Raw genomic sequence first — 57,671 nt, 5'->3', positions numbered from 1 at the left:
GTCGACTCCGTCCGCCTTGACGTCGAGGGTTTCGATGCTGTGTCCGTCGCGGATAATAGTGATCTGGTCGGAGACCTTCTCGATCTCGTTGAGCTTGTGGCTGATGATGATGGAGCTGACGCCCTTGTGCTTGAGCCCGACGATGAGGTCGAGCAGGTGCGCGGACTCCGCTTCATTGAGTGCCGCCGTAGGCTCGTCGAGGATCAGGAGTTTGACGTTCTTGTTTAGAGCCTTGGCGATCTCGACCAACTGCTGCTTGCCGACGCCGATGCTCTTGATCTGAGTGTCGGGGTCATCGGCGAGCCCAACCCTGGCGAGCAGTTCGACGCCGCGCCGCCGAGCTTCGCTCCAGCTGATGAACCCGTTGCGACCGGGCTCATTGCCGAGGAAGATGTTCTCGGTGATCGACAGCTCGGGGATGAGGGCGAGTTCCTGATGGATGATGACGATCCCGTGCTGTTCACTGGATTTGATGTCCTTGAACCGCATGATTTCGTCCTGATAGACGATGTCTCCTGTGTAACTCCCGTGTGGGTATACGCCGGAGAGAACTTTCATAAGGGTGGACTTCCCGGCACCGTTTTCGCCGCAGATCGCGTGGATTTCGTTGGCTCGAACCGTGAGGGAAACATCCTCAAGCGCCTTCACCCCGGGAAATTCCTTGGTGATCGCGCGCATCTCGAGGATGACTGGTTGTGGTGCCATTGGCATGCCTTTTCGGGGTAGGGGCGACGCAGGTGTCGAAGCCCTTGAACAGTGCGAGGTCTGCCTCGCGGAAGGGGTGCCGCCCGCCCATGGGACGGAGAGGTGGGGTGCTGTGGCCGTCAGCCGGGCTGACGGTGACCTGTGGCGGCACCCAATCCGGCGGTTTCTCAGGTAAGTGTCGCGACAAACGTGGGGCTGAGCAGTCCCGGCGGGAGCGCTGCGGGCCGGTCGCAGAACGGGAGTACTTCCTCGGCTAGGTGGATGCCGAGCGCCTGCTCCATCCAAGCGCGGCGCTGCTGCACACGTTCCCAGGCTGCCGGGTAGAGTTCGGCGAACTCTGCACGCAGCGCTTCGTCTGCAATGGCGAGAGCGTCTTCGACGTTCGCGAACATGCCGGGGTCGGACCCGACCGGGATGATGTCGGCCTGCAGTGACATGCCGGAGTGGATCCGGTGATCGTTGCCGATCGCGAACGGGCTGTCGAGCCACTCGTCCACGTGCTGCAGGTGACCGGGGTTCAGCAGCGGCTCGATGTTTGCCGTCGCCAGGACTTTGGTGACCTTCTCGGCGATGTCACCCGTGGAGGCACCGATCGCCAGGGACTCGTACCAGGTCGCAACCGCCAACCAGTAGCCGCGGACAAACTCTCGCTGTTCTTCGCTGAGTTCCTCGTCACCGATTTCCGACACGATGCCGGCACGGGAGGCCAGCCCGCCCTGCAGGCCGACAGCCGTGGAGAGCCTGTCGCCGCGGCCGATTACCCGGCCGGACGGGCTGTAGAGCCCGTTGACCCGGTCGGCGCCGGTGGCCAGCATGACGTGGGCCGCCAGCGGAAGCCCGGTAAGCCCCATATTTACGGAGAGCTCCAATTCGCTGATGCCGGGGCGGAGGGCTTCGATCGCCCGCCACACATGCCCGGACGCGCGGGTGGACCGATGCTCATTCAGCGCCAGCTGGTGAACGTCGTTGGTGGCACGCAGCCCGTCGCTGCTGCCCAGCAGGTCACTGGCCTCCACAACGCCGGAAGCAGCAACATGGCGCAGCTCCTGCAGGACAAAGTGGGGTACGGCGAACGCCGGCTCAGACCCCTGGACGTCGTCCTGGGGAATGGAGCGCCACCCGACCAGGCCAACAGGACGCGACGCATCAACTCCGGCTTCGGTGAGGGCGTCGGACAGCCTGCGCTGGGTTTGACGCTTCTGACCGGGCAGGCTCAACGACTGGCATAGCACGCCTTTCAGGTCCAGTCCGCGGTCGGCAACCATGGACAGGGATTCGTTGCCGGCGATGACAGCGACCGGGCCATCGAGTCCAATGACGACGACGGCTTCCTCGAACCGGGGATCGAACCCGGTCAGGTAGAGCGAACCGGCGGGGTGTTCCCGGTCAGCGTAGACAACGACGGTGCCGAGGCCGGTTTGCTCCATGCGTTCCCGCAGCCGCGCCCACCGTTGCTCGTACACGTTGCGGGGCAGAACCGGCTCGTCTTCGAGGACGGAGAGTTCGGGCAGGTGGACTTCCTTGAAGGAGACGTCGCGGGTCACTGGTTGACACCGCCGTTCGGGATCAGGCTGATGGCACGGAGCGGAGAGCCGGTGCCGCCGGTCAGTCGCAGGGGAAGTGCCATGAAATAGCTGACAGTGGGGACCTCGACCAGGTTGCAGAGGTTCTCCATGATGAGCACTCCGTGGGGCAACAGTTCGTAGTGCGCACGCAGTCCGTCGCCAGACTTGTCACCCGGGTCGATGCTGATGCAGTCGATGCCAACCGCCTTGACGCCTTTTTCGCGGAGGTATTTGGCTGCTTCACCGGTGATTCCCGGCCAGCCGCGCAGGTAGTCGAAGCCTTCGGGAACAAGCGACCAGCGGTGCTCCCACTTCGTATCGAACAGGACGATGTCGTCGGCTTCGATCGGGACGTTCTGCGCCTCCCACTCGATGATCTCGTCCAGGCCGATGTTGTAGCTGGTGGGTTCGTATGGGCCGAAGCTTAACTTCACGGCACGGCCCATCAGGCCGGTCACCGGAATCTCGTGGGTGTAGACACGCCGGTCATCGTCGTGGGCGGGCACAAAGTGAGCCGGTACGTCGACGTGGGTGCCGGAGTGATCGCTCATGATGAGCTGGTTGAATTCAGCCGGGTCGCTCATCGCCGGGAAGGGCAGCAGGAAAAACTTGGGGTGAGTCGGGAAAGTGGGGATTCCCTGGATCAGTTCGCGGCTGAGGTCGACGACGCGGTAGGAGTTGAGGGTGTCGCGCAGCGCTTCGGCCGCTGACTGATGCAGGTCCAGTTCGTTGTGGATGGTCATGCCATCAAGCGTGCGGTCAGGTATCGCGCCGAATCAAAGACCAATCCCCACTTAGGGGCATAGGGTGAACCTATTAGGGTTGAAGGGCATAGGCATAGGATTTCTCTATGGAGAAAATTACTCTCCGCCAGATCGATGCAGCCCTCGCCGTCGAAATGGCCGGATCTATTTGCCTCGCTGCCAAACAAATGCACGTGGCCCAGCCATCGCTGTCACAGCAGATCGGTGCCCTTGAAGACGAAGTCGGCGTCCGGCTGTTCGACCGGCTTCCCAGTGGAACTTTCCCCACGGCAGCAGGTCAGGCGTTCTTGGACAAGGTCAGGCACCTCTCAGGGGAAATTGCCACCGCAAGGTTGGCTTCGCTCACTGCCGCAGCCGCGGAGATCCCCGAAATCGCCGTCGGTATCCAGCACAGTGAGCATGTCGCCCGGGTTGCAGCAGCGCTGGGGTCCCTGCGCGTACAGCACCCGCAATTGCGCGCCCGCGTGCAGGAGTATGAAAACGGCCAGCTGCTGCGTGAAGCAATCCAACGGGGAACCATCGATGTCGGGTTCGGTGTCGACTTCAAAGAATGGCCCGGCGACTTGATGCTCGCCTTCGACGTGGACTACATGCTCCTGGTGCCCGTTCACCACAGGCTCGCAGGCCGGAACCAAGTCTCCGCCGAGGACCTCTTCGGCGAGGGCTGGGTCGGCTCGCCCGCCCTCCAACGCCTCGCCTCGATAAGCGATGCATGGCGCTTCGCTGACGACGTCACGCTTGCCGCCTCATCGGCCCAGGCAGCCGAGGCGATGGTCGCGGCGGGGCTGGGAATCACTTTCACCACCGCGGACCGGGCCGTGGACGAGCGCTCCCTGCAAAAGATCACGCTCAACCCGCCGCCCACCGAGCGCGTCATGGCGGCGGCGAGAACCGACATCGGGCCCCTGGAACGGGCACTGGTCAACGCCGTTGCCGCCCAGACCCAGCCCGCCGCTGTCGCTGGCGCTTAACGGCCCATGCACGCGTTGCCGTGCATGGTGGCCGGCCCCCCGCCACAAGACTCCTCCGTGCCGCCAGCCAAGACGTGGTCTCAAGCCCGTCGGTCTTGCCCCCGCGTAGCAGCAGGACCAGCACCACGTTCCGCTGTTCCTCATGCCTGCCGCCGTTCCCCTTACGACAGGAATCCACAATGACCTCAGTACTTATCTGCGTCGACATCGGGTGCACGAATATCAAAGGGGGCGCCGTCGACCTGCACCAGGGCGCACTCGAAGGTGAGCTGCGCGTGTTCCATCCTCGCGCCGTTGACGCTTCCCAGGCGCGCTACCTCATAGCGGCCCTTCGTCCGTAGCAAACCACCAAGCAAGGAGCAGCATCAATGGCCGCATCAAAAAGCAGCATCGGAAGTCACCTTCGTGTCGTGTGGCCCCAATGGCAGGGCGGAGGCGTAGATGCCATCAAGATCTATGCGTCGGAGTTTCCACTGGAGGTTGCCCGCAGAGGATATGCACTGGGGGCATCCGTGCTCCAGGCTGTGCTTCCCCCGCACGACGGTCCCACCGTCGTTGTGCCAGTAACAATGTCTGATGAGGGCACGCAAACACACGATGGCATCGAAGCAAAGCCAATACTCGTTGACCAGCTTGCGCGCGCGCTTAAGCTGATCACCGAGCAGCAACCCGACCAGATCACCACGCTTGGCGGGGAATGCTCTGTCAGCGTCGCGCCCTTCTCCTACCTTGCAAATCGGTACGGGGATGACGTTGCAGTGGTGTGGATTGATGCGCATCCGGATGTAGGCACTTCTGGTAGCGAGTACGACGGGTACCATGCCATGGCTGTCTCAACACTCGTTGGCAAAGGTGATCCCGAAATTACAGGCTTACTGCCGGGGATCATCGACGCTGAACGTGTCGCCCTCGTGGGTTTGCACTCATGGACAGAACACGATTACCCCCACATTGCCGAGTGGGGCCTGCATTCGTTCAGCCCCAAGGAGCTCTCTGAGAACAGCACCGCGCTGCTTGAATGGCTCCAGTCCACAAACTGCGGCAAGGTCGCAATCCACTTTGACGTCGACTCAATCGATGGAGACGAGCACATGCTAGGGCTGGGGTCCGAGCCGCATGGCCTTAGTGCAACAGACCTGCGCCGGATCATCCAAGACGTCGCAGATGCGGTAGAGGTCGTTGGTTTCACCGTAGCCGAATTCATTCCACGACAAGCGATGCATATGCGTGCCATTCTTTCCGAAATGCCCTTGATCTAGCGCCTTCTTCAAACAAGATCTCGAACAACTTAAGCTTTTTAACCGGCCTCTTGAACCGCCTTATATAAAAAGCTTCACCCTCCGTCCAGACTTCGCTGGTTCATTCCAGTCCAATGGCCGAGAAAACCAATGCCAGTTTCCATACTGTTGCTCCCCACAAACAGGGACAATTGCCGTAGGTAATCTACCGCTAATGCCGATAAGCGCCTGGTTCCACTTAAATCTCTTGGCGTCCCGAATAGTGCTCTTGTTCACTCGTACATGCAGGAGTCCGGGTAACGCCTCGAGGCACCCGCCACGCCTTGCTTCACGTCGAGGAAAGCCTGGCTTTGAGACCTTGCTGCAGGTGCTCGATGGCGGCGGTGATGCGTCGCGGGGTCCGGGTCGTTGCAGGATAGAGGGCATAGATGTCCGCGGTGGGTGTTGGAATATCCGGGAGAACCTGCTGGAGTATGCCTTGGCGGATCAATGGGTTGACGTGCCAGGTGGAGCGCATGATTAGCCCCAGTCCTTGTACGCACCAGTCGGTCACGACGTCCCCATCGTCACTGATCATGCTGCCGCTGACGCTTACGGATTCCTGCTCGTTTTCGCCGAACCGCCACAGCGAGTAGTCGGCGTTGTTTTCCCTTAGGACAATGCAGTTGTGCCGATCAAGATCCCGGGTGGTCTTGAGGGGCGGCGCGCTATCCATGTAGCTGGGTGCCGCGCAAACGATCCGCCTATTCTGTGCCAGGAGCTTCGCCTTGAGCCTGGAGTCCGACAACGCCCCCACGCGGATGGCGATGTCAAAGTTTGTGCCCGAGATATTCAGGGGCAGCGCTGAGAGCTCCAGATCTATCCGGATCAAGGGGTGCTGCCGGGCGAATTCCCCCAACAGCGGCGCGATGTGCTTGCGGCCGATCCCCAGCGTCGAATGCACAGCGATCCGTCCCTTAAGTTCGCCATGCTGCACGGAAAGGGCATCTTCCAGATCCGTCTTCTGCTGAAGGATAGACAACGCCCCCGCTGAATAGAGTTGTCCCTCTTCGGTAAGGGTGAGGCGCCTGGTGCTGCGTCGGACTAGCGGCACCCCCAGTCGCGCCTCAAGCGCCGTGAGCCGCTTGCTGACCGCTGACACCGACTTCCCCCAAGTCCTGGCGGCGTCAGTCAGGCTCTGCGAACGCGAAATCTGTTCGAAGAACTCCAAGTCATCGATTGACGTAAGGTCCATCACTACTTCTTTCGTTTCAGGAAATAATGCATTGTCCCATACGCCCTTATTCGGACGCTTCTTGTCTCGTACGCTGATGTGACTGGAAGCACAGCCGAAGGTATTGCCCTTGAGAGGCAATCCCCGGGATCGGGACAACGGCGTTCTAAACAAGGGAAAGACCAAGGACCATGACTAATACCCACCGCATCGCAGTAATCGCCGGCGACGGCATCGGGCAGGAAGTTGTTCCCGAAGGACTGCGCGCCCTTGAGGCGGCCTCGGAAGCGTTCGACTTCAAGCTGGAAACCACCCAGTTTGACTACGCCAACGCCGACTACTACACCAAGCACGGCAAGATGATGCCGGACAACTGGTTCGAGGAGCTCAGCACCTACGACGCGATCTTCTTCGGCGCCGTGGGTTGGCCTGAAGTTGTTCCGGACCACGTCTCCCTGTGGGGCAGCCTGCTTCAGTTCCGCAGGGGTTTTGACCAGTACGTCAGCCTGCGCCCTGTGAAGCTGCTCGCAGGCATGGACAGCCCGCTGGCCGGCCGGGTCCCCGGCGACGTGGACTTCTACGTGGTCCGGGAAAACACCGAAGGCGAATACTCCAGCATCGGCGGAAAGATCTTCGAAGGCACCGACCGCGAAACCGTCATGCAGGAAACCGTCATGACCCGCACCGGCGTTGACCGCATCCTGAAGTACGCGTTCGACCTGGCACAGACCCGCCCGAAGAAGCACCTCACCTCCGCCACCAAGAGCAACGGCATCTCCATCTCCATGCCCTACTGGGACGAACGCGTGGAAGAGATGGCCAAACGCTTCAGCAACGTGAACGTGGATAAGTACCACATCGACATCCTCACGGCTAACTTCGTCATGCACCCGGACTGGTTCGACGTCGTCGTCGCCAGCAACCTCTTCGGCGATATCCTCTCGGACCTGGGTCCGGCCTGCACCGGAACCATAGGCATCGCACCCAGCGGCAACATCAACCCCGAACGCAAATTCCCCAGCCTCTTCGAGCCAGTCCACGGCTCGGCACCGGACATCGCCGGCAAGGGCATCGCCAACCCGATCGGCCAGATCTGGAGCGCAGCCATGATGCTCGATCACCTCGGCGAACGCCAGGCCGCAGCGGCCGTTCAGCAAGGCTTCGAAAACGTCCTTGCACGCGGCGGCAGCCACATCCTCACCCCCGACCTCGGCGGCGAAGCCACCACCGAAATCCTCGGCAAGACCGTTGCCGGGGAAATCACCACCGTCGCCCTGACCGAAGCAGGAAAATAAATTGACCGCCGCGCCGTCCGAGACGAACACCCCGGGCCGAGACCGAGACCCGGCAGGGCTGTCCGTCATCATCGCCCCGGACAAGTTCAAAGGCTCTCTGACTGCATCCGAAGTCGCCCGCGGAATCGCCAACGGCCTGCGGAAGTCAATGCCCGGAATCCACACCATTGAACTGCCCGTAGCCGACGGAGGGGACGGGACGCTCGATGCCTTCCTCGCCAACGGATACACCTCGCGTGAAATCATGGTGACTGGACCGGACAACGACCTGCAGCGATCGGCAATCGCGATCAAGGACGGCACGGCAGTCATCGAAACAGCCCTCACGTCAGGCCTGGCCATGCGCGGGAACCGGACGCCCAACCCTCTGGCTGCTACCAGCAGGGGCGTAGGCGACGCCATCCTGGCCGCCCTTGACGCCGGCGCCCGCCGCATCATCATCGGCCTAGGCGGAAGCGCCTGCACCGACGGCGGAGCCGGCATGCTGCAGGCCCTCGGCGTCTCCTTAAAAGACGGCTCAGGCGCCATCCTCTACCCCGGAGGCGTCAGCCTGCTGGACCTGGAACACGTGGACCTGTCCGGACTTGATAGCAGGATCCACGACACCGAGATCATCCTGGCCACCGACGTCACTAACCCCCTCCACGGTCCCAACGGCGCCGCAGCCGTCTACGGCCCTCAAAAAGGTGCAGACAATGAGGACGTCAAAGTCCTTGACTGGGCACTCAGCCACTTCGCCTCGAAGGTCTCCACGGAGGTTGCCCATTACCCTGGGGCCGGGGCGGCCGGCGGCATTGGATACGCCGCTTTGGCTGTGCTCGGAGCCACCGCACGCCCCGGCATCGAGCTCGTCCTGGAGATGCTGGACTTCGAAACGCATCTAGTGGGGGCCGATCTTGTCATTACCGGTGAAGGTAGACTTGACGACCAGAGTTTCCAGGGAAAAGCCCCTACAGGAGTGCTGGCAGCTGCCGCCCGGCACAATATTCCTGCCGTAGCCGTCTGCGGGTCGAGCCTGCTCACAAACGAGCCAAGGTACCCGGACTTCGACGCCGTGCACGCGCTCACCGACATAGCACCTGACCTCTGCACCGCCATCAGCAACGCTGGACCGTTGCTGGAAGAACTGGCGACCCAGATCACTGTCCATAAACTGCAGCCCCTAACGGCCGCGCACTAGCAAGCCCACCACAGTGGGGCCGAAGCGCCCTGCCCTCCCAATGAAGCGAGAGTCGACCATGAGCACCACCATAGAAAGCACGGAAGCAGGCCCGGTAAAATCCTCCCGGTTCATGCTCGGCGGGGTTCCGCTGATCGTTCCGGTCCTGATGGCAGGCATCATCATCACTGCCGGCGTATTCGAAGCCATCCCCGCCAACATGATCGGCGGTCTGGCCATCATCACTGCGTTCGGCATGCTGCTCGGACCCCTGGGTAACTGGCTCCCTGTCATCTCCAAAATCGGCGGCGGCGCGCTGGTCTGCCTTCTGGTGCCTTCACTGCTGGTGTACTTCGGTGCGTTCAACAGCAACATGCTTGAAGCCACCACGGCCCTGATGAAAGAGGCCAACTTCCTCTACTTCGTCATCTGCACCCTGGTCGTCGGCAGCATCCTCGGCATGCACCGCAGCACCATGCTCCGGGCACTTGTCCGCATCTTCCCGCCCCTGCTCGCCGGAACAGTCGCAGCAGTGGCCGCAGGACTTGGCGTTGCCATGCTGTTCGGTTACAGCTTCGAACGCGCCCTGTTCTACATCGTTGTGCCCATCATCGGCGGCGGCATCGGCGAAGGCGTCATCCCCCTCTCCGCCGCCTACGCCAACGCTCTCGGCGGAGACCCGAAAGACTACATTGCCCAGCTCATCCCGGCAGCAGTCATCGGCAACATCGTCGCCATCATCATCGCCGGCCTGCTCCGCCGTCTCGGTGAGCGTAAGAGTGAACTCGACGGCGGCGGCCTGCTCGTCAAGCCCAAGCCCGGCGCCAAAGCCGAAGAGGTCCACGACACCGACCACGACGCCGTTCCAGCCAACCCTAACTACGCCATGGGCATCCTACTGATCTGCGGCATGTATGTCCTGGGCAGCCTGGCCGAACCGATCCTGCACCTTCCCGCCCCGATCCTGGTCATCGTCTTCTCCGTGATCCTCAAGGTTGCCGGCATTGTCCCCGCCAGTGTCGAGGGCTCAGCCCGCGCCGTGTACGTCATCATCTCTAAGCACCTGATCTACCCGACCATGATCGGACTCGGCATGCTCTACGTGCCCATGGCAGATGTCATCAGCGTCCTGTCCATCGGCTACATCATCACCTGCATGGCCGTCGTCATCACCATGGCAGTCGTTGGCTTCTACGTCGGCAAGGCCCTGGGCATGTACCCCGTCGACGCATCCCTCGTCACCGTCTGCCACAGCGGGCTCGGCGGCACCGGCGACGTCGCCATCCTCTCCGCCTCCAACCGCATGAACCTCATGCCCTTCGCCCAAATCTCAACACGCATCGGCGGCGTCACCACCGTCATCTCCGCCGCATCACTCATCCACCTAACGGCTTCCTGACGAGATACTCCTTACTCACGTAGCAGGTGCAGAAAAGCGGAGGAACCGAGACGATTCCTCCGCTTTTCTGCATCCAGCTTCGGCTTGGTGGTGCCGCAACTGCGTAGCGTCTCCAAGCTGCCTACCACTTCGCCCTATACCGTCCGCTCGTCCACTTAGGGCAAACCCCAGCCTGACGTAAAGGCGGTCTCGCAAGGGAGGATTCACCTGCCGGTGGGGGGCTTCGGCCTTGTTCTCAGACACCTGTCGAGCCGCAAGAGGGGACTTCGTCAGCTCCTGCCGCAAAGCGAGTCTCATCGAGTCCCGATTCTTTGGCCTATTCGATGATTCTCGGGCTGCCGCACCTCGGTTTCCTGCCATTCGACTGTCAGGGTGGGATTTTAGAACATCATGAGCGACTGTCAATAAAACGGAAATTTCGCCCCATTCTGACGCCACGCCGAACGTTGCTTCGAGTTTCGTGCCAGGTGAGGCCGGCCGATCGGCGGCCGCAAGTGGCCCCGCGCTGTCTGCCAAGCCGTCCAATGCGGCTCTTCGGCGAGGCGATCTCCGAGAACCTGGACGGGTGCGGCGGGTAGGAGACACCCCTACGGTTTCTGCTCCCCTGGGCCCTAACCCGATAGCTAGCCCAGGGTTTTCATGAGGGTGCCGCCTGCCGGGTGTGTTAAGACGACGAAAGGTGCTTCTGAGCTGGAAAAATAGTGTTGTCGACGCACTGAATCCACCGGCTGAAAGAAGCACCTTTCTGATGTCTAAGAATACCCGCGTTTTCCCATGCCTTCCTGTCGCCACGACGGAGCAGTCGCTGGTCTCCCACGCCGGGCTGAACGTGGTGACGTCCTTTGTCGACGCGCTCGGGTTCCGGGACCTCTGTGAGGACCGTTTGAGCCAGTTCGTCCCGTCCGGGGCATGGCACCGGCCCGGCACAATCCTGGGCTCGTTAGCGGTCATGCTCGCCAGCGGCGGTGAACACGTCTCCGACCTGGACATCCTGCGGGCCGGGGCCGGGGTTTTCGGGAAGGTTGCCTCGAACGCGACGGTCTCGCGGTTCTTTGAGCGGACCGTGACCAACCCGGATCTCTTCAGCTACGGCTTCGCGACCTTGACGCGGGAGTTACGTTCACGGGCGTGGGAAGCTGCGCAGGATCGGAACCCCCGGCATTGAAGGCCACCGTCCATGAGCCGCTGACCATCGATCTGGATGCCACCCTCGTCACGTCCCATAGCGACAAAGAACAAGCCGTCGGAACCTACAAGGGCGGGTATGGGTTCGCTCCGTTTATCGCCAGCGTCGATTACGGCACGGGCAATGGCGGCGGGGAGATCCTGGCGGCGCTCCTGCGTCCGGGTAATGCCGGGGCCAACAGCGCCCAGGACCACATCAAGGTCTTCACCCACGCCATCGCCCAACTCCCGGACGGCTTCTACGACGAACACGGAAAACGTATCGGCGAAAAAATCCTCGTGCGCACCGACAGCGCCGGAGCATCCCGGAAATTCCTGCACTACCTCTCATCCTTGGGCGTGCAGTTCAGCGTCTCCTATCCGGTCCCGGTGATGAAGGCCAACATGGTGGCGTGGATCAACGATAAGCAGTACTGGCAGCCCGCGCTCGACCAGGCAGGGGACAAACGCACGGACGCGTGGGTCATTAACGCCACCGATGTCCTCGGCCTCACCGACTACCCGCCCGGAACGAACGAACCTCTACCTGCGTGCCGAGCCCCTTCACCCCGGCGCGCAGGCCACGCTGCTGGATCTGGACGGGCACCGCGTCACCGCTTTCCTGACGAACTCACCCATCTGGCACGGCCCGGCCCTTGATGCCCGGCACCGGGCCAGGGGACGATGTGAGAACCGCATCAAGACTCTGAAGAACACCGGGCTCGGGAAGCTGCCGTTCTTCGATTTCCACGCCAACCAGACCTGGGCCAACATAGCCGCCCTGGCCATGAACCTCGTGTCCTGGCTGCAGCTGGCCGCGCTGCCCACCGGGCATAAAGCCCGCGGATGGGACATCAAACGCTGGCGCTACCGGCTCTTCGCGACCGCCGGGAAACTCATCACCCGGACCCGACGAACCAGTCTGCTGATCCCCGACAAAGCACCGGAAACCGACACAATCACCACGCTCCTGGCCGCGACAGCCACACTGAAAAACAGCCTCCGCCAGCGGGACCCACTCCTGGTCTGAGAACCACCAGGCCAGCCCCAATAACCACCAGCACGACCCACCGGAGACGTGGAACCGGCGCCCTACCAGCGACAACAGGCCTAATCAGCGCGCCCAAAACCACAAAATCCGCTCCGGACCAAAACCAGGCCAGGATCCGACGGCCCACCCGACCGTCATGAAAAATCGAGGCTAGTTGACGGAATATCCATTATCGACTGTCAAAGAGCGGGAGTTGCAGTAGCTGCTAGAACTCCCGACTCGGAGTGCTGGCCGCAGGAGTGCCTGTCTATTCCACTTGTTCGGTCTGTGAAAGGAGCTTGTCATGCTAGACCTGCGCTTATCTATCCCTGAGCGTGCTTAGGATGGAGTCAAGTGCTTGCTACGAAAAGAGGATTTATGAGCGTACCTGGGCCGGGACGCCCTAGGAATAAGCCTCCGGTCCGTGAAGGCAAAGGGACACGGGAAGAGATCCTTGATGCAGCAGCGGAGTTTTTCACAGCACGCGGCTTTTCAGCCACGAGCATGGCAAAAATTGCTAGCGCGGTGGGTGTGCAGCAGAACGCCATTTATCATCATTTTGGTTCGAAGCTAAACCTTCTAAAGACCCTCTTGGAGGAGGGCGTTCGTCCCGGCCTCCAAATGGTCACTGCTCTAGACACATTTGCCCTGGATGAAGACATAGACGGCGCTGCTATGTTGTATGCCCTCACGGTAGGCGATGTCGGAGTTCTTACCAGACTGCGCTGGAACCTAGGCGCTTTGGATCTCCTCCCTGAAGCCCGGGCTCCTGAGCTGGAACCGTTTCAGGCTGATCGTCATGAGCTGCGGGAAGCCTACATCCGATACGCAGGAGTCGTGACTGCAGAATCGGGAATTGAGGACTGTGGCGATCTCCCTTACAGGCTTGCTGTTTCAGCCATTAACCTTCGTTGGGATGGGCTCGTCGATGAAGACACGCCTGAAAGAATTGGACGAGCAGTATTGCGGCTCTGCGGCATTGTTGAAGTTTCAGACGACCTGGATGCAAGCGCACGCAGGTTGGTCAAAGCAGTAATGCCGGAACATCTTCTAAAGTGGTTTCCATCCTCTTGGGCTTAGATGACCATGGCCCCGCGCACCTCAGCTTCAACTGTTGCCGTATCGCGCACTGCGCCTCCCGATCCTGAGCGCGTGACCATGCCGCGCTCGAGGACGTAGTAGGTCTCAGCTGCCCCCACTGCAAACCCAATGTGCTGCTCGACCAAGAGAACTCCGAGACCAGCACCTGAGAGCCGGAGGATTGTCTCTTCGATCTCCTCAACTACGGACGGCTGAATCCCTTCAGTGGGCTCATCAAGAATCAACATCTTGGGCGAAGTGATGAGGGCGCGGGCAATCGCGAGTTGCTGACGCTGTCCCCCAGAAAGCAGGCCCGCGCGTCGAGACCTTAGTCTGACCAATGCAGGGAATAGGTCGAATGCTTCGTCGATCAGTTGTCTACCCCGACGGCGTCCGTCCGCAATGAGCTGTAGATTCTCGTCTACCGTCAATTGTCCAAAGGACTGTTGTCCTTGCGGCACATACGCCAACCCTCGGGATACGCGATCGGAGGGCCGAAGCCCGGTCAACTCCTCCCCTTCAAAGATGACCGAGCCGCGGGTGGGGGGCAGGAGACCGATAGTCGCCCGTAGGAGGGTCGATTTTCCGGCTCCGTTGTGCCCCATCATGGCTACCACTCCCGAGCTGGGCACCACAATGGATGTCCCGTGAACGACTTCAGTGCGCCCATAGCCAACGGACAGGTCGATGATCTCAAGCATTGGTCTCCTTCTCGGACTGCCCCTTGAGGGTCGCAGAAGCAGTTTCATGGGCAGTGGTTCCCAGGTAAACTTCCCGAACTTGCGGGTCGTTCTGTACGGCCTCGACCGTTCCCTCAGCAAGGACACGCCCCGCATGGAGGACCGTGACTTTCGTCGCGTATTCACGCATGAAGTCCATGTCGTGCTCAACAACGAGGACTGTACGATCGCGGCAGATCCGGCGCAGAAGCTCCCCGGTCCGAGTTCTCTCGTCGTGACTCATGCCGGCGACGGGCTCGTCGAGGAGCAGGAGCTTCGCGTCCTGAACAAGTAGCATGGCTATTTCGAGCCACTGTTTCTGACCATGGGACAGAGTTCCGGCCTTCTGGTTTATTTGGTCTGACAGATTTGTCGTAGCAAGGGCCGACTCAATGATGGGTTCAACTGTTCGGCGCCGTTTGAAAAGTTGTGCGGCGCTTCGGCCATGGCCAGCGGCGATGTCGAGATTCTGTAGGACGGTCAGTTCCTCAAAGACACTCGCGGTTTGGAATGTGCGACCGACTCCCAGCCGGGACAGTTGATGGCTTTTTGCGCCTGATACCTCTTGGCCCCCCAGGGTCACAGACCCTGTGGACGGGGCAATGCCCGTGATCGCATCGATTAGGGTGGTCTTCCCGGCACCGTTGGGGCCGATCAGGAACCGGATTTCTCCGGGCCTCACGTCCAGGTTGACTCCGTCTACGGCTTTGAATCCATCGAAGGTTACTTGAAGGTCCCGGACCGCCAACTCTGCAGACGTGGTACTTCCGGATTCGAATGTGTCGCCGCCCAGTTCTGAGCGGTCAGCAAGAGTCGGAGGCGAAGATGGAATGGTGAAGCTGCGATCTTTGAGAGGGCGGCTGCTTCGCCAACGTCGAATTCCGGCAATGCTAGCGAAGCCTGCGGGCAAAAATCCCACTACCGCAATGAAAATGATTCCTTGCGCGTAGGTCCACTGGGCGGGGAAGGACTCGGAGAGCAGGCTCCCTGCCCACGCGACTGCAACAACACCTAAAGCTGCCCCAGCAAGGGAGGCTCGTCCGCCAATCGCGACGCCGATCACGAAGGCTAGTGACGCGGTGACTCCGATGTCTTGGGGGCTGATAATTCCAACAATGGGGGCGAACAAGGCTCCGGCAACCCCTGCAAGGAATGCGGAGATGACGTAGGCGACGAGCTTGATCCTCACCGGGTCGTATCCAAGGAAGCGGACTCGCTCCTCCCGGTCCCGCACGGCGATTAGGAGTTCACCGTAGCGAGCCCGAAGGAGATGGCGCAGCAATATCCAAGAGACGAATACGGCACCAGCAACGAGGAAGTAGAGCATTCTGTCGTTGGCGGGATCGCTGAGATCGAATCCGAAGAAGCCTGTGAAATTGCTCAAGCCGTTTGCCCCACCAACTGCGGCCTGACCGGTGATGAAGACGCTGAATGCAAGGGCCAGCGCCTGGCTCAGGATGGCGAAGTACGCACCCTTCACACGGCGTCGGAAGACTGCCAAGCCCAGCAGCAAAGCGATGAGCGGTGGAATCGTCAGAATCATCACGATCGAAAAGGCCCCTGATGTGAAAGGTTGCCAAAACCACGGTAGTTCACGGGTCCCCTCAATGAGCATGAAGTCCGGGACAGTTGCACCAGTGGCTGCAGCATCAGAGAGAAGAAGGTGCATGGCCATAAGATAGGCGCCCAGGCCGAAATAGATGCCTTGACCGAGGGTGAGCATTCCACCACGCCCCCACGCCAGGGCGATCCCGACACCCACGAGGGCGTAGCAAAGGAACTTCGCAAGGAGACTAAGGCGAAAGTCGCTGAGCGCCACTGGGGCGAGGGCAAAGAGGCCTACAGCTGCCAGAACAGGGCCGGCCAAGCCTGTGGCGCCCCTGTGGAAGGAATGGATCTTGAAGCTCACAGGAGGCTCCTCGTCTTCAGGGCGAACAAGCCCTGTGGGCGGATCTGAAGGAAGGCGATGATTGCCAGGAAAACGATGACCTTTGACAGTGAGGCTGTTGTCCAGAACTCGACGTAGGCGTTCATCAGGCCGACGGCGAATGCTGCAATGATGGCACCACGCAAGTTTCCAAGGCCACCGGCCACGACCACGAGAAAGGCGTCAACGATGTAGCTCTGACCGATGGTGGGGCTGGTTGCCCCAACCAAGGTTAGAGCTACACCTGCAATACCAGCCAGGCCGGAGCCGATGACAAATGAGGCGAGGTCGATGCGCCGAGTGGGGATGCCGCTACTCTCGGCGAGGTCGCGGTTCTGGACGACGGCGCGGACTCTTCGCCCGAGTGGGGTGTACTGGAGCACTGCCCCCAGAGTGAGGACTGCCAGGACTGCAAGGGCGAGGATGAAAAGACGACTGCTGGGTATCTCCATTCCAAATGCTTCGACCGATCCCTGCAGCCACAGGGGCGTTAGGACGTTGACCGCCGGGGCGCCGAATATGTCTCGGGCCGCCTGTTGCAGAACCAGGCCTACCCCGAACGTCACCAGCAAAGTGTCAAGGGGCCGATGGTACATGCGCCGAATGAGGCTGATCTCAAGCAGCCCTCCCAGCAGTCCCGCGACGGCGAACCCGGCCGCAAGCGACACGACCAGAGCGATAGTCGGGTTGCCGATCAGTTGCTGGACGACGAATGTGGTGTAGCAACCGGCCATGATGAACTCACCATGGGCCATGTTGATCACTCCCATTTGACCGAATGTCAATGACAGACCTAAGGCCGCCAAAAGGAGGATCGAGCCCAAGCTGACGCCGGCAACGGCCTGACTAAGTAACGGGTCCATTTCATATTTCCGTTCGATTGCTTCTACAAGTCCCTCGTGTCATCCCTACTTATTGGCCCAGGCTCTTCGCCCACGGGTATGTCTTAAGGAATGGGTCCGGTTGGACCGGTGTGTTTGTCGTCCAGACCGGGTAGATAAGCCCGTCATCACGGACCACACCTACCACCGCGGTCTTGGTCACGTGGTGGTTTTCGCCGTTGACCGAGACTTCGCCACCGGGGGCGGCGAACGAAACGCCCTCGGCAGCCCCGAGGACGTCATTGACAAGAAAGCTCTTCGCCTTTTCGACGGTGTTCTTCCAAAGATAGACAGAGGTATAGGCGGATTCGACCGGATCGCTTGTTGGACGATCCTCGCCGTATGCGTTCTTCCATGCTGCGACAAACTTCTTGTTCTCCGGTGTGTTGATTGTTTGAAAGTAGTTCCAGGCCGTGAACTGGCCTGCCAAGTATTCTGAGCCGATGCCTTTCACTTCTTCCTCGGCGATCGAGGTCGACACGACCGGGGTCGTTTCCGGGACCAAACCGTTATTTTTGTATTCCCGGTAAAAGGCAACGTTGGAGTCTCCATTGATCATGCTGATCACCGCGTCAGTTCCTGAAGACTTGATCTTGTTCACGATGGTTGTGAAGTCGTTGGCGCCGAACGCTGTGTAGTCTTCTCCCGTGACCGTGATGCCGTATTGAGCAGCGTAGGCGCGGATGATCCGGCTGCTGGTGTGGCTGAACACGGAGTCGCTTCCCACCAGGTACAGAGACTTCACCGCCTTGGTCTCGCGCAGATAGTCGAGTGCCGGAATTACTTGCTGGTTAGTCGTCGCGCCCGCGTAAAAGATGTTGCGGGAGGCTTCCAGCCCCTCGTACTGGACGGGGTAATAGAGCAAGGAGTTATTGCGCTCAAAAACCGGGAGCATCGCCTTACGGCTGGTAGAGGTCCAACCCCCGAATGTGGCTGCCACGCAGTCACTCTTAATTAATTTTTCGGCCTTCTCGGCGAAAACGGCTGGGTTCGATGCACCGTCCTCAGCAACAATCTCGATCCTCTTACCGAGAACGCCACCGGCGGCGTTGATTTCGTCCACGGCTAGTTTTATTGCATCGCGCACAGATACTTCGCTGATTGCCATAGTCCCCGACAGTGAGTTAAGTGATCCGATCTTGATCTCGCTGCTGCCGGTATCAAGGCAGGACTTTGCCAGAGTATCGGTGTTCTCACCCACCCTTGAGCCACAAGCACTGAGGGCCAATGCCAAGGCGGCGACAGTGATCGATGCAGCCACCCGATACTTTCCTGCTGAGTACTTCATCATCTTGTTTCCTCCGTAATGGTCGATGTGCTGGCCGACTAGCAGCACGGCAGGGTGATGCGTTTCCCCAGAGCTCCTGTCAGGTAGGGAGACCGGTGGCCCAGCATCTCCTCAAGCGTTTCGAGCTGGCGGAGTTGTCCGAGAACCGTCTCGCGAGTCGGAACAACTACCTTCCCGCTGACCGAGAGGAGTCTGCCCTCGAGGTAGGTGCGCTCGATGACGTCGCCCTTCCGCTGAAGCACGCGAATGTCTTTGGTCGGATCCTGGTTGAGCACAAGGAGATCGGCACTCTTTCCGATCTCGACCGTTCCAACACGGTCCTCCAGCCACAGGGCCTCAGCAGCGGTCTTTGTCGCAGAGACGATGGCCTCCATGGGTGTCATGCCGTAACGGACGTAGAGTTCAAGTTCGTAGGCCGAGTCGCCGTGATAGGTGAAGGGCATGCCCGAGTCAGTGGCGCAGGCGATCTTGACACCGGCTTCGTGTGCCCGGCGGAAGTTTTCCTCCATCGCTGTGGCGACGGCGTCGACCCGAGAGCAGATGAACGGGTTTACAGCCGAACGGAACTCATCCCAGTGGTGGTTTCGGATCAGGTCGTAGTAGCTGAGGGTTGGCGCCCAGATTGTTCCTCGCTCAACCATCAACTGGTAGTTGCCCGAATAATCAGTGTCTGCATACTTACCGCCGTCGATCCGGCGGCTGCTCTGCCAGATGGACGGGTCGTTGGACGGCCCGGGTTCCCAACCGATCGGCTGTCCGTGGACAATTACATCAACGCCCTGTTCAATAGCCGCCTTCACGCCCGGACCGCCATAAGCGTGGCAGTGAACCGGAACCCCTGAGCGGTGGGCCTCGTCCACTGCAGCTGCAAGTTCGGAGTCAATGAGCTGAACGCGCGACTCCATTTGGCCAGTCAGGACCTCGGAGGTGCACATAAGCTTCACAGCGTCGGCATTCCGGTAGATTGCTGTCGATTCGCGCGCTGCACGAAGTGCTTCATCGGATCCTGAGACCTCGCGTGGACCAAAGAACGATCCACGGGCTCCAGTGGCAACGATCGAGTGGCCAGCCACCAGAAGCCTGGGGCCAGTGACAAGGCCGTCGCGCTGTGCCCGACGAAGCTCATAGGAAAGGTCGCGGCGGGCAAGGCCATCCATCACCGTGGTGAAGCCAGCCTCGAGCCACCAAGGAAGGTAAGTTGCTGCCCGCACCATGAGGTATTCGTCAGGGGTGTCGAGAATGTTCCCCCAGTCAGTCTCGCCGCCCCACATCGCCGTGTGGGTATGGACATCGATCATGCCGGGCATCAACCATTTGCCCTCACAGTCAACGACCTCGCCGGCTTCAATTGGCTCATTGGCCACGGCGCTCACTGCCGCGATCCGGCCGTCCTTGACAGCGACAGTGTGTCGCTTAAGAACCGATCCGTCACCCACGATAACGGTCGCGTTCACGAATGCGATGTCGTATTCAGACACTTCAGCTCCCATCCTTCATTCTGTATATTGAGCGTTTACTCAATATTCACCCACTGATATTTCCTGAGTGTTTCCTGAATGTGAAAAGTTGGGTCACATGGCAGTCGGCGAGGACCTTCACAGACAGGACGACGAGAGTGTTAGCGGCCACGAAAGTGCCCCTCGATTGAATTCCACGGGGCAGACTAACTAGCTGGTCGCCCACGGGCAGAAACAAACTGTCCATTGACACGAGAGCCCCTCTCCGGCCAATGAACTGATCTCCGGAGAGGGGCTCTCGGGTAGAAAGACTATGCTTCGTCTGCGAACATCTGCTCGATCGCTAAAGCAATGCCTGCCGCGCGGTCATCCGAAGCTTCGAACGTCTGAACCTGAAGAGAGAAGGGAACAGCGCTCCCAATTGTGAGTCCCACAGGAACCGATACTGAGCACAGGCCGATCAGGTTGGTAAACGTGGTGAACGTCCCGAGCGCTTCATTAGTCCGCACTGGATCAGCCATCACTTCATCAATTGTGAACGTAGCTGGCACCGTTGGCGACAAGACCGCATCAACACCGGAGAACTGTTCAGATGCTTCACGTCGCAATTCATACAACCGGTGCAGGGCCGCATATGTGTCCCTGGCCGTGATTTTGTCCGAAGATTCGTAGAGTGCCCGAACGCTCGGGTGGACGATATCGCGATTCTCAGACAGGAAGCCGTGCAGGTCGGCAACTCTCTCGGCGACCCACGGCCCGAGATACATCTGCCTGCCTGCTTCATAGAGGCGGGAGAAGTCATGCTCCTCCAGGACCGCCCCCTGTTTCACCAGTGCCGCCGTCACTGCATCCCAGGTCTCGCGCTCCCCGCGAGTTCCCCAGTGTGGGACCTCTGTGGGAACCGCTAGCTTGAGGCCCACCAGGTCTCGTGCATCTGGGCTTGCTGACGGGAGCGGGAACCGGGCCGACCAGGGATCGCCAGCATCAAATCCGGCAATGATGCTGTGAACCAATGCCGCATCGCTGACGTTTTTTGTGAAGATGGAAGAGGTGTCGATGGTTCTGCAGTTGGGGACTACACCCCGCCCGCTCACCATCCCAACGGTCGGTTTGAGCCCCACTACACCGTTGAGGGCTGCTGGCACTCGGCCAGAACCTGCCGTATCGGTGCCAAGGGCAAAGGCGGCGAGGCCGAGCGCGACTGAAACCGCGGATCCCGAGGATGACCCGCCGGCGATCAGTTCATTGTTGTGTGCCGAGTGGACAACGCCGTAAGGAGTCCGGGTCCCGTTGAGGCCGGTCGCAAACTGATCCATATTGGCTTTGCCCACGAACAGCGCCCCGGCCTTGAGCAGTTTCTGCACTATCGGAGACGACGCATCAGGCGTGTAGGCAAACTCAGGGCATCCCGCCGTCGTCGGAACCCCCGCGATATCGATATTGTCCTTAAGTGCAAACGGGACTCCATAGAGAGGAAGGCTGCCTTCATCACGGGCATCCAAAACCTCAGCATCGGCCAGCAGCGTCTCCGACACATGGATCCAGATGTTCTTCTCAGCATGGACTGCAACCCGCTGCTTGAGCTCGTCCGCAATGTCCGACGGTCTAAACCGTCCGGTCGCGTATCCGGCACGCAAAGATCGGAAACTCAAATCGAGCACCCCTGCCACGCTTTACCTCCTTTTAGGGCCCAACGCCTGAATGATATTGAGCGATTACACAATATTATGCCCGCCATGTTTCCGGGGAGTTTCCGCACGTTCGGCCGGAATTCAACAACGGGCTGCGGCATCTGGAGGTGGCCGCGTAGGCGAATTCGCTGCTATTGAATTGCTGCCCACCCAAGGAGAACACGTGAATACCTACAACCTCGCCCCGGCCGGTTTCAGCGGCAGTTGACTTCCAATGGTCAACGTAGATGCGCCAGTCGTGTCTCCTGCAGGTTGCTCCAGCTTCGGTCCGGAAGGGCCCAGCAGCCGCCGCGGGAGAGAACTGCACGATGCCATTGCATGCAAGCCACGGACGGGAAGTCAGTGGCTTCCCGTCCCGTTCGCCCCCGTGGATCTACCGCTAAACTCTTTTACTGCCTTGGGTGAATTCCCGACCACTTGAGGGTGCGCGAGTTGAGACAATAACGACCCCGTGTGGGTGCTGAATGTGGCGTTCCGGGTCAACTAGGGCGGGGGTGCCGTGGCTGGCGAAGAGCGCCGGCAGCGACCTGTGTCGGGCTGCCATGCTCTTGTGAGTCCGACTGAGGTGAAGGGTGTGGGTGAGCAAGGTTGTTGTAGGCACCGTCCCGGGACGGCTGGATTGAACGAGGCGAGCGAGGACTTTCATCATGATCAAGACCACTCCTATCGGGCCGCTCACCATACAGGGTGTTCGCAGCAGACCGCGTGTCCCCACGCGAAAACTACAACTCAAACAACGTCGTCCTTACCCGCGCCCGAGTTGTCCCCGGCCTATAGGCTGATTGCACCTTTGTTGCGGCCGCTCGCGACCGGGATGAAAGGGAAGGGCGAAAGCGGCTTCGGTTGAAGGCCTCGGAGGGATATTTTTGCGGTGAGTAAGTCCGGTGGCGGCACAAGGCCAGGCCCGCCTGCGATTGCCCAGTCGGCGATCGCGCTGACTGCGGCTTCGTCGTGTACGCCCTCGATGTAGGTGGGCTTGCCGCCGGATTTTCTGCCAGCGGGACTTGGGTTGATGACGATGACGCTGGATCTGTCGCATGCTAGGAGGCAGGTTACGACCTGAATTACTGCGTGTCCTGCCAGTTGTCGACGCAGTTCATCCAGGATGAAATCGTGGTCGACCGCCGGATGTTTGGAGGTATTTCCGCAGCAGCATCCGCGGCAGACCGTCACCCGGCACTGGTTCCCGGAAGGCTCAGGGGCGACTCCAGCGCCGGGTGCTGCTTCCGTGGCCACGGCATTGTATTGCAATTGGTTAGCCCCACACGCCGAGTGCAGTGCGAACGGACAGCTGGCGGTTTCCAAGCTGCTCGCTGTCCATGAGCCAGCCGAAGACCAAGCCGCATGCGGCCCAGACAGCAGCTACCTCTGCCATGACGGCTAATCTGAACTGCCACATCAGTTCTGCAGGGAAGCCTTCCGGAATTGATTGCGGAGGCGTGGGGAGCAGCGTGATCAACAGCAGGATTCCTGTGACCGCCGTTGCAACCGCCAGGGCCGTGCGGGCCGGAAGTGGCAAGGAGGCGCCCGCACGGCTGACGGCGAAGCAGGCGCAGATAATTGCAACGCTGCAGACGATGGCCGCGATATAGATAAGCGTTCTTTGCTCCACCGTTGCAGGGTCCCCAACTCCGGGCGGGTTGGCAGGGAGCACCAGAGATGGGATAAGGGCGAAGGAAATAAATCCGAGGGCAGCAAGGAAGCACGCGTTCACAAACGGGCTCTTCCCGGGCAGGCGGGGAGCGAGACTGCGGAAGGTAAGGGCGAACATGACACCCAGCAAAACTCCGGCGATGAAGATGGTCAAAAGCCCCCCAATTAGCTGCTCGTCGCGGGTGATGACCCCGGCGGCATGGTCATGAATCTGGGAAGCCCCGTGTTCGTGGCCGCCGCGAACGCCGTTCTCAAGTGCGATTGCTCGCTCAAGGAGCGGTTCGACCAGCAGCCATAGCACGCCCATGCCCGCAACACCCGATGCAATACCCGCCCAAGCTCCATGGGTGACCAGTCTTTTGATGTTCATGGCCCTCACCTCAATGGCATGGCACGCCGAGGGCGTGGCGTGCATCGTGGGTTGCCTCGTGCAGGAACTCAGCCGTTGCCGGGGAAAGCAAAGATCCGTTTTCAAGGAGAAGGAAGTACGCGCCAAGAAGGAGTATGGCCGTTGCAACCAGGAGGAAGATGGTCGAACGAACACTTCCGGGGGCAGGAGCGTAGGAGTGGGCAGACATGGAGGAGTTCCTTTCGTGGGTCAGTGGTCGTCCCGGTCGCGGGGACCGATGTATCCGTCTTCGGCTAGACCGCGGGTGTTGACGATACGTTGCAGGGCGTTCACCCAGTGGTCGTAGTATTCCCATGATTCGTTTGTCTGGCCCGAGTCCTGCCATTGGTCGATCGCACGGATAAGCTCGCCTTGGAAGTCGTCCCAGCTGTAGTGTCCGAATTCCGAGAGGGCAACGGCGAGGCCAAAGGCCCGGCGTTGCCATTCCTCCTGGAACTGCGGCTGGTTGGTATCGGTCACGCAGGTGTCGTGGAACTGGGCACGCCCGGAGTCGTCGTAGGTGAAGTCCAGCTCGGTCATTCTCCTGCCCCCGCCGTCGCTGCAGGAGCTGCCAGGGCAACGCCAATCATCGATTCAGTAGTGACTAGATCCATGAGTTGGGCCTCGCTCCAGCCTTCAGTTCCTTCAGGCCGTGTTGGGACGACGAACCAGCGGGAATGACCGCTGGAGTCCCAGACCCGCACCTCGGTTTCATCGTCGAGTGGAACACCCAGCTCTGTCAGCACCGCGCGGGGTTCCCGTGCAGCGCGGGCGCGGAAGACCGGGTCCTTGTACCAGTACGGGGGGAGTCCGAGCACTGGCCAGGGAAAGCATGAGCAGAGCGTGCAAATGACGAGGTTGTGAACGCCGGGTTCGTTCATCACGGCTGCGATGTGCTCGCCCTCCGCTCCGGCCATGCCCTCGGGTAAATCGAGCTGTTCAATCGCTGCCGGTGTGTCCTTTACCAGCAGCGCTGCGAAGTCCGGGTCAGTCCATGCCCGTGCCACGATCTTTTTTCCGTTCAGCGGGGTCATCTCAGATTCGAAATAGCCCAGGACCTTGTCGACCGTGGTCGACGTTATGACACCCTTCTCCACCAGGAGAGCTTCGAGTGCCTGGACCTTGGCTGCGCTTTCGCTCTCGCGGTCCTCCGAATAGTGGAACTGTTCAGTCATCGGTAGTACTCCTATAGGCGATCATTGGCGAGGTGAGATAGGGCTCGTAAAGTTCGGCGTACAGAGGACTAGGGTTTATCTCGGCCGTTTCCCCCCAAATCTCCACCGGGTCGAAGCGGACGACGTAGACCGGTACCGGCTCACCAAGCCCGTCCCCTCCTGTGGAACAGAAATATGCGTAGTTGCCCTCGGCTACGCTTTCAACAATGCCTCTCTGCCCGCGCAGATATCCGGGCAGCCTGGTGTGGGAGCCCGCTGGCGGATTCGCGACTATGACGGCCTCACCTGCTTTGAAGCTGGGTGTTGCAGCCCCCCGCCTGGGGGAATCGCCCTCCCGGAGGTAGCGAAGGACTTGGGCATCAATGCTCGCGGCAGGGTTCGAAGGAATGGGTGCTGTGGTGGCAGCGCGGTACTCGAGCATCATTTGTTGCAGCTCGGCGTCGGTGATGTATCCCTGTTCCACGCAGTATGCGGTGATTCCGCCTAACCACTTTTCGTAGTAGCGGTACTTGAAGTAATCGAAGGGGTTCATGGCTTCGGCGCCCTTGCGGAGGTCGGCCCAGGTCCAGGTCGTATGAAACGTGGAGCCTGAGGCGTCAAGGTCATAATCCGGGAGCGCTTCCCGCAGGGATTCACTTAAACCCATGAGCGCTGCATGGATACCGAAGATGCGTTGTTCCCATTCTTCAACGAAAACGTTCTTCTCGTAGTTGATAGGGCCCAGGCCTTCAAGGCCGCCCAGTGAGTGTTGGAGCTTCATACCGTCACCTCTATGGTCTGGGTCCGGGTAGTAATTTTCGTGGCGAGCCAGTCAGACGCATACCCGAAGGCGGCACCAAGCACCATGGCCGTGACAACGATGAGTACCGGGTTCTGGACGTGGGGATAGGTGATCATCTGTCCGGTCACAGCACTTGTACCAACTGTTGAGGCGAACCCCAGGACGATCGCCGGAATGGTGGCGATGAGTTTCAGACGGGATACCGCCACCATGAGGGCGCTGCCAACGCCGACTACTACACCGGTCATCCATGTGCCCAGCGCCGCCTGCTGGATGACCAGCAGGCACAAAGATGCGATGGCGATGCCGGTGAGATTGCTCGCCAAGGACTGCACGAGCCCTCGAGGGCCGGCCCCGAGGAAGAAGAACGAGGCCCAGGCGATGAAGACAACCCATACGGGCACGGTGATGATTTCCGCAGTCACCCACACGGCTATGACTGCCAAGACCCCAATACTGAGGGTGAGTGCATTCTTTGGTGACATACAGGTCCTTTTCCATCGTTAAGCGAACCAGATACGGGCATGAACACCAGGCACGCCGGGCTCCATCTGAACTGTCCCCGACCGCGAGCCAGGAACAGGTCACAGACTGGAAATCCAGCTGAAACGAAGCACCGCTAACTTGGTGCTGTCACCGGGCTGCATCGATGACGTCAGAGACCAGTACCGATCGGATCACCCGGGGTTCTGAATATCCGGGTAAGGCCTCGAAACGAAATTGATTTGGTACTTCAAACCTTGCCATCCGATCACCGCAGCAGACTACGGCTGCAGCGGACACAAAGACGACGAATTCGGACAAGGGAAGCACACGTTTCGAAGGGCTTAGAGAGATGAATCAAGGCAGCACAGCGCTCATGAGTTCGCCTCAGACTGTAATTTTCGCCTTGTATGACAAGGTGACACTTCAGGATGTGGCGGCTCCCTTGGAGGTGTTCGCTCGTGCGAACGATTTTGGCGCGAACTACCAAGTGCGGCTGGTTTCGGGGTCGGGAAAGTCCGTGGGTACAACGGCATTTACCAGGCTCGGAGCAGATTTGGCCCTGGCAGATGCTCCGGAAACCTTCGACACCCTGATAGTTCCGGGCGGTGTGCCAGCGGATTTCTTCTTCACCCCTGGCACCCATGATGTTCCAGAGGAGCAGACACCCGACGCCATTGATGACGCATTGCGGCTCGTAAGTGAGCTTGCACCCCGGTGCTCTCGGATCGCGTCGGTCTGCACCGGGGCCTTTGTGCTTGCAGCCCTCGGGTTGCTTGATGGCCACCGTGCGACAACCCATTGGGCGCACTGTCAGCAGTTGGCGCGCCGATACCCCAAAGTGACGGTGGAACCGGATGCGCTCTTCGTCCAGGACGGCCGCTTGATTACCGGCGCCGGTATCAGCGCAGGCATCGACCTTGCATTGGCGATCGTGGAAAGCGACTTCGGCACGGACGTTGCCCGTCGGGTTGCCCGCTGGATGGTCGTCTTCCTGCAACGCCCCGGCGGACAAGCCCAATTCAGTGTCTGGTCAGAAACCAAGTCACCCTCCAGCCAGGGGCTAAGAACCGTCTTGGACGCGGTCGTGCTCGAACCGGCAGCGGACCACACGACAGCGTCAATGGCAGCCCGCGCCGCAGTGAGCGAACGCCACCTTGCACGGATGTTCCTCGAGCAGGTCGGCGTGACACCTGCCCGCTTTGTTGAACAGACCAGGCTCGAAGCGGCGAAGGTCCTGCTCGCCACCGGAACCGAAAGCCAGGACAGCGTCGCGAGGCGCGCGGGATTCGGGTCTTCTGACACCATGCGCCGCATCTTCCGCCGCAACCTCGGAGTGTCGCCGGGCACCTACCGCAACCGATTCCGCACTACCGGCATCAGGCACTCCAAACCCGAAGCCGTCTTGCTGTAACACGGTCCGGGACCGCTCGCCCTGCACGGTCACAGACATCATGATGCCGTCGGTGCTGGCGAGTGTGCCCTTCGGTGGCGGCCGGTGGCAGCACCGGCCAATTATCTGCAGCTTTGACTGGGCTGGAGCGCAGGATGATGCTTCCGCAGAGCCCTTCCGCCCGCCCACTTGTCGCAGATTTTCGGCCTCTTACCGCAAAGTGTGCCCCGGAAGGCGCTGCCACCCGCCAGAGCTGTTCCTTCGCCCGGGTGCCAAGGCCGAAAGTGGCATTGATCACAACCGCGGTTTACTCCCCGCATTTTCAATTCATTACTGAACAGGAAGTGGCTTTTATGGCAACGTATGCAGACAATGCCGAAGCCGTCGGCTCGGGCGCCCCCGACTTCATGGCTGTGCAGAATTCGCCCGAATTCCAGGACTTGAAACGCAAGCAGCGACGCTTTGTTTTCCCGGTGGCCGCAGGATTTCTTGCCTGGTACGGGCTGTATATGTATCTTGCCGCCTATGCACACGACTTCATGTCCATACGTGTGTTCGGGAACATCACCAGCGGACTGCTGTTCGGCCTTCTCCAGTTTGTATCCACATTCATCATCACGCTTGTCTACGTGTCCTACGCCAACCGGGTCCTGGATCCGGCGGCCGAGAAACTCAGGAATGTCCTGGAGTCCAGCGGCGGATCCTCCACCGCGGCAGGGTCGGCACTGAGCCCACAACATCTTGGAGAACACTCATGAATGTCACGCTCCAGAACGCCCAGGCGTCCACTGCAAACGCAGACCCCATACTGAACCTGTCCATCTTTGCAATCTTTGTTGTGGCGACCCTGTTCATTGTGATCAGAGCATCCAGGAACAATAAAACTGCCGCAGACTACTACGCCGGCGGGCGCTCCTTCACAGGCGGTCAAAACGGTCTCGCCATCACCGGCGACTACTTGGGCGCTGCATCCCTTATGGGCGTTGTAGGGGCCATCGCTGTTTATGGCTACGACGGATTCCTCTACTCCGTGGGATTCCTTGTGGCATGGCTGGTGGCCTTATTGCTGGTCGCCGAGATGCTGCGGAACACCGGCAAGTTCACCATGGCGGATGTGCTTTCATTCCGCCTGAAGCAGCGCCCGGTACGTCTGGCGGCCGCCATCGGAACCTTGGCCGTTTGCTTCTTTTACCTGCTGGCGCAGATGGCCGGAGCAGGGGCCCTGGTATCCCTCCTCCTTGGCATCAAAGACGATCTTGGCCAGGGCATCGTCATCAGCATTGTCGGCGCGCTGATGATCATGTACGTCCTGATCGGCGGCATGAAGGGAACTACCTGGGTACAAATCATCAAGGCCGCACTGCTGATCGGTGGAACCGGGGTCATGTCTGTCTGGGTCATGAGTATCCATGGTTTCAACTTCTCCGAACTGCTGGGAACTGCAGTGTCCATGGCAGGAGAAAACGGTGTCTCGCTTCTTGAACCGGGAAACAGGTACGGGGCCAGCGACGCCACCAGGCTCGACTTCGTCTCGCTGGCCGTCGCGCTGGTCCTGGGAACCGCTGCGCTCCCCCACGTCCTGATGCGCTTCTACACCGTCCCGACGGCAAAGGAAGCACGAAAATCGGTGGTGTGGTCCATCTTCATGATCGGCCTTTTCTACATTTTTGCGTTGATTCTCGGCTATGGCGCCGCCGCCCTCATCGGGCCGGAACAGATTCTGGCAGCACCGGGGGGCGTCAACTCCGCTGCCACCCTCCTTGCATTCGAACTCGGCGGGCCCCTGCTCCTTGGCTTCATCTCTGCCGTTGCCTTCGCGACCCTGCTTGCCGTAGTAGCCGGGCTCACCATCACCGCGGCAGCATCTTTCGCCCACGACATCTATGCAAGCGTCATCCGCAAGGGCAAAGCCGACTCGGCAAGCGAAGTCAAGGTCGCCAGGCGCACGGTGCTGGTCATTGGAGTGCTGGCAATTGTCGGCGGAATCGGAGCGAAAGACCAAAACGTTGCGTTCCTCATCGCGCTGGCTTTCGCGGTGGCAGCAAGCGCCAACCTGCCTACTATCCTCTACTCCCTGTTTTGGAAGCGTTTCACCACCAGGGGCGCAGTTCTCAGCATGTACGGAGGACTTGCCAGCTCAATCCTGCTGATCGTCTTCTCGCCCGTATTCTCCGGAACAGCGACATCCCTGATCCGCGGCGCAGACTTCGACGTCTTCCCCCTAAGCAATCCCGGGATAGTATCCATCCCCCTTGCCTTCTTCCTCGGCTGGCTCGGATCAGTCACGGACAAAAACCGCGAGGATCCCCACAAGGCCGCCGAAATGGAAGTCCGCTCACTGACTGGCGCAGGAGCCGAAAAAGCCCTGGATCATTAGGAAGGATCCAATCATGAACAACATAACTGAGGATTTGGACCAGCTTTCGGCCCTAAAGATCTCGGCACTGGTGAAGAGCAAAGAAATCTCCCCGAGGGAAAGCGTCGAAGCCGCCATCAAAAAAATTCAGGACCGTAATCCACTCATCAATGCGGTCGTCTTCCAAGGCTTCCAAGACGCCAGAGACCGTGCACAACTGCTGGAAAAACGCATCATGGCAGGTGAGGATGTCGGATCTCTGGCCGGAGTCCCCACCCTGACGAAAGACACCTTCAGTGCCAAGGAAGGCTGGCCCACATCCAGCGGGTTGAGCGTGCTGCGGGACCGGCGTGCCACGAAATCTACAAACTACCCCCGGAGGTTCGAAGCGGCCGACGGGATTCTGGTCGGGACAACCAACAGCGCGGTCTTCGGATTTCGAGGTACCACTGACAGCAAGGCCTTTGGACCTACAAGGAACCCGTTCGACCACGAATTCAATGCCGGCGGGTCATCCGGTGGCAGCGCCGCTGCTGTGGCAGCCGGAATAGTCCCCGTTGCCGGAGCCACGGATGTTGGCGGTTCCATCCGTATCCCGTCCGCTTGGTGCGGGACTTTCGGATTCCAGCCGTCACCTGGGCGTGCGCCATTCCCGGCCAGCCCCAATGCCTTTGGCCCCAGCATGTATTTTTTTGAGGGGCCAATCACACGGACGGTCGCTGATTCCGCCCTCGTCATGGACGTTTTGCAAGGCTTCGATCGTATGGATCCGATGGCCCTGACCGGAAGGGTCGACTTCCGAGGAGCCCTGGGTGCAGGTATCAAAGGAAAGCGCGTCGGGTTCACCAAGGACTTTGGGATCTTTCCGGTCCAACGAGAGGTGACGGATGCTGTTTCCCGTGCCGTATGGATATTTGAGGACCTCGGTGCACAGGTTGATCTCGTCGATGTCGGCCTTCCCTACAGTCAAGGACAGCTAAGCGATGTCTGGAGCCGGGTTACCGCTCTGGGTACCATGGCCGCTCTTGACGCTCTAAAGGCATCGGGAACAGATGTTGAGCAGACCTGCCCGGATGAGTTGCCGGGCAAGATGATGCACTGGGTGGAAACGGCAAGAGCCATGTCCACGCGTCAACTCATCGCCGACCAAATTGTCCGCTCCGTAGTTTTCGAGAAGTTCGCGGCTGTCTTCGAGGAATTTGACTTCATCGTCTCCCCAACGCTGGCCTGCATGCCGGTCAAAAACAGTGATGACGGCTTCACGGAAGGACCATCCGAGATCAACGGGGAGGCCATCGACCCGCTCATCGGATGGTGCATGACTTATCTGACGAACTTTATAGGCCACCCCAGTGCTTCCCTCCCTGCCGGCATGTCCGGCGGCTTCCCAGTGGGCATGCAGATCATGGGGCGCCGGAACGCGGACCGCGACGTGATGGCAGCAAGTGCAGCCTTTGAAGCCGCTTCCCCCTGGCACGGGATGTATGACGTTCTCACCGCATCTTCAAAATCCGTAACGGCTGGCGCGGTCCCGCTGCAACCTAGAATTGGATAATGGCAAGACGACTCAATGTACTCGTCACGGATGATGAACTTCCAGCACTCGAGGGCTTGGTGCGCATGCTCCGGCAGGACTCCCGCATCGCAAAAATCTACACAGCAAGCAGCGGAATAGAAGCTATTCACGCTCTGGAACAACACGAAGTGGACGCCGTCTTCTTAGACATTCACATGCCATCACTGTCGGGCATTGACATCGCCAGAATGATCAATCGGTTCGCCAACCCACCGGCCGTTGTTTTTGTCACAGCCGACGAAACGAAGGCACTCGAGGCGTTTGACCTTAAGGCATCGGATTATCTGCTGAAACCGGTCGACGACGCCAGACTCCTCGAATCCGTCCGGCGGCTCTCCCACGCCAGGGAGGATATCCTCAACACCGAACCAATGGTGACCGTCGAACACCTCGGAACCAGCCGGCTTATCAAACGCGAGGACATACTTTACGCCGAAGCCCGCGGTGACTACATCCGGCTCCACACTGAAGACGCTTCCTACCTCTTACGCGTTGCCATGGCCGAACTGGAGCGGCAATGGGCTGACGGGGATTTCATCCGCATCCACCGGTCTTACCTCGTTTCCGCCCGGCACATCCAGCACATGAAACTCAGTGCCGCGAAAGGGAGTGTGTGGGTGGATGGTGCAGAACTCCCGGTGAGCAGGCGAAGCCTACCGATTGTCCGTGACCTGCTGAACCGCACCCGGGTGCGGTCACACCGGTGACGAATGTCCATAAATAACCTTGCCGGGCTGCTGGGTGTCATCGCGATACTTGCGCTAACTATCCTGATTGGTGCCTATAGCCGGAAATTCTCACGTACCACGAGTGATTTCTACGTGGCCTCACGTGCGGCCCGCCCATGGTGGAACGCCTCTGCAATCGGTGGGGAGTACCTGGCCTCAGCCAGCTACCTCGGAGTTGCAGGTCTGATTGCGGTAGCCGGACGTGACGCCTTACTTATCCCGCTGGGCTACACAGCCGGATTCCTGTTGCTGGTTATGTTTGTGGCAGCGCCAATCCGCCGCTCTAACGCCTACACGCTGCCGGACTTTGCCCAGTCGAGGTTTGGATCTCTGGGAGTACGGCGAGTCACCGCGATTGTGTCGATAATGATTTGCGGCACCTACGTGGTCCCGCAGCTGCACGGCGCGGCCCTGACGGTCGAAGTTGCTGCCGGGTTGCCGCCTTGGACCGGATCAGCAGCCGTGGCAGTCGTGGTCTGTTTGTCGGTGGTGACCGGAGGAATGCGGTCCATCACTTTCGTGCAGGCCATTCAGTTCTGGTTCAAAGTTACGGCCCTGGCTTTTCCTCTGCTTTTCATGGTCTTTGCCCTCATGGCAAAAGAAAATGGTTTTGCTGCACTGGGCACGGCCTTCGAGTCTTTGCCTGGTGATTCGCCGCGGACCAGCCCGTACCGCACGATATCCCTGCTGATGGCCCTGATACTCGGAACAGTAGGTCTCCCGCATGTGTTGGCCCGCTTTTATACAAGTCCCGACGGGTCTGCTGCCCGAAGGACTGGAGTCATCGTCCTGTTTTTGGTGGCTGCGTTTTATCTGCTGCCTACAAGCTACGGAATACTAGGGCGGGCGCTTGCCCGGGCCGGCCAGCAAGAAGATGCGGACGCCTTGGTGCTGCGGCTGCCGGATCTGCTACTGGACGGGGTGACGGGCGCCGTTCTTTCAGCCGTCGTTGCTGCCGGGGCCTTCAGCGCGTTTCTGGCGACAACCTCCGGACTGATTGTGGCCTTGGCGGCCGTCGTAAGCCAGGAATTCTTCCATTCAGACGTCGTCGGGTTTCAAGGGGCTGCCATCATCTCATCGGGGTCCACACTGGCAGTATCGCTGTTGACATCATCAGTGTCTCTGGTAGACACCGTCGCGCTGATCTTCGCGTTTTCTGCTGCAACCATTGTTCCGATGCTGATCCTCGGAATTTGGTGGCAGCATTTGACCCCTGCCGGTGCAGTTGCCGGCATGATCACAGGAGGGTCCCTGGTAGTGACTGCGCTGGTGTTCCACACCTTTATCGGAAACGCCTTCGGCCTGGTATCTGACCTGCTGGCACAGCCGGCAGCATGGGCGGTGCCGTTGTCCTTCACCGTTATGGTTGTCGTGTCACTTGGAACAAGTCCCCCGAACCCTGCACGGGTCGAACGGTTCATGCGGCAGATTCACCGTCCCGACCATGAAGGACAGGCTACAGCTCATCGAAAGCAGGACAGAAAGTGGGCCTGAACGATGCTCCCGGGGATCTGGTTGTGGCTATGCTCGGCTTCTTGGTTCTCGGCCTGACTGCAACAGCGGCATACCTATTGATAAAACGACACAGAGTCCAACAATCGGCCTACGGATCCGCATCACCCACACTGGACTCGATCATGGCCTTGCTGCCGTATTTCCGCACCGCATTAGAACCTGGAAAGTCCGCCCGTTTAGCTTCACGCGTGGCCAGGACGCTGAAGTTGGATGTCGTCGCAATCGCGGACCTGAAAGGCATCGTTGGGTCGCACAACCTAACTGCTGAACAGCTTCACCGCGTAGGGGCGATTGTCCGGCGACAGCAGACAACGGACCGTAACCAGATGCACCGCCACCGCGGCACCTCAGCCGATGACACTAATTGCGGCGACCCTCACTGCCCACAAACAACCTATGCCGTGATCAACATCCATGTGGAAGGCCGGCTGGCAGGAACCATTTGTGCACTCGATGCCAGCCTGGACGCTGACCGGGAACGAGCACTTCTCCATGTGGGGGGACTTATCGAGGCTCAACTGGGCCTACAGGAACTGAAACAGGCTCGGATGCTGCTTGAAGAAGCGGAGGCAGACTCGCTTCGGGCACAGATCAGTCCACACTTCGTCTACAACGCGCTAAACGTCATCGCAACATACATCGCCACAGACCCAGCCCGCGCACGGAAACTCGTGATCGAATTTGCCAACTTCACCCGGTACTCGTTCCGGAAAGCCGGTCGCTTCACCTCCCTGGCCGACGAGCTCCGGGCAATCGAAAGCTACATCCTTCTTCAAGAAGCCAGATACGGGCCCAGACTCCACGTGACACTGCAGATCAGCCCCGATTCCCTCTCCACAAGCATCCCTTACCTCAGCCTCCAACCACTGGTTGAAAACGCCATCCGCCACGGCATCGAATCCGCAGAAGGCGACGGTCACATCCGGATTAAGGCACACGAGGAAGGCGCCCTGACCATTGTCAGCATTGAAGACGACGGCGCCGGAATGGACCCGGAACGGCTCGGAGCCGCCCTAGCTGGAAGTCTCGACGGCCACCATGTAGGCCTACGCAACGTAGACACTAGGATGCGGCAGGCATACGGCGACCAATTTCACCTCCTAATCGACACCGCGCCCGGCGAAGGCACACTGATCACACTGCGCATCCCCAAGTTAAACAAGGACTTGGAGGGCTAATTGATCCCCACGGTTCACTTGAAAGGCAGTTTCACAGATAGATAGGGCACCCCAACCTGACCAGTGAACACCTTTGTTCCTTTTGGCTTTTCTTATGAGAAGAGCTTGGAACTCAGCCTGACACAACGAGGGTTGGAGGGCGCGTCGGTGGCTGGACAGTGGATTGGGTAGGTGCGTGGGAGTACGTTGGGCGACAATCTGTTGAATCGCTTCCGCTCGGGTCAGCCTGTTTCGGCGGGGGTGCTTGCGGCCCAGAGAAGTTCGAAGAGGCTCGCTTGTGTCTGGGCGTACTCCGGGCTTTCAATCATCATTGCGAATGCCTCACGGCTGGATGACATCACGGCCACGGTGTTCTTTCCGATGATCATTGTCATTGTGAAGAGGTAGTCCTGCGGGGCGTACCGGGCTACCCGCAACTCGTCGTCACTCGTGGGCCACCGCTGCGGAATGTCGCGCGCCGGTGAGCGGACGACTCGCAGGGTGAGACCCCGTTCGCGCCGCCCCGCGACGTATTCTTCGAGGGTTGTTTCCCCTGGCACCGTGAAGAGGTCCTTCATGGAGAAGATCCCGCAGATTGGGGATGGCCAGTCGAGAGTTTCGAATAGTGCCTCGCGGATGCCCGCGGCACCTTCCAGGTAGCGGACCTTGGGGCGCGACTGGGCGGTTGACTGCACGGCCCGTAACTGGGGAACCAGGTCCTCCAGGAGCGCCCGGCGGCGTTCGACCTCTTCGAACAGGCTTGAGGGGTCGGCTGCAACGAGCTCACTAAGGGTACGGTCGCCGCGGCGCCCTCCTTCGCCGAATTCGATCGTGCGCAGGAGGCCGCGATCGGTGAGTCGGCGGGCAATGTCGTAGCCGCTGGTGCGGCTTACGCCCGCGTGCCTTGCCGCGCGGGCAACGCCGGTGCGGCCCTGGGAAAGGACAGCCAGGTAGAAGCGCGCCTCCCGGGCGTCGAGCCCGAGTTCAAGGAGTTGTTCCCACATTCCTGTATTCCGCCTTTCACTGTCGACCGATCTCGACAACACAGTTTTACATTGTCGCAACCAATCCGATATGTGCTGGAGTCGGTATCTTTCATAGTGTGTCGGCAGTGATTGGCACCAATTCGTGGTTGCAGTCACATCCACGCACTGTCGAGCAGTCCCCTCGCCCGCTACGTGCTACCGGGACGCCAACCCGAAGGGAACTTCCTTTGACTGATTCAACTGTGGGCCAGGTCAGCGTCGACCAACGCCAGCCCTCCGAGGACCCGGAATACCGGGCCAAGGGCCGCAAGACCCTGCGCGCGGCGATTTTCGCCTTCTTCGTCGACATGTTCGACGTCTACTTGCCGGTGATCGCGCTCGCTCCGGCGATCAATTACTTCGTCCAGCCTGGCGCCACCCAGACCGAGATGGCGACTCTCACCGCGGCCATCTTTGCGGTCTCGCTGGTGGGCCGCCCGATCGGATCCATAGTTTTCGGGATCCTTGGAGACCGGATCGGCCGGAGGAAAACAACGGTGATCGTCGCCGCCGGCTTCGCCTCGTGCACGGGGATGATCGCTTGCCTCCCCGGTTACGCAGCCATCGGCTGGCTCGCGCCGGCCTTGCTGCTCCTGCTGCGACTGGTAAACGGAGCTTTCCTGGGCGGCGAGTACACCGCTGCGAACCCCCTTGCTATGGAGTACGCCCCACGCCACCGGCGCGGCCTCTACGGCTCCCTGCTGAACATCGGATACCCGGCGGCCCTTGGCTTCATCACAATCCTGACGGCCGGCACGCTCCAGATTTTCCCTCAGGGCGATGCGTCCTCCGCCTACAGTATGTGGGGATGGCGCATCCCATTCATCGTCGGATTCATCCTCTCCGTCATGGTCTTCCTCCACTACAGCCGCTCCATTCCCGAGTCCGAGCTTTGGTCCAAGGCCACCCCGGTAGCGAACCCGCTCCGCACGCTCTTTTCCGGACGCAACCTCAAGTCCTTCTTAGTCGCCGCGGTAACCTCCACCGGCACCTGGTTCATTATGAACGGGACGATCGGTGTCTTCGCCGGGCACTTCAAGCTCCTAGGGACGCAAATCGCGACCATCAATACCACCGTGCTGATCGCGGCCGTCATCGGCATGACCCTGTTCCCGTTCGTCGGCATGGCCGGCCAGAAGTTAGGCCGCCGACCGGTCTACCTCGTGATCGGGACCGTAAATCTCACCGTCAGTCCGCTAAGTCTCCTATGGGCGATCAACAACCCAGGGTCGACGGCCGCAGTGGTCGTCGGCGGAGCGGCGGCGATCGTTAGCGGTCTCGTCGTGTTTGCAATGATCACCGCATACATCATGGAGATGTTTCCGACGGAAATCCGGTCCTCCGGCTACGGCATTGCCTACAGCCTGCCCAGCGTCATCCCCGCCTTCTACCCCTACTATCTGCTGGGCCTCTCAGCCTTCATGCCATACGCCTACACACCGATTGTCATCCTCGTCCTCGGTTCAGTCCTCCTGTGCGCCGGGGCACTGCTGAGTAAGGACCTGCGTCATGTCGAGCTCTGACCAAAAAAGGGTGACACCTGAGCGAGGGATTTAGGGATCGCCGTCCTCGCCGGACCGACCGGGGTGATCGATGTCGGCGGCCTCCGCTTCCTGAACGAACCCACGTTCGACCCGCCACGCAACTTCAGATACTTGCGCAAGACGGCAGGACCCGCCTTGGCGCACTGGGACACCGGCATCGGCAAGATCCCCGCCCTTAACCACTTTCAGACAGGAAAAGACCTATCATGACCACCAGACGCACCGTAGTCGCCGCCCACCTCGCGCCGGTCTTCCTCGACCCCTCGGCCACCACCGCGAAGGCGGTCGATGCCATCGCCGAGGCCGCAAGGTCTGGCGCGGACCTCATCGCCTTCCCCGAATCCTACATACCAGGCTTCCCGGTCTGGGCCGCCCTACGCGCCCCCATCTACAACCACGATCTATTCAAGGCCTTCGTCTCCAGCTCTGTCTATATCGATGGACCCGAGGTGCGTGCCCTGCAAGAGGCGGCACGCACACACGCCCTGACCGTGTCGGTAGGCATCAGCGAGCGAAGCCGCACCAGCAAGGGCAGCATCTGGAACACCAACCTTTTAATCGGCCCGGACGGCGCCATCATCAACCACCACCGCAAGATCGTCCCCACGTTCTACGAAAAGCTCATCTGGACCCCTGGTGACGGGAAGGGGCTGACCGTGAGCGATACACCGGCCGGACGCCTCGGCATGCTCATCTGCGGCGAAAACACGAACCCGCTGGCCCGCTACACCCTCATGGCGCAGGCCGAAGAGGTCCATATCTCCAGCTACCCGCCGGTCTGGCCGACCCGCGACCCGGCCGCCGGGGGCAAGGCCTATGACCTCGGTGCTGCCATCCGCGTCCGCGCCGGGGCGCACTCCTTTGAAGCTAAGGTCTTCAACGTCGTGGTCTCCTCCGTCTTGGACGCCACTACGCGCGCCGGGCTCGCATCCCTGGACAGCGAAGCCCTCCGCGTTCTGGACCAGACGGCGCCCGGAGTCTCCCTCGTCATCGACCCGTTTGCCGAAGTCATCAGCGAGACGATGCAGGAGGACGAAGGTCTCCTTATCCATGAGATCGACCTCGACGCCTGCATCGAACCCAAACAATTCCACGACGTGTCGGGCTACTACAACCGGTTCGACATCTTTGATCTACGGGTCAACCGGCGCAGGGTCCGCCCGATCACGCTGATTGACCCGGCGGAAAACGAAGACGTCTTCGTGGACGAGCCGGAGGCCGAGCTCTACCTCCCCCAAGAGGGGAGCCTCAAAACCGTATAATGCAGCATCGACCGATACCAGCTGCGGGAAAACCGTATGGCCACGGCCTTGTCGGGTCCGGCCGCGAGGGCGCTCGGCAACGCGTTCATGGGCCTTTGCCGAGCGCCCTCCGAGTCTGCTGAAAAATGGCCGAGCCGAGCGCATCAGCTGGATTCGTGAGCTGCTGGTTAAGCTGGGTCTTCCGGGCCAGGTACGCCCGGAGAAGCGAGAAACGATGGTTTGAGCCGTTGAAGCACCTAATGCGGTTCGATGAACTACACCCCATCCTGACGTCAGGCGACCAGCCGACCGACGTCAGAAAAGAGCTGGTTCGCCCCTACTTAGACAGGGCTCTCAAAGAGTCCTAGATTTCATCCTGACACCATCTAGGCTCAGGCGGCTTCGACGGGACCCCATAGTTGTCCACAGCACGGAGCGGCTCGTCCGGCCCTGAACAGCAATGGTGCGTGCGACGAATTCGTCAAGGAACGTCTGGTCTTCACCGACGAAACGCCTCCGTGGCCAACCTGATGCTTTAGGTCACGGGCCCTCGTCGAATTCGATGCTGCAGAGATGGATCGGCGCGCCGCAGCCGGCGCTGCGAAGTCCGTCCTGGCCCGCGTGATACGGAATCAGCAAGAAATCGGTTTACCCGCACTTTGCGCCATGCCAAGGACTGAGCAGCCCATGCAGGCAGTACTTGTAATACAAGTTACGCACTTATATTATAAGCGGGCGGGCGAAGGAGCCCGGCGCCGCCCAAAGGAGAATCCATGAGTTCCGTCGACCTGATCCGGCACGTCAAACTGTCCACCGCCCGCCTGCCCCTCGCTGTCCCCATCAGCGATGCCAAGGTCTTCACGGGAAGGCAGAAGCCCATGACCGAGGTGGTCTTCCTCTTCGCGGAAATTACCACGGACCTGGGGCACACCGGCGTCGGATTCAGCTACTCCAAGCGGGCCGGCGGGCCGGCGCAGTACGCACACGCCAAGGAAGTGGCCGAGGGCGCCATCGGCGAGGACCCCAACGACATTGCGAAGATCTACACCAAGCTGCTGTGGGCCGGAGCGTCAGTGGGCCGTTCGGGCGTCGCCACCCAGGCACTGGCCGCGATCGACATCGCCCTCTACGACCTCAAAGCCAAGCGGGCCGGCCTGCCGCTGGCCAAGTTCCTCGGCTCACACCGTGATTCCGTCCAGACCTACAACACCTCGGGCGGCTTCCTCAACGCCACCCTCGAGGAAGTCAAGGCACGCGCCACCCAGTCCATCGAAGAAGGCATCGGCGGCATCAAGATCAAAGTGGGCCTCCCGGACAGCAAGGAGGACCTGCTCCGCGTCGCGGGCATCCGCGAGCACGTCGGCTGGGACGTCCCGCTGATGGTGGACGCCAACCAGCAGTGGGACCGGGCCACCGCCCTGCGGATGGGACGCCAGCTCGAGGAGTTCAACCTCATCTGGATCGAAGAACCCCTGGACGCCTACGACTTCGAGGGCCACGCCCACCTGGCAAACGTCCTGGACACCCCCATCGCCACCGGTGAAATGCTGGCGTCTGTGGCCGAACACAAGGGCCTCATCAACGCCAACGGCTGCGACATCATCCAGCCGGATGCTCCCCGCGTCGGCGGCATCACCCAGTTCCTCCGCCTGGCAGCACTCGCAGACGAGCGCGGACTGGGCCTGGCACCGCATTTCGCCATGGAAATCCACCTCCACCTGGCCGCGGCCTACCCCCGCGAGCCCTGGGTGGAACACTTCGACTGGCTGGACCCGCTGTTCAATGAGCGGCTCGAAACCAAGGACGGCCAGATGATTGTCCCGGACCGCCCCGGCCTGGGCGTCACCCTCAGCGACCAGGCACGTGCCTGGACCACCGAGTCCGCGGAGTTCGGCGCGTAACCTTGAAGCCATGACCCGGAACCTCACCGCGGACCTCGCCGCTGACCTTCGCAACCGCATCGTCGACGGCGTCATCCAGCCGGGTGAGAAGCTCCCCAGCGAGAACACCCTCATCAACGACTTCGGCGTCAGCCGGACGGTTGTCCGCGCGGCGCTGACCCGGCTCCAGGCCGAGGGGCTTGTTGAGACTGAACGCGGGCGGGGCAGCTTCGCCCTCATCCCGCCATCGGACGGGCCCCAGGCAGCACCCGGGGCCCGTCCCGTGGCCACCATGGAGGACCGGCTCCACCTGCTGGAGTTCCGTATGGGCGTGGAAACCGAGGCCGCAGCGCTGGCCGCACGTAACCACACCGAGCGGCAACTGCGCGCCGTCACCGCGGCCCTCGAAGAGTTCACCGCCAGCGCGGGGCATCCCGCCCACGCCATGAAGTCAGACTTCGAGTTCCACCGCGCCGTTGCCGCCGCCTCCGGCAACCCCTACTACTCCGACTGCCTGGCGGCCCTGGGCCAAACGATGATCGCGATGCCGCGCACCCGCCTCATGACCGGCGTCGAGCACTACGCCCGCGACCACTTCGACCAGGTGGTCCAGGAACACCGCTCCATCTCGGAGGCCATTGCGGACGGTGACGAGGCTGCCGCAGCGGCTGCCATGCGCAGCCACCTGGCCAACTCACGACGCCGGTTCAAGGCTTCCGCGCGGCCGTAACGTGGCGTGCGCCCCGGCAACTCGCCGGAACCTAAGGTTGTTCGCGGATCCGAACCTTCAAGGCCCGGATTAGCGAACAAGCCCAAGTTCGTGGCGTGGAGTTAACGCAAAAGAGCCCCGGCCTCTCGACCGGAGCTCTTTACATTTGCGTGCGCGAGGGGGGATTTGAACCCCCACACCCTTTCGGATACTGGCACCTGAAGCCAGCGCGTCTGCCGTTCCGCCACTCGCGCGCAACTTCTTTCACCCGGCGCCGGCCGGTTTCCCGGATCCGTTACCTTGTAAAAGCAGCGAGATCAAGCATAACGGAAGGTGGATGGAAAACACCAATTGGCCTCCGTCCGCCCACGCAAGGCCAGGCAACAGACCGAACTTTTGGAGGTACCCAGGCGTTGCTGATTAAGGTCATTCACAGCCCTGACCAGTAGTATCTGATGTAGGAGTGGCTGCTGCAGGCAGGCACACCGCCGACTTGCGAGCTGCACTGCGGGTGAAGTTCCGGAACGAAAACTGCCCCGCGGCTGAGGGGAAAGGAGAAGAACCATGGGTCTGCTGGACAAGGTTGAACGCGGCATTGAAAAGGCTGTCCGGGGCGTCTTCTCCACCGGCTCTCGCGCCCAGGTCGAACCCGTGGAGATCGCCAGCAGGCTGCGCCGCGAAGTGGACCACAAGGCCCTGACTGTGGCGGCCGGCCGGACACTCGCCCCAAACGTTTTCGACGTGCAGCTCAGCGATGACGACTTCAAACGGGCCCAGGAATGGGGCACCCCGCTGGCCGAAGAACTCTGCGACGTTGTCATCAACCACGTCCGCAGCCAGGGCTACACCCTTCAGGGCTCAGTACGGATTTCCTTCCGCCGGGACGCCGAGCTGCGTGCCGGCGACTTCGAGATCCTCTCCTCAACCGAGAAATCGAAGGGCGCATCCGCAGGCCAGCCACAACGTCCCAACGTGCCGGTGGCCCCCAGCCGGCAGCCGGCACGGCTTCAGCCCGTACTGGATATCGACGGCCAGCGTTACTCCCTGAACGCTCCATCCATCGTCCTTGGCAGGTCGTCCGAAGCCGACATCCATGTCGAAGACACAGGCGTTTCCCGCCGCCACCTGGAAATCCGCACGGCCAACGGGGTGACCAGCGCTGTGGACATGGGTTCCACCAACGGCAGCTACGTCAACGGACAGAAGGTATCGGGGAGCACCGAACTCACTGACGGCTCCACCATCACTATGGGACGGACAAAAATCATCTTCCGCCTTTTGCCTGCCAGCACTGGTGGCCGCCCATGAGCGATCTCACTATCACCGTCCTGCGGTTCGGCTTCCTCCTGCTCCTCTGGGTGCTGATCTTCAGCATCGTTTCAGCGATGCGGCGGGACCTCATGGTGGGCCGGAAGGCAGCCGCCGGCGCCCCCACCCAACGCCAGGTCCGCAGGAACCCGGAGCTTGCTGAAGCCCCTCCGCAGCCGGCGAAGCAGCAGGCGCACCAACTGGTCGTCGTCGAAGGACCGCTGAAGGGAACCACTCTTCCGCTGGCCGCCAGCCCCATCCTCCTGGGCCGCGCCCAGGAGGCCACCCTGGTCCTGGAGGACGACTACGCCTCCGGCCGCCACGCCAGGCTGTTCCCCCAAGGCAGCCGCTGGTTCATCGAGGACCTGGGGTCCACGAACGGAACCTACCTGGCGGACCAGCAACTTACCCGTGCCCTGCCGGTTGAGCCAGGGGTACCCGTGAGAATCGGCAAGACGGTCATCGAATTGAGGCCATAGCCGTGGCCGTCACGCAAACCCCCGCCAACGGGCCCCGGTCCGCGCAGCGGCCCCTCATCATGCGCTACGCCGCACGCTCCGACGTCGGCCGGATCCGTTCAAAGAACGACGACTCCGCCTACGTGGGACGGCACCTCGCCGTCGTCGCGGACGGCATGGGCGGCCACGCGGGCGGCGACGTAGCCTCCGCCGCCACCGTCCTGGACATGATCCACCTGGACCGCGGCGATTACGACGGCGACGCCGGCACCGTCCTCGCCGACGAAATCCAGACGGCCAATTCCCTGCTTTCCGAACTCGTGCACCAGAACCCCAAGCTGGCCGGGATGGGCACCACCGTCACTGCGCTCCTGCTGGCCGAGGGCAAGCTCTACTTCGCACATATCGGGGATTCCCGCGCCTACCTCCTGCGCGACGGCGAATTCAAGCAAGTCAGCGTGGACCACACCTTTGTCCAGCGCCTCATCGACGAAGGCCGGCTGCGGCCTGAGGAGGCCGAAAGCCACCCGCACAAAAACGTCCTGATGCGCGTCCTGGGCGATGTTGACGCCAGCCCGGAACTCGATCTCGACACCCTGGATGTCCGCCCCGGCGACCGCTGGCTGCTCTGCTCCGACGGGCTCAACTACGTTGCCGGCCACGCCGTGGAACGTACCGTCCGGGAGACCAAAGACCTCCGCGAATGCGTGGAAACCCTCGTGGACCTGACCCTCGAAGCCGGCTCCCCGGACAACGTCACGGTGGTCATGGTGGAAATCGTTGAGGAAACGCCCGACGACGTCAGCACAGCTGCCGTTGAAGTCGTCCCTTCCACAGCCATCGCCGCAGCCCCTGCCGCAGGAGTCGAACCGTCACCAGAGGCCGCCGCGGGGCCGAAGGCCCCGGCTGAGGGCACCAAAGCTCCCGGCAAGAACACGTCCGGCACCGAAAGCCCTGGCAAGGGCGCCGGCGCGGGCAATGAACCAGCGGCCAGCGCCAGTCCGGCCGCCGCCGGACCTTCCAAGGACGGCCATGGCACCCGGTCAGTGGAACCGGGCTCCACCGACCCGCACTTGGGCGAGCACCTGTCCGCTGAGGTCCTGCGGGATGAACTCGCCTCGCGCCCCCACGAACTCGTGGGTGCAGCTGCAGCGGCCGCAGAATCCGGATCCATTCCCACTATCGCCGGACGCACCGTGGCGCGGAGGGCAGCCACCCTCCTCACCCACCGGGCAGAACAGCCCGGCACCGAGGCTGATGACACCCTCGTGCCGCTTAAACCGCGGCGCTGGATTACCTGGGCGATCGCCGCATCGGTGCTGGTGGTCCTGACCGCGGGCCTCTGGCTCGGGTATGCCTGGACCCAGACCCGCTACTACGTCGGCGAGTACGACTCCCGCGTCGCCATCTTCAACGGCGTCTCCCAGCGCCTTGGCCCCATTGGACTCTCCAGCCTAGAAACCGTTACAGAAATCCGGATGGATTCCCTGCCCCAGTTCTCGCAGCAGCGGGTGCGCCAGACCGTGCCTGCCAATGACCTCTACGATGCCCAGCGCATCGTGAAGAACCTCGAACTCACCGGGACCACCTCCCCAGAGGAAGGGTGTCCAACAGCTTCCGCGTCGCCCGGAGCATCCGAGGCGGCGCCAGCCCCCACGGACCCGGCCGCTCCTGCACCGGCCCCGGAGGCCACCGCCACTCCGGCAAGCCCGTCCCCCAGCCCCACCGTCACCTGCAAGGCCGTCCCATGAGCCAGCTCAGCACCATTCCCAAGCCACGGCGGAACGTCGAACTCGCACTGCTCCTGCTGGCCCTGGCCGTGGGCATCGGCGCCAACATGCTGGTGGGCGTCGACCAGGAAAAGGCTTTCGATTCGGATTTCTGGTTCCAGTCCAGCCTCCTCGCCGTTGCCTCCCTGGTTTTCCATGGGGTCCTGCGCTTCCGCGCCAAGTATGCCGACCCGGTAATACTTCCGCTGGTGGTGGCCCTCAACGGACTCGGGCTGGCCATGATCCACCGCCTCGACGCGCCCGGTGATGACACCGGCAACAACCAGCTGCGCTGGACCCTCATTGCAATGGCGGTTGCGATCGCCGTCATCTGGCTGCTCAAGGACCACCGCGTCCTCCGCAGGTTCACCTTCATCTCCCTGGCGGCCAGCGCCGTCCTCCTTCTCCTGCCGCTGATCCCCGGGATCAGCGCGGGCGAGATCCTGGGCGCCCGCGTCTGGATCCGGCTCGGTCCCATGACGTTCCAGCCCGGCGAGGTCGCCAAGATCACCCTCGCCATATTCTTTGCTGGTTACCTTTCGTCCAACCGCGACCTGATCCTGCTGGCCGGCCGGAAAGTCGGTCCGCTGCAGTTCCCGCGGTTCAAGGACATGGGACCCATGATCACGGCCTGGCTGGTCAGCATCGGCGTGCTCATCTTCCAGCGGGACCTTGGTTCATCCGTGCTCTTCTTCGGCCTGTTCATCGTGATGATCTACGTGGCCACAAGCCGCATCAGCTGGGTAGTAATAGGCCTGGCCCTCATCTTTGGCGGCGGCTTCATTGCCGCCCAGGTCTTCTCCCACGTTGCGCTCCGCATCGACGGCTGGCTCAACGCCTTCACCCCGGAGGTCTACGACCGCTCACCGGGCGGAAGCGGCCAGATTGTCCAAGGCCTCTTCGGCATGGCCAACGGCGGACTGGTGGGAACCGGACTGGGGCAGGGCCGCCCGGACCTGGTCCCGTTCGCCAACAGCGACATGATCATCGCATCCCTTGGCGAGGAACTCGGCCTGGTGGGCCTGTTCGCCGTCGTCCTGATGTACCTGCTGCTGTTCACGCGGGGGTTCAGGGCCGCGCTGGGCACCCGGGACGCGTTCGGAAAGCTCCTTGCCTGCGGTCTCTCTTTCGCCGTGGCGCTGCAATGCTTCGTGGTGATCGGCGGGGTCACGCGGCTCATCCCCCTGACCGGCCTGACAACGCCGTTCCTGGCGGCCGGCGGTTCGTCGCTGCTTGCCAACTGGATCATTGTGGGCCTGCTCCTGATGATTTCCCATACAGCCCGCGGCCCGGTGGACACCACACCGCTGCGGCCGGGCGAGGCGGCAGATTCGATGGGCATTGATACTCCTACTGAGGCGGTGAAGCACTCGTGAACCAGGCAATACGGCATTCATGGGTGGCGGCCGTCGCCATGTTCGCCCTCATCTTCGGCGCCATCAGCTACGTCCAGGTGGTGGGCGCCGATGAGCTCAAGGCCAACCCGTGGAACCAGCGTGCCATCCTGCAGAACTACTGCAACGACCGCGGTGCCATCATCGTGGGGGGCACTCCGGTAGCAGAATCGGTCGAAGGCACGTCGGAGACCTGCAAGTTCCAGCGGACCTACCCGCAGCCGGAACTTTACGCGGGAATCACGGGATACTTCTCGCAGAATTTCGGTGCCACCGGCCTGGAACAGGCCATGGGTGAGGTACTCACGGGCAGCTCCGACCAGCTGTTCCTGGACCGCGTGGGCCAGCTCTTCCTGGGGAACCAGCCCAAGGGCGCGTCGGTGGAGCTCACCATTGACCCCGAAATCCAGCGGCTGGCGTACAGCCTGATCCCGGACGGGCAGCGCGGGTCCATCGTGGTCACCAATCCCAAAACCGGGGCCATCCTTGCCATGGTTTCCAAACCCTCCTACGATCCCAACCTGATCGCCATCCAGGACCCGAACGCAGAGACCGCCAACATCAACGAGCTGCTCAAGGTCCCGGGCATCAACCTGAACCAGAACGTCAGCGGGCCCACCGGGGAACTGCTGGCGCCGGGATCCGTCTACAAGCTGGTGGACACCGCCGCGGCGCTTGCATCAGGGAAGTACAACAAGGACAGCGTGCTCCCCAACCCGGCGGAAATGCCGTTCGAAGGAATCCAGTACAAACTTCCCAACTACGCTGGCGGCAACTGCTACACCCGGGACACTGCGGGCTTCGCTTTCGCACTGCAGCAGTCCTGCAACACCCCGTTCGCCAGCATTGCACTGGACCTGGGCCGGGACGCCATCGCAGAGCAGGCGAAAAAGTTCGGTTTCGGTGAGGACATGGGGGACCAGCTCAAGCTCGGGTATGCCCGGGGCAACGGCTTCCCGGATGACCTGGACGCACCCGGGCTGGCCCAGTCCGCCATTGGCCAGAAGGATGTCCGTGCCACACCGCTGCAGGTTGCGTTGATGACCGCGGCGATTGCCAACGACGGCGTCCAGATGAGGCCCACCCTGGTCAAGACCCTCCGCTCTCCGGACCTGCGGGTCATTGACGAACCCCAGCCCCAGCAGCTGCGGACCTCCACCACCCCGGATATTGCAAACCAGATCACCGAGTGGATGGTCAGTGCCGTCGGTGAGGGCATCGCCAACAGGGCAGCCGTTCCCGGCGTCCAGGTGGCCGGCAAGACGGGAACTGCGGAATTGGGGAACGGCACCAACAACTCCTGGTTTACCGGTTTTGCCCCCGCAAACAACCCGGAGGTGGGTGTCACGATCGTCATGGAAGGCGTGGACATCACCACGGGAGCCCAGCTAACCAGTCCGAACGCGAAGAGAATTTTTGAGGCGGTGTTGAATAAGTGAGGCCTACAACCGGAATCACCCTCGGCGGCAGATTCCAGCTGACCACGCGGATCGCGATCGGCGGCATGGGCGAAGTCTGGAAAGCGAAAGACCTCGTCCTGGGCCGCATCGTCGCCATCAAGGTGCTTAAGGAGGAGTACACCGGCGATCCCGGGTTCCTCCAGCGTTTCCGCGCCGAGGCCCGCCACACCGCGCTCCTGAACCACGTGGGCATCGCCAACGTCTTCGACTACGGCGAGGAGGAGGGTTCCGCCTACCTGGTCATGGAACTGGTCCCCGGCCAGCCCCTGAGCAACATCATTGAGCACGAGCAGGTCCTGTCCCCGGACCGCACTCTGTCCATCATTGCGCAGACCGCGCGGGCGCTGTCCGTTGCCCACGCACAGGGCCTGGTGCACCGTGACGTGAAGCCCGGCAACCTCCTGATCACCCCTGACGGACGGGTCAAGGTCACCGACTTCGGCATCGCCCGCCTGGCTGACCAGGTTCCCCTCACCCAGACCGGCCAGGTGATGGGCACCGCCCAGTACCTTGCTCCGGAGCAGGCCACCGGCCAGACTGCCACCGGTTCCTCGGACATCTATGCGCTCGGCGTCATCGGCTACGAGTGCCTGACCGGCCACCGTCCCTTCTCCGGCGAGTCCCAGATCGCCATCGCCCTGGCCCAGGTCAACGATGCCCCGCCGCCGCTGCCGGAATCCCTTCCCACCCCGGTGCGCGCCCTCCTGATGTCCATGCTGGCCAAGGATCCAAAGAACCGGCCGGAGAACGCCATCAAGCTGGCAGAGGCAGCCGAGGCCATCCGGAACGGCGATATCAGCGCCGCCCGGGCCGCTGTTCCCGGCATGCTCCTTTTTGACGCTGACAACACCGGCCCCATCACCGCTCCCGTGGACACCGCCACTGCGCCCACGGGCGTCATTGGTGCCCAGCGCGACAGTTCACCCACTCCCACTTCCGCTTTGCCGGTGCTGGGTGCGGGCGCAGCCGCGGGGGCTGCCGCCGCATCAGCGGCGGAGCCCGACGCTCCCCAGGGCGCACTCGCCCGGGCCAATGCCCTGGCCGCCGAGCGCAAGTGGGTCCCGGAAGAAACAACGTACGACGACGAGCCCGCCGATGAGCCGCAGCGGAAGGGCCGCAGTCCCTGGACCTGGCCGTTGATTGCCCTGATCCTGCTGCTCCTGTTCGCGTTGGTGGGTTTCTTCCTTAGCCAGCGCGGCATCCTCTTTCCCGTGAACGACCCCACCTCCGGGGCAACAACAAGCAGCCCGCAGAGCACCACCGCCAGCCCCACCAGGACCACGCAGTCGCCCACGCCCACGGCCACCCGCACGCCCACACCCACCCAGGAAACGGTCAATGTCATCCCGGCCGCCTACCTCGGGCAGGACTACCGCAAGGTGCAGGCGGAGCTTGCCGGGCTCGGGCTGGCCGTCACCGTGATTCCGCAGGAGAGTACCGCGGATGGCCCGGGCAAGGTCATAGAATTGAATCCCACGGGCCTGGTGCCCCAGGGCTCGCCCATTACGGTGGTCTATGCCGTAGCGCCGCCGGCACCCACCACGTCTGCTCCCGCACCGGCCCCGTCAGCCACCACGTCTGCGGTGGCGGCGCCCACCGTGGCATCGCCCCTGCCCGCCTGCACCGCCGGCCAACTGCCCGGTGCCCCGCCAACCTGCAAGCCGTAACCGCCAGGACAGCCAGTGAACGAGTCAGCGCGCACACCGTTGCACCGCGAGGACAGCCTCCCGGTGGATAACCGCCGTGTCCTCAGCGGCCGGTACGAACTGGGCGGCCTGATCGGCCGCGGAGGCATGGCGGACGTCTACCGGGGAGTGGACACCCGGTTGGGGCGGACCGTGGCCGTAAAACTGCTTCGGCCGGACATGGCTCGTGACCCGCAGTTCCAGGCCAGGTTCAAGCGTGAAGCCCAGGCGGTCGCCTCCCTCAACCATTCCTCCATCGTTGCCATTTACGACACCGGTGAACACCTGGTCCACGATGGCTCGGAGGACAACGTCCGGGTGCCGTATATCGTGATGGAGTTCGTGGAGGGCAAGACCATCCGCGACCTGATTCGTGCGCATGACGTCACCATTGACCAGGCAATCGACTATTGCCTGGGCGTCCTCGGAGCCCTCGAATACAGCCACAAGGCCGGTATCGTGCACCGGGACATCAAGCCGGCCAACGTCATGTACTGCGAAAACACCAACTCGGTGAAGGTGATGGACTTCGGCATCGCCCGCGCCATCGCCGACTCTTCAGCCACCATGACGCAGACACAGGCCGTGGTGGGTACCGCGCAGTACCTCTCTCCCGAGCAGGCCCGCGGCGAAACAGTTGACGCCCGCAGTGACCTGTATTCCGCTGCCTGCCTGTTGTACGAAATGCTCACGTCCAGGCCGCCGTTCGTCGGTGACAGCCCAGTGTCCGTGGCCTACCAGCATGTCCGGGAGATTCCCGAGCCTCCCAGCAGCCTCAACCCCGATGTGAATCCTGCCCTGGACAGTGTGCTGGCGAAGGCGCTGCAAAAGAACCGGGATGACCGGTTCCAGGATGCTGCGGCATTCCGGCGTGCCCTGCGCGCTGCACGGTCCGGCGTGCCGATCCCGGCGGTCCCGGCCTCCGAAGCGCCCACGGACCCCAATGACCACGTCCCGTCGCCGGCCACCGAGGCCTTCCCGGCCACGGGGGCAGGCTTCCTCTACGACGCACCTACCGGCCGGCTGTCGGCGGCTATCCCCGCCTCTGCCGAGGACCACGAAACCATGGTTCCCTTGGTGGCCGGCGTCGATGACTATCGGTCAGCTGATGCGTTGCCGCTGGGCCTGACTCCGGAACGTGAGCGGAGCCCGCGGCAGAAGTCACGCCGTCGTGCGTGGATTGGCACGCTGGTGGTCTTCACGCTCCTCGTCCTGGCAGGCGGCGCGCTCTGGCTCTACAGCATTATCAACCGCCCTGCTCCGGCAGCGCCCAAGATCACGGTGCCGGCAGTGGCCGCCATGACAGAATCGGCGGCGCTGCAGGAACTGTATAACGCGGAACTCCGGCCCCGGATTGTCCGGTCGCAGCACGACACCGTTGCCAAGGGTACGGCGATCGGCACCGATCCCGCGTCCGGCGCCTCGCTGGACCCCGGCGCCGAGGTGATCCTCAACATTTCAGAGGGCCCCAGCGCCGTCATGATCCCTGAGAGCCTTCCAGGCAAAACAGAGGCGGCAGCCAGGGATATCCTGCGTCAAAGCGGACTGGTAGGGGCCCCTTCCACCACCACGGCAAACAGCGCCACCGTGCCTGCCGGAATTGTGATCACCACAAGCCCCGCCCCCGGCCAGAAGGTGGGCGTCGGGACCAGCGTTGAACTGGTGGTGTCCACCGGCAAGGTCGCTGTCCCTGAACTCCGTGGTCGCACCCGCGAAGAGGCAGAGGCGGCGTTGAAGGAACTGAGCCTGGTGCCCAACGTCGTTGAGGCCGAGAATGCCCAGGTTGAGCCGGGCAGGGTGACGGATCAAAGCGAGCCCGTGAACGCGGCCGTGGAACAGGGCAAGACCGTCACCATCGTGGTGGCCAAAGCCCCGCCGCCCCCGCCTAGCCCCACACCCACGGCTACTCCGAGCCCGACCTCCACCAAAAAGGGCTAAGCCCGGCACCGCGCTGGTTCAGTGCTGGTTCAGTGCTGGATAAGCGGGCTCAGTTTGGCTGCGCGGGCAGCCGCGCCCTTCATTCCCAGGGACTCAAGCCAGTTGCCCAGCATCTGGTAGCCGCCCTCAGTGAGTACGGACTCCGGGTGGAACTGCACGCCGCACAGGGGTGCCGTCCGGTGCTGGAGGCCCATCACCACACCCGTTGCTGTCTCAGCCGTGATCTCCAGGACGTCAGGGATGGATTCCCGCACGGCTGCCAGCGAGTGGTACCGCGTGGCGGTGACGGGGGAGGGGAGTCCGGCAAACACGCTGGTGCCGATGTGCTGCACCAGGGATGTTTTGCCGTGCATGAGTTCGGGGGCGTGTGTCACCTTGCCGCCGAAGGCCTCGGCAAGCGCCTGGTGGCCCAGGCAGACGCCGAACATGGGCACGCTGTTCTCGCCGCACCACTTGATCAGCTCTATGCAGACTCCGGCTTCGGCAGGGTTTCCGGGGCCGGGTGAGATCAGTACGCCATCACGGGTGCTGGCCAGTTCGATGGCCTCCGCCAAGGTGACGTCGTCATTGCGGACAACGGTGGTTTCGGCGCCGAGTTCCTGGAGGTAGCCCACCAGGGTGTAGACAAAGCTGTCGTAGTTATCCACCACGAGGATCTTGGTTGTGGTCATGGCTGGCTTGCTGAACCAATCGTTGAGTCGGTGAACTGGGTGTAGTGGGACATCCAGGGGAAAAGGAACTGAACCATCAATACCAGTGCGGCGGCAATGAGCACCAATGAGGTGACAATCCGCAGCCAGAGCGGCCCGGGTAGGTGGCGGAAAATCCAGCCGTACATGTTTAGCCCTTTCCGATCGCCAAAGCCACCTGGTCCGCGATTTCCGCGGGCGGACCAGCAGAAGCAGGGCGCCAACTATCCAGCAGCGCGTAGGCGATGATACGTTCTTCAGCGCCGAAGCGCGGGTTGCAGCTTGTCATGGTCAGGTATCTTTCGGTGGGGGTGACCCCAGGACGCGTCGGCACCGGTTCCAGGACGTCGGTGCGCGACGGCATGACGATCTGGTTGTTCCGGAAGACGTAAACGTAATAACCGTCTTTCGTCTGGACGTAGATCTTGTCCCCGGGAACCAGCGTGTGGATGTTGTCCAGGACGGCGCCATGCGTCTGGCGGTGCCCCGCTACGGCGAAGTTGCCCACCGCGCCGGGCATGGCCGTGTTCCCGTAATGTCCCAGGCCCAGGGTGTCGAGCACATCGCTGGTGGTTCCCTGGACGATCGGGCGCGTGTAGTTCGCCCCGAACCGGGGAATGTACATGATGCCGATCGTGCTCGCATGGGCCGGCGCGGCGGCCACTGCGGGCTCGCCGAAGTTTTCTCCAGCGGCAGGAGGATCTGCGGCGGCCGGCGCGGAAGGGGCGGCGGCGGCAATGTCCTGCGCGAATTCCTTGATCACTTCGCTCTGCCTGGCGTCTGATTCCACGTTGGTCCACCACAGCTGCCAGGCCACAAACAGCAGGAGGATGATGCCGGCGGTGATGAGCAGTTCACCAACAACCTGGACCGTCCCGCGCAGTATGACGACGCCGGCAGGCGGCGCAGCAGCTTGCCTTGCCTTCTCCTGCAATACCACGCGTTCTCCTCCGGGCAGTTCAGACGGGCACCGGCGGCCCCTGAACTACGGCTAGAATTGGCTGCTAGTAAGAATCCAAATTTGACCAAGATCGCGCAGACCGCTGGCAATTTCCTTCTTGCAGGATACCAAGGCCGGAACACCGATCTTGCCTCAGCCCGCCAAGGAGAGCCAGTGCCCGAGTCAAAGCCGCGCAAGAAGACCGCCAGCACCCCGCAGCAGGCAGCTTCCCAGGCGTACAAGCCCAACCCGGTTTGGTTCAAGCCCGTTATGTTCGGCCTGATGATCATCGGCCTCTTCTGGATCATCACGTTCTACATCAGCGAGGGCCGCTTTCCCGTGCAGGCCTGGGAATCGTGGAACATCGTGGCCGGGTTCGGCATCGCCATCGTAGGCTTCCTCATGACCACCCGCTGGCGCTCCTAGACCCTTTCTGGACGGGGTCCACTCCCGGACGGCCGGCCCGGCAGGTAATCCCTAAAGGAGAAAAGCGTGACTCCTGACGCTGCTGGTGTCCTCGTGGGTGATGACGGCCTGGCCCGCCCCGCTTGGGCATCTACGGACCCGCTTATGCGGGACTACTACGACACCGAGTGGGGCCTGCCGGTCAGGGACGAACAAGGACTCTACGAACGCATCTGCCTGGAGGGCTTCCAGGCAGGACTTTCCTGGGCCACCATCCTGCGCAAACGCCCCGCGTTCCGTGCTGCCTTCGCCGGTTTCAACCCTGATGCGGTTGCGCAGTTCACCGACGGCGACGTTGCGCGGCTCATGCAGGACGCAGGCATCGTCCGGAACCGGTTGAAAATCTGCGCCGCCATCACTAACGCCCAAGCCACCCTCGCACTGCGCCGGGACGGCGGGCTGGTGGACTTCGTGTGGCAGTTCCAGCCCGTTTCCACTCCGCACCCCGCGGTCCATGCGGATATCCCCACGCAGTCGGCTGAATCCATTGCGCTCTCCAAGGCCCTGAGGAAGAAGGGGTTCTCCTTCGTCGGTCCCACCACCATGTTCGCCCTGATGGAAGCGATCGGAATGGTGGACACCCACCTGGTGGGAAGCCACCGGCGAGGGTCCTCCGGAATCTGGCCCGCTCCGTCCCGCTGAGCGCCCTGTTTATCCCCAGCTGTTGGGAAAGTTATCCACAATGGGGATAACCGACGGCCTCACCCGCCGCCTGTGGGCGCGGCCGCCTTCCACAGGGCTCCCACGGCCAATCCGGCACCGGACATGCGGTTGTTAACAGTGTGGAATACCTGTGGATAATCCCGAGGATGGGCAGGCAGCGCCTACCGCTCACGCCGAACCGGATGGTGGCTGGTGATGGAAATCCGGTTGAATGCGTTCATCGTGATGGCCAGCCAGCTCACCACGGAGAACTCTTCCTCAGTGAGGCGCTCCCGGGCGTAGGCTTCTTCATGCTCCTGTGGACCGTGGCCCGGCAGTTCCGTGATGCTCTCGGCCAGCGCCAGGGCAGCACGTTCCTTCTCCGTGAAAAGTGCTGTGTCGCGCCATGCAGGCAGTACCGCCAGCCTCTGCGGTGTCTCGCCCGCCTCGACCGCTTCCCTGACATGGAGGTCCAGGCAGAAGGCGCAGCCGTTCAGCTGCGAAATCCGCACATTAAGCAATTCCACGGTCCGGACCTCGATACCGGCCTCCTGGGCCGCCTCCTTGACCTTGAGCCCCAGTCCGTTCAGCGCCCGCCACAACGCAGGATGCTGCTTGTCCAAGAAGACGTGCTTGGTAACGGCGGTCATGGATTCTCCTGTCGGCAGCGGGCTTGGGCGCAATAGGTAGGCACCTGAAGCTTATCCACTTACCAACATCGGGATACCCACAAGTTATCCACAGGTGTGGAAACAGGCTGGGGCCAGTGGCGCGATCGGCGGCCCGCACGTTGCGATGCAGCGGGACAAACAGCGCCTAACTACACAGCTGTTCTTTACTAACAGTGTGCATAACCATGTTGATAGGACGCCCTGGCCCCGGGTAAAGCCAGAAACGCCGGCGGCTTTTCAGGGGTTTATCCACAGGACCGGTTTTCGGGGGCCGGTTGTCCACTTAAGCACACCCCTATCCCCAATAGTTATCCACTGATGTGGAGAAGGGCGGGCACGATCCGGCGAATTCCCTGCCACTGCGCGGTAGCGGCACTGCCGAACGATGAACTACAGGCATGTAAGTTACCAACAATGTGGATAAGTGCTGTGGATAAAGCGGAATCCCCGGGGTCCTTTCGGACGCCGGGGATTCTGGTCAGTTCGGTCTCGCAGCAGTGGCAACAGGCTAGACGGAAATCCTCACCCAGCTGACGGCTATCAACAGGGCCAGAACGGCCACCAGTCCCGCGGCCTGGAGGAGGCCCTGCCGGGGGCCGCGGGGAGTGTAGGCGAGGACTGCCGCACACAGCACGCCCGTGATGAGTCCGCCCAAGTGGGCCTGCCAGGCAATCTGGGGAATCAGGAATCCGATGACTCCATTGATCGCAATGAGGACCCACAGCTGCCGGGTGTCTCCACCGCGGTGGCGCTGGACCAGCAGCATGGCGCCGAACAGGCCGAAGATGGCACCGGAAGCACCCACTACTCCCACCAGCCCCTGTCCGGGCACCAGGACCGGGTTCAGGAGCAGGTAGCCGACGGAGCCTCCCACGGCCGACAACAGATACAGGGCCAGGAAGCGCATGCGGCCCAGGAGCGGCTCCAAGGCCTGGCCGAAGATCCACAGCGTGTACATGTTCAACAGGATGTGCAGCAGTGAATCGGGAGAATGCAGGAAGGCTGCGGTCAGCATGCGCCACGGCTCGAACGCCCCGTACTGGGGGGTGGCAAAGACATTGTTGTAGGCGAACTGTTCGTAAACCGCCTGGCCCGGGACGACCCACTGCAGCGCGTACACCACAGCGCACACGGCGATGATTCCGAGCGTCACCAAAGGCTTGCCGGCAGCTGCGGCGCCGCCATAGACCGTCCGCACCTCCGGCGTCGAACGTTTTGTTTCATTGACGCAGTCAATGCATTGGAATCCGACGGCGGCCGCCCGCTGGCAGTCAGGGCAGGCGGGGCGCCCGCAACGCTGGCAGCGCACATAGGAGGGCCGGTCCGGGTGCCGCGGGCATACCGGAACCTGCGCGGACGGCTCGGCCGACGGAATTCCGTAACTCATGGTTCGGTGTTACAGCTGTTCGATGTCGATGCTGTTGATGGTGACGTCCTCCACGGGACGGTCACCCATGCCGGTGCGGACGCCTTCGATAGCGTCAACAACCTTCCTGGATTCCTCGTCAGCCACTTCGCCGAAGATGGTGTGCTTACCCTGGAGCCAGTCCGTGGGAATGGTGGTGATGAAGAACTGGGAACCGTTGGTGCCCTTGCCCATCTGGATGCCGGCGTTGGCCATGGCCAGCTTGTAGGGCTGGTTGAAGCTGAGCTCGGGGTGGATTTCATCGTCAAAGCGGTAGCCCGGTCCGCCCGTTCCGCGGCCCAGCGGATCGCCGGCCTGGATCATGAAGTCCTTGATGATGCGGTGGAAGATGGTCCCGTTGTACAGCGGGGTGCCGGTCTTGTCCTCGCCCGTCTCCGGGTGGGTCCACGCCTGCTCGCCGGTGGCAAGGCCTACGAAGTTCTTGACGGTCTTGGGCGCGTGGTTGCCGAAGAGGTTCACGGCGATGTCGCCGAGGCTCGTGTGGATGGTTGCTTTTGCAGTTGCGATGGCAGTCATAGCCCCCATTCTTCCACGGCCCATGCGGGCCGTTGCGGCTGCGGCGGCAGTTCCGCGCTGGGTGAAATCCGCCGAAAATCCGCGGTGGGAATAGCCGGTGAACACCAAGCAACGTAGGCTAACCACAGAACCGTCACCTAATCGGGAGGTAGTTGTGAAGAAGTCGGACCGTATTGCCCGTGACCTTGAGCTGCAAGTCGCCAGCGCCGTAGAGAACGCCAGGGATTGGGCAACCCCCCGTGTGGAAGCAGCTGTTGACCGTCTCCAGCACGGCCTGGACACCGCATCCCCAAAGATCCAGGAAGGCCTGAAGTACGCTGCCCACAATCTGGCGGACGGCGTAGCCACTGTGACCCCCCGTATCCAGGACGGCCTTGCGCAGCTCGCGCCCAAGATCAACGACGCCGTGGAAGGCGCCTCACCCCGCCTGCATGATGCCCTGGACAAGGCCACGCCGGTGATCCTCAACGCCCGCGACCGGGTTGTTGTTGAATACCTGCCGCGTCTGTCAGACCAGATCGGCCACGCCTCGGAGGCCGTGCACCGCACCCTGGAGAGCACTCCCGCCCACGTTGATGCCGTCGCGCAGAAGCTTGGGGACGTGGGAATCATCCATGCCCTCCAGGAGCAGGCACAGGCCACCGGCACCCAGCTCAAGGCAGCCGCAACGGAGGCTGGCCGCACCGTAGGCATCCAGCTTGCCGAGCCGGAGAAGCCGAAGAAGCGCGGCTGGCTTGTCTTCGGCGTCATCGCGGCGGCCGTTGCGGCCGCAGTCGCTGCCTGGAAGGCGTCCAAGCCGGTCGAGGATCCGTGGAAGACCCCGTCCCCGGTGACACCCACGCCTGCACCGGTTCCGGCCACCACAGTGAACGAGGTCCAGGAAAAGGCGGCCGACACCGCCGAACCTTTGGCAACACCGGTTTCCTCCCCGGCCGAAGCCACGGCGGACAAGGCCGAGGACGCCGGGGAAAAGGCAAAGCACGTGGCGGAAGATGCTTCGGAAAGCGCTCCGGCTCCGGCCACCGATGCCAAGACTGCCACCAAGAACATCGCGTCCAACATCAGCAACGGGAACAAAGGCACTACCCAGTCCTGATGAGCAATCCGCTGTGTCGTCCGGCCAAGGCCGGAGAGCTCAGCCGAGAAGGGCTCCGCCGCAG

General features: G+C 61.7%; 51 protein-coding genes, 1 tRNA gene and 1 pseudogene (1 of these 53 running past the window's edge). 29 read left to right on the top strand and 24 right to left on the bottom strand.

Translation table 11 applies throughout. From position 1 onward, the window contains the following. The 3 genes from mmsA to Q9R30_RS15225 form a co-directional block, all read right to left on the bottom strand. Positions 1 to 705 carry the 5' portion of a multiple monosaccharide ABC transporter ATP-binding protein gene (mmsA, locus tag Q9R30_RS15235; protein ID WP_311218102.1) on the bottom strand. The gene continues 861 nt to the left of window position 1, outside the view, so only the first 705 of its 1,566 coding nucleotides appear in the window; the start codon lies at positions 703 to 705; its stop codon lies off the left edge, out of view. A 167-nt stretch (positions 706 to 872) separates the two neighbouring features. After that, positions 873 to 2,249: a hypothetical protein gene (locus Q9R30_RS15230; protein WP_311218101.1), complete on the bottom strand. Its 1,377-nt coding sequence runs from the start codon at positions 2,247 to 2,249 to the stop codon at positions 873 to 875. After that, positions 2,246 to 3,013 (bottom strand): cyclase family protein, encoded by a 768-nt coding sequence (locus Q9R30_RS15225; RefSeq protein WP_311218100.1) that lies wholly within the window; start codon positions 3,011 to 3,013, stop codon positions 2,246 to 2,248. The genes Q9R30_RS15230 and Q9R30_RS15225 overlap by 4 nt, the downstream gene beginning before the upstream one ends. A 107-nt stretch (positions 3,014 to 3,120) precedes the next feature. Between Q9R30_RS15225 and Q9R30_RS15220 the strand changes: the two genes are divergently transcribed. From Q9R30_RS15220 to Q9R30_RS15210, 3 genes are all read left to right on the top strand, one after another. Then, complete coding sequence (locus tag Q9R30_RS15220; protein ID WP_311218099.1) at positions 3,121 to 4,005, top strand: LysR family transcriptional regulator; 885 nt, start codon at positions 3,121 to 3,123, stop codon at positions 4,003 to 4,005. Positions 4,006 to 4,184: 179 nt separating this feature from the next. After that, the gene (locus tag Q9R30_RS15215) at positions 4,185 to 4,346 is read left to right on the top strand and encodes a hypothetical protein (RefSeq protein WP_311218098.1); all 162 of its coding nucleotides are present in this window, start codon (positions 4,185 to 4,187) and stop codon (positions 4,344 to 4,346) included. A gap of 27 nt (positions 4,347 to 4,373) precedes the next feature. Further along, positions 4,374 to 5,264, top strand: coding sequence for an arginase family protein (locus Q9R30_RS15210; RefSeq protein WP_311218097.1), 891 nt, complete (start codon positions 4,374 to 4,376; stop codon positions 5,262 to 5,264). A 307-nt stretch (positions 5,265 to 5,571) separates the two neighbouring features. Here the strand turns inward: Q9R30_RS15210 and Q9R30_RS15205 are convergent, their stop codons facing one another. Continuing rightward, positions 5,572 to 6,642, bottom strand: coding sequence for a LysR family transcriptional regulator (locus Q9R30_RS15205; RefSeq protein ID WP_311218096.1), 1,071 nt, complete (start codon positions 6,640 to 6,642; stop codon positions 5,572 to 5,574). 5 nt (positions 6,643 to 6,647) lie between these two features. Here Q9R30_RS15205 and Q9R30_RS15200 point away from each other — a divergent pair, with 5 nt between their 5' ends. The 5 genes and pseudogenes from Q9R30_RS15200 (at position 6,648) to Q9R30_RS15180 (ending at position 13,583) form a co-directional block, all read left to right on the top strand. Beyond that, complete coding sequence (locus Q9R30_RS15200) at positions 6,648 to 7,751, top strand: tartrate dehydrogenase (protein WP_311218095.1); 1,104 nt, start codon at positions 6,648 to 6,650, stop codon at positions 7,749 to 7,751. A 1-nt stretch (position 7,752) separates the two neighbouring features. After that, the gene (locus Q9R30_RS15195) at positions 7,753 to 8,931 is read left to right on the top strand and encodes a glycerate kinase (protein ID WP_311218094.1); all 1,179 of its coding nucleotides are present in this window, start codon (positions 7,753 to 7,755) and stop codon (positions 8,929 to 8,931) included. A 58-nt stretch (positions 8,932 to 8,989) separates the two neighbouring features. Next, positions 8,990 to 10,309: a 2-hydroxycarboxylate transporter family protein gene (locus Q9R30_RS15190; protein ID WP_311218093.1), complete on the top strand. Its 1,320-nt coding sequence runs from the start codon at positions 8,990 to 8,992 to the stop codon at positions 10,307 to 10,309. A gap of 748 nt (positions 10,310 to 11,057) precedes the next feature. Continuing rightward, positions 11,058 to 12,503 (top strand): annotated as a pseudogene (locus tag Q9R30_RS15185) (IS1380 family transposase). A 378-nt stretch (positions 12,504 to 12,881) separates the two neighbouring features. Then, on the top strand, positions 12,882 to 13,583 hold the full coding sequence (locus Q9R30_RS15180) for a TetR/AcrR family transcriptional regulator (protein WP_311218092.1): 702 nt from the start codon (positions 12,882 to 12,884) through the stop codon (positions 13,581 to 13,583). Here Q9R30_RS15180 and Q9R30_RS15175 read toward each other — a convergent pair. From Q9R30_RS15175 to Q9R30_RS15120, 12 genes are all read right to left on the bottom strand, one after another. Continuing rightward, positions 13,580 to 14,284, bottom strand: coding sequence for an ATP-binding cassette domain-containing protein (locus Q9R30_RS15175; protein ID WP_311218091.1), 705 nt, complete (start codon positions 14,282 to 14,284; stop codon positions 13,580 to 13,582). The two genes, Q9R30_RS15180 and Q9R30_RS15175, sit on opposite strands and share 4 nt — an antisense overlap. Beyond that, a complete protein-coding gene (urtC, locus tag Q9R30_RS15170; RefSeq protein WP_311218090.1) occupies positions 14,277 to 16,211 on the bottom strand; it encodes an urea ABC transporter permease subunit UrtC in 1,935 nt (644 codons plus the stop codon). Before urtC ends, Q9R30_RS15175 begins: the two co-directional genes overlap by 8 nt. After that, the gene (urtB, locus tag Q9R30_RS15165) at positions 16,208 to 17,092 is read right to left on the bottom strand and encodes an urea ABC transporter permease subunit UrtB (RefSeq protein WP_311218089.1); all 885 of its coding nucleotides are present in this window, start codon (positions 17,090 to 17,092) and stop codon (positions 16,208 to 16,210) included. The genes urtC and urtB overlap by 4 nt, the downstream gene beginning before the upstream one ends. Before the next feature lie 49 nt (positions 17,093 to 17,141). After that, on the bottom strand, positions 17,142 to 18,401 hold the full coding sequence (urtA, locus tag Q9R30_RS15160; RefSeq protein WP_311218088.1) for an urea ABC transporter substrate-binding protein: 1,260 nt from the start codon (positions 18,399 to 18,401) through the stop codon (positions 17,142 to 17,144). Between the two features lie 35 nt (positions 18,402 to 18,436). Continuing rightward, on the bottom strand, positions 18,437 to 19,876 hold the full coding sequence (locus Q9R30_RS15155; protein ID WP_311218087.1) for an amidohydrolase family protein: 1,440 nt from the start codon (positions 19,874 to 19,876) through the stop codon (positions 18,437 to 18,439). A gap of 290 nt (positions 19,877 to 20,166) precedes the next feature. Next, complete coding sequence (locus Q9R30_RS15150; RefSeq protein WP_311218086.1) at positions 20,167 to 21,525, bottom strand: allophanate hydrolase; 1,359 nt, start codon at positions 21,523 to 21,525, stop codon at positions 20,167 to 20,169. Positions 21,526 to 22,801: 1,276 nt separating this feature from the next. Next, positions 22,802 to 23,569, bottom strand: coding sequence for a CbtA family protein (locus tag Q9R30_RS15145; protein WP_311218085.1), 768 nt, complete (start codon positions 23,567 to 23,569; stop codon positions 22,802 to 22,804). Between the two features lie 10 nt (positions 23,570 to 23,579). Beyond that, positions 23,580 to 23,777 carry a CbtB-domain containing protein gene (locus Q9R30_RS15140; RefSeq protein ID WP_311218084.1) on the bottom strand — a complete coding sequence of 66 codons (198 nt, stop codon included), beginning with the start codon at positions 23,775 to 23,777 and terminating at the stop codon, positions 23,580 to 23,582. A 20-nt stretch (positions 23,778 to 23,797) separates the two neighbouring features. After that, positions 23,798 to 24,127: a nitrile hydratase accessory protein gene (locus tag Q9R30_RS15135; protein WP_311218083.1), complete on the bottom strand. Its 330-nt coding sequence runs from the start codon at positions 24,125 to 24,127 to the stop codon at positions 23,798 to 23,800. Continuing rightward, positions 24,124 to 24,762, bottom strand: coding sequence for a nitrile hydratase subunit alpha (gene nthA / locus Q9R30_RS15130; RefSeq protein WP_311218082.1), 639 nt, complete (start codon positions 24,760 to 24,762; stop codon positions 24,124 to 24,126). Before nthA ends, Q9R30_RS15135 begins: the two co-directional genes overlap by 4 nt. Next, positions 24,755 to 25,522 carry a nitrile hydratase subunit beta gene (gene nthB / locus Q9R30_RS15125; RefSeq protein WP_311218081.1) on the bottom strand — a complete coding sequence of 256 codons (768 nt, stop codon included), beginning with the start codon at positions 25,520 to 25,522 and terminating at the stop codon, positions 24,755 to 24,757. Before nthB ends, nthA begins: the two co-directional genes overlap by 8 nt. Further along, positions 25,519 to 26,028, bottom strand: coding sequence for a DUF1097 domain-containing protein (locus Q9R30_RS15120; RefSeq protein WP_311218080.1), 510 nt, complete (start codon positions 26,026 to 26,028; stop codon positions 25,519 to 25,521). The genes nthB and Q9R30_RS15120 overlap by 4 nt, the downstream gene beginning before the upstream one ends. A gap of 350 nt (positions 26,029 to 26,378) precedes the next feature. Between Q9R30_RS15120 and Q9R30_RS15115 the strand changes: the two genes are divergently transcribed. From Q9R30_RS15115 to Q9R30_RS15085, 7 genes are all read left to right on the top strand, one after another. Further along, positions 26,379 to 27,440 (top strand): GlxA family transcriptional regulator, encoded by a 1,062-nt coding sequence (locus tag Q9R30_RS15115; RefSeq protein WP_311218079.1) that lies wholly within the window; start codon positions 26,379 to 26,381, stop codon positions 27,438 to 27,440. Positions 27,441 to 27,772: 332 nt separating this feature from the next. Then, positions 27,773 to 28,177: a DUF485 domain-containing protein gene (locus Q9R30_RS15110; RefSeq protein ID WP_396136737.1), complete on the top strand. Its 405-nt coding sequence runs from the start codon at positions 27,773 to 27,775 to the stop codon at positions 28,175 to 28,177. After that, a complete protein-coding gene (locus tag Q9R30_RS15105) occupies positions 28,174 to 29,796 on the top strand; it encodes a cation acetate symporter (RefSeq protein WP_311218077.1) in 1,623 nt (540 codons plus the stop codon). The genes Q9R30_RS15110 and Q9R30_RS15105 overlap by 4 nt, the downstream gene beginning before the upstream one ends. Before the next feature lie 13 nt (positions 29,797 to 29,809). Beyond that, entirely contained in the window at positions 29,810 to 31,330 is a 1,521-nt protein-coding gene (locus tag Q9R30_RS15100; RefSeq protein ID WP_311218076.1) for an amidase, read from the top strand. After that, a complete protein-coding gene (locus Q9R30_RS15095; protein WP_311218075.1) occupies positions 31,330 to 32,058 on the top strand; it encodes a LytTR family DNA-binding domain-containing protein in 729 nt (242 codons plus the stop codon). Before Q9R30_RS15100 ends, Q9R30_RS15095 begins: the two co-directional genes overlap by 1 nt. Before the next feature lie 3 nt (positions 32,059 to 32,061). Then, positions 32,062 to 33,573, top strand: a complete 1,512-nt coding sequence (locus tag Q9R30_RS15090; RefSeq protein WP_311218074.1) for a cation acetate symporter — start codon at positions 32,062 to 32,064, stop codon at positions 33,571 to 33,573. Continuing rightward, positions 33,564 to 34,772 (top strand): histidine kinase, encoded by a 1,209-nt coding sequence (locus tag Q9R30_RS15085; protein ID WP_311218073.1) that lies wholly within the window; start codon positions 33,564 to 33,566, stop codon positions 34,770 to 34,772. The genes Q9R30_RS15090 and Q9R30_RS15085 overlap by 10 nt, the downstream gene beginning before the upstream one ends. A 221-nt stretch (positions 34,773 to 34,993) precedes the next feature. Here Q9R30_RS15085 and Q9R30_RS15080 read toward each other — a convergent pair whose 3' ends face one another. Beyond that, positions 34,994 to 35,755, bottom strand: a complete 762-nt coding sequence (locus tag Q9R30_RS15080; protein ID WP_311218072.1) for a helix-turn-helix domain-containing protein — start codon at positions 35,753 to 35,755, stop codon at positions 34,994 to 34,996. A 209-nt stretch (positions 35,756 to 35,964) separates the two neighbouring features. On the opposite strand from Q9R30_RS15080, the gene Q9R30_RS15075 reads away from it, so the two are divergent. The 4 genes from Q9R30_RS15075 to Q9R30_RS15060 all read left to right on the top strand — a co-directional run bounded on the left by Q9R30_RS15075 (position 35,965) and on the right by Q9R30_RS15060 (position 41,171). Next, positions 35,965 to 37,299 (top strand): MFS transporter, encoded by a 1,335-nt coding sequence (locus Q9R30_RS15075; RefSeq protein WP_311218071.1) that lies wholly within the window; start codon positions 35,965 to 35,967, stop codon positions 37,297 to 37,299. A 227-nt stretch (positions 37,300 to 37,526) separates the two neighbouring features. Next, a complete protein-coding gene (locus Q9R30_RS15070) occupies positions 37,527 to 38,582 on the top strand; it encodes a carbon-nitrogen hydrolase family protein (protein ID WP_311218070.1) in 1,056 nt (351 codons plus the stop codon). A 752-nt stretch (positions 38,583 to 39,334) separates the two neighbouring features. Further along, a complete protein-coding gene (locus Q9R30_RS15065; RefSeq protein ID WP_311218069.1) occupies positions 39,335 to 40,462 on the top strand; it encodes an L-talarate/galactarate dehydratase in 1,128 nt (375 codons plus the stop codon). A gap of 10 nt (positions 40,463 to 40,472) precedes the next feature. Then, a complete protein-coding gene (locus Q9R30_RS15060) occupies positions 40,473 to 41,171 on the top strand; it encodes an FCD domain-containing protein (protein WP_311218068.1) in 699 nt (232 codons plus the stop codon). A gap of 150 nt (positions 41,172 to 41,321) precedes the next feature. Here Q9R30_RS15060 and Q9R30_RS15055 read toward each other — a convergent pair. Continuing rightward, positions 41,322 to 41,404, bottom strand: a tRNA-Leu gene (locus Q9R30_RS15055). A 310-nt stretch (positions 41,405 to 41,714) separates the two neighbouring features. Here Q9R30_RS15055 and Q9R30_RS15050 point away from each other — a divergent pair. The 7 genes from Q9R30_RS15050 to pknB are packed head-to-tail and all read left to right on the top strand — an operon-like array spanning position 41,715 to position 51,162. Then, a complete protein-coding gene (locus Q9R30_RS15050; RefSeq protein WP_311218067.1) occupies positions 41,715 to 42,458 on the top strand; it encodes a DUF3662 and FHA domain-containing protein in 744 nt (247 codons plus the stop codon). Further along, positions 42,455 to 42,937, top strand: coding sequence for an FHA domain-containing protein (locus tag Q9R30_RS15045; protein WP_104996267.1), 483 nt, complete (start codon positions 42,455 to 42,457; stop codon positions 42,935 to 42,937). Before Q9R30_RS15050 ends, Q9R30_RS15045 begins: the two co-directional genes overlap by 4 nt. A gap of 2 nt (positions 42,938 to 42,939) precedes the next feature. Further along, entirely contained in the window at positions 42,940 to 44,667 is a 1,728-nt protein-coding gene (locus tag Q9R30_RS15040; protein WP_396136735.1) for a PP2C family protein-serine/threonine phosphatase, read from the top strand. Then, complete coding sequence (locus tag Q9R30_RS15035; RefSeq protein WP_104996266.1) at positions 44,664 to 46,061, top strand: FtsW/RodA/SpoVE family cell cycle protein; 1,398 nt, start codon at positions 44,664 to 44,666, stop codon at positions 46,059 to 46,061. Before Q9R30_RS15040 ends, Q9R30_RS15035 begins: the two co-directional genes overlap by 4 nt. Beyond that, the gene (locus Q9R30_RS15030; protein ID WP_311218066.1) at positions 46,058 to 47,518 is read left to right on the top strand and encodes a penicillin-binding protein 2; all 1,461 of its coding nucleotides are present in this window, start codon (positions 46,058 to 46,060) and stop codon (positions 47,516 to 47,518) included. The genes Q9R30_RS15035 and Q9R30_RS15030 overlap by 4 nt, the downstream gene beginning before the upstream one ends. After that, the gene (locus Q9R30_RS15025; protein WP_104996264.1) at positions 47,515 to 49,206 is read left to right on the top strand and encodes a serine/threonine-protein kinase; all 1,692 of its coding nucleotides are present in this window, start codon (positions 47,515 to 47,517) and stop codon (positions 49,204 to 49,206) included. Before Q9R30_RS15030 ends, Q9R30_RS15025 begins: the two co-directional genes overlap by 4 nt. A 15-nt stretch (positions 49,207 to 49,221) precedes the next feature. Next, positions 49,222 to 51,162 carry a Stk1 family PASTA domain-containing Ser/Thr kinase gene (gene pknB / locus Q9R30_RS15020; RefSeq protein ID WP_311218065.1) on the top strand — a complete coding sequence of 647 codons (1,941 nt, stop codon included), beginning with the start codon at positions 49,222 to 49,224 and terminating at the stop codon, positions 51,160 to 51,162. A 29-nt stretch (positions 51,163 to 51,191) separates the two neighbouring features. On the opposite strand, the gene Q9R30_RS15015 is transcribed toward pknB, so the two are convergent. Genes Q9R30_RS15015 through Q9R30_RS15005 form a run of 3 tightly spaced genes read right to left on the bottom strand, consistent with a single transcriptional unit; the run spans position 51,192 to position 52,791 of the window. Continuing rightward, entirely contained in the window at positions 51,192 to 51,833 is a 642-nt protein-coding gene (locus Q9R30_RS15015; protein WP_104996262.1) for an aminodeoxychorismate/anthranilate synthase component II, read from the bottom strand. Beyond that, positions 51,830 to 52,000 (bottom strand): hypothetical protein, encoded by a 171-nt coding sequence (locus Q9R30_RS15010; RefSeq protein ID WP_199775299.1) that lies wholly within the window; start codon positions 51,998 to 52,000, stop codon positions 51,830 to 51,832. The genes Q9R30_RS15015 and Q9R30_RS15010 overlap by 4 nt, the downstream gene beginning before the upstream one ends. A 2-nt stretch (positions 52,001 to 52,002) precedes the next feature. Continuing rightward, complete coding sequence (locus Q9R30_RS15005; protein WP_311218064.1) at positions 52,003 to 52,791, bottom strand: class E sortase; 789 nt, start codon at positions 52,789 to 52,791, stop codon at positions 52,003 to 52,005. 174 nt (positions 52,792 to 52,965) lie between these two features. Here Q9R30_RS15005 and Q9R30_RS15000 point away from each other — a divergent pair, with 174 nt between their 5' ends. Continuing rightward, a complete protein-coding gene (locus Q9R30_RS15000) occupies positions 52,966 to 53,217 on the top strand; it encodes a cell division protein CrgA (RefSeq protein ID WP_104999544.1) in 252 nt (83 codons plus the stop codon). A 66-nt stretch (positions 53,218 to 53,283) separates the two neighbouring features. Beyond that, positions 53,284 to 53,898, top strand: a complete 615-nt coding sequence (locus tag Q9R30_RS14995; protein ID WP_104996260.1) for a DNA-3-methyladenine glycosylase I — start codon at positions 53,284 to 53,286, stop codon at positions 53,896 to 53,898. A 182-nt stretch (positions 53,899 to 54,080) separates the two neighbouring features. On the opposite strand, the gene Q9R30_RS14990 is transcribed toward Q9R30_RS14995, so the two are convergent. The 3 genes from Q9R30_RS14990 to Q9R30_RS14980 all read right to left on the bottom strand — a co-directional run bounded on the left by Q9R30_RS14990 (position 54,081) and on the right by Q9R30_RS14980 (position 56,511). Continuing rightward, positions 54,081 to 54,548, bottom strand: a complete 468-nt coding sequence (locus tag Q9R30_RS14990; RefSeq protein ID WP_311218063.1) for a carboxymuconolactone decarboxylase family protein — start codon at positions 54,546 to 54,548, stop codon at positions 54,081 to 54,083. 529 nt (positions 54,549 to 55,077) lie between these two features. Then, positions 55,078 to 55,956, bottom strand: coding sequence for a rhomboid family intramembrane serine protease (locus tag Q9R30_RS14985; protein WP_311218062.1), 879 nt, complete (start codon positions 55,954 to 55,956; stop codon positions 55,078 to 55,080). Between the two features lie 9 nt (positions 55,957 to 55,965). Continuing rightward, on the bottom strand, positions 55,966 to 56,511 hold the full coding sequence (locus Q9R30_RS14980) for a peptidylprolyl isomerase (protein WP_311218061.1): 546 nt from the start codon (positions 56,509 to 56,511) through the stop codon (positions 55,966 to 55,968). Positions 56,512 to 56,665: 154 nt separating this feature from the next. On the opposite strand from Q9R30_RS14980, the gene Q9R30_RS14975 reads away from it, so the two are divergent. Further along, positions 56,666 to 57,607 carry a hypothetical protein gene (locus tag Q9R30_RS14975; RefSeq protein WP_311218060.1) on the top strand — a complete coding sequence of 314 codons (942 nt, stop codon included), beginning with the start codon at positions 56,666 to 56,668 and terminating at the stop codon, positions 57,605 to 57,607. Positions 57,608 to 57,671: the final 64 nt, after the last annotated feature.

Origin of the sequence: Arthrobacter sp. AB6, from assembly GCF_031844545.1 — a bacterium.
In the GTDB taxonomy this organism is placed as follows: Bacteria; Actinomycetota; Actinomycetes; order Actinomycetales; family Micrococcaceae; genus Arthrobacter.
This window is presented reverse-complemented; position numbering and strand designations above follow the sequence as displayed.

Excerpts from the sequence above, each read along its gene's own strand:
- Q9R30_RS15225 (WP_311218100.1), bottom strand. The coding sequence starts at position 3,013 with ATGACCATCCACAACGAACTGGACCTGCATCAGTCAGCGGCCGAAGCG.
- Q9R30_RS15220 (WP_311218099.1), top strand. The coding sequence starts at position 3,121 with ATGGAGAAAATTACTCTCCGCCAGATCGATGCAGCCCTCGCCGTCGAA.
- Q9R30_RS15215 (WP_311218098.1), top strand. The coding sequence starts at position 4,185 with ATGACCTCAGTACTTATCTGCGTCGACATCGGGTGCACGAATATCAAA.
- Q9R30_RS15210 (WP_311218097.1), top strand. The coding sequence starts at position 4,374 with ATGGCCGCATCAAAAAGCAGCATCGGAAGTCACCTTCGTGTCGTGTGG.
- Q9R30_RS15200 (WP_311218095.1), top strand. The coding sequence starts at position 6,648 with ATGACTAATACCCACCGCATCGCAGTAATCGCCGGCGACGGCATCGGG.
- Q9R30_RS15190 (WP_311218093.1), top strand. The coding sequence starts at position 8,990 with ATGAGCACCACCATAGAAAGCACGGAAGCAGGCCCGGTAAAATCCTCC.
- Q9R30_RS15180 (WP_311218092.1), top strand. The coding sequence starts at position 12,882 with ATGAGCGTACCTGGGCCGGGACGCCCTAGGAATAAGCCTCCGGTCCGT.
- Q9R30_RS15175 (WP_311218091.1), bottom strand. The coding sequence starts at position 14,284 with ATGCTTGAGATCATCGACCTGTCCGTTGGCTATGGGCGCACTGAAGTC.
- urtB (WP_311218089.1), bottom strand. The coding sequence starts at position 17,092 with ATGGACCCGTTACTTAGTCAGGCCGTTGCCGGCGTCAGCTTGGGCTCG.
- urtA (WP_311218088.1), bottom strand. The coding sequence starts at position 18,401 with ATGATGAAGTACTCAGCAGGAAAGTATCGGGTGGCTGCATCGATCACT.
- Q9R30_RS15145 (WP_311218085.1), bottom strand. The coding sequence starts at position 23,569 with ATGAACATCAAAAGACTGGTCACCCATGGAGCTTGGGCGGGTATTGCA.
- Q9R30_RS15140 (WP_311218084.1), bottom strand. The coding sequence starts at position 23,777 with ATGTCTGCCCACTCCTACGCTCCTGCCCCCGGAAGTGTTCGTTCGACC.
- Q9R30_RS15135 (WP_311218083.1), bottom strand. The coding sequence starts at position 24,127 with ATGACCGAGCTGGACTTCACCTACGACGACTCCGGGCGTGCCCAGTTC.
- nthA (WP_311218082.1), bottom strand. The coding sequence starts at position 24,762 with ATGACTGAACAGTTCCACTATTCGGAGGACCGCGAGAGCGAAAGCGCA.
- nthB (WP_311218081.1), bottom strand. The coding sequence starts at position 25,522 with ATGAAGCTCCAACACTCACTGGGCGGCCTTGAAGGCCTGGGCCCTATC.
- Q9R30_RS15120 (WP_311218080.1), bottom strand. The coding sequence starts at position 26,028 with ATGTCACCAAAGAATGCACTCACCCTCAGTATTGGGGTCTTGGCAGTC.
- Q9R30_RS15115 (WP_311218079.1), top strand. The coding sequence starts at position 26,379 with ATGAATCAAGGCAGCACAGCGCTCATGAGTTCGCCTCAGACTGTAATT.
- Q9R30_RS15110 (WP_396136737.1), top strand. The coding sequence starts at position 27,773 with ATGGCAACGTATGCAGACAATGCCGAAGCCGTCGGCTCGGGCGCCCCC.
- Q9R30_RS15105 (WP_311218077.1), top strand. The coding sequence starts at position 28,174 with ATGAATGTCACGCTCCAGAACGCCCAGGCGTCCACTGCAAACGCAGAC.
- Q9R30_RS15100 (WP_311218076.1), top strand. The coding sequence starts at position 29,810 with ATGAACAACATAACTGAGGATTTGGACCAGCTTTCGGCCCTAAAGATC.
- Q9R30_RS15095 (WP_311218075.1), top strand. The coding sequence starts at position 31,330 with ATGGCAAGACGACTCAATGTACTCGTCACGGATGATGAACTTCCAGCA.
- Q9R30_RS15090 (WP_311218074.1), top strand. The coding sequence starts at position 32,062 with ATGTCCATAAATAACCTTGCCGGGCTGCTGGGTGTCATCGCGATACTT.
- Q9R30_RS15080 (WP_311218072.1), bottom strand. The coding sequence starts at position 35,755 with ATGTGGGAACAACTCCTTGAACTCGGGCTCGACGCCCGGGAGGCGCGC.
- Q9R30_RS15070 (WP_311218070.1), top strand. The coding sequence starts at position 37,527 with ATGACCACCAGACGCACCGTAGTCGCCGCCCACCTCGCGCCGGTCTTC.
- Q9R30_RS15065 (WP_311218069.1), top strand. The coding sequence starts at position 39,335 with ATGAGTTCCGTCGACCTGATCCGGCACGTCAAACTGTCCACCGCCCGC.
- Q9R30_RS15060 (WP_311218068.1), top strand. The coding sequence starts at position 40,473 with ATGACCCGGAACCTCACCGCGGACCTCGCCGCTGACCTTCGCAACCGC.
- Q9R30_RS15050 (WP_311218067.1), top strand. The coding sequence starts at position 41,715 with ATGGGTCTGCTGGACAAGGTTGAACGCGGCATTGAAAAGGCTGTCCGG.
- Q9R30_RS15045 (WP_104996267.1), top strand. The coding sequence starts at position 42,455 with ATGAGCGATCTCACTATCACCGTCCTGCGGTTCGGCTTCCTCCTGCTC.
- Q9R30_RS15035 (WP_104996266.1), top strand. The coding sequence starts at position 44,664 with ATGAGCCAGCTCAGCACCATTCCCAAGCCACGGCGGAACGTCGAACTC.
- Q9R30_RS15015 (WP_104996262.1), bottom strand. The coding sequence starts at position 51,833 with ATGACCACAACCAAGATCCTCGTGGTGGATAACTACGACAGCTTTGTC.
- Q9R30_RS15010 (WP_199775299.1), bottom strand. The coding sequence starts at position 52,000 with ATGTACGGCTGGATTTTCCGCCACCTACCCGGGCCGCTCTGGCTGCGG.
- Q9R30_RS14990 (WP_311218063.1), bottom strand. The coding sequence starts at position 54,548 with ATGACCGCCGTTACCAAGCACGTCTTCTTGGACAAGCAGCATCCTGCG.
- Q9R30_RS14985 (WP_311218062.1), bottom strand. The coding sequence starts at position 55,956 with ATGAGTTACGGAATTCCGTCGGCCGAGCCGTCCGCGCAGGTTCCGGTA.
- Q9R30_RS14980 (WP_311218061.1), bottom strand. The coding sequence starts at position 56,511 with ATGACTGCCATCGCAACTGCAAAAGCAACCATCCACACGAGCCTCGGC.